Origin of the sequence: Ligilactobacillus sp. Marseille-Q7487 (genome assembly GCF_949152225.1) — a bacterium.
Lineage (GTDB): Bacteria > Bacillota > Bacilli > Lactobacillales > Lactobacillaceae > Ligilactobacillus.
Map to the genome: position 1 here is coordinate 1,230,001 of NZ_CASCJC010000001.1, position 57,671 is coordinate 1,287,671.

54 protein-coding genes, 7 pseudogenes and 1 riboswitch (2 of these 62 only partly in view) are annotated in these 57,671 nt (G+C 35.6%); of the genes and pseudogenes, 12 read left to right on the forward strand and 49 right to left on the reverse strand.

What is annotated here, in order from left to right; translation table 11 throughout:
- Positions 1 to 385, reverse strand: the 5' portion of a protein-coding gene (locus QM017_RS06135) for a CvfD/Ygs/GSP13 family RNA-binding post-transcriptional regulator (RefSeq protein ID WP_178195892.1). The gene continues 5 nt to the left of window position 1, outside the view; 385 of the gene's 390 nt are visible here — the first part of the coding sequence; it begins with the start codon at positions 383 to 385; its stop codon lies off the left edge, out of view.
- 109 nt (positions 386 to 494) lie between these two features.
- Complete coding sequence (locus QM017_RS06140) at positions 495 to 1,076, reverse strand: peptidylprolyl isomerase (RefSeq protein WP_178195889.1); 582 nt, start codon at positions 1,074 to 1,076, stop codon at positions 495 to 497.
- Between the two features lie 137 nt (positions 1,077 to 1,213).
- Between QM017_RS06140 and QM017_RS06145 the strand changes: the two genes are divergently transcribed.
- The 5 genes from QM017_RS06145 to QM017_RS09235 all read left to right on the forward strand — a co-directional run bounded on the left by QM017_RS06145 (position 1,214) and on the right by QM017_RS09235 (position 4,772).
- Positions 1,214 to 2,233 (forward strand): NAD(P)/FAD-dependent oxidoreductase, encoded by a 1,020-nt coding sequence (locus tag QM017_RS06145; protein WP_282709144.1) that lies wholly within the window; start codon positions 1,214 to 1,216, stop codon positions 2,231 to 2,233.
- 56 nt (positions 2,234 to 2,289) lie between these two features.
- Entirely contained in the window at positions 2,290 to 2,934 is a 645-nt protein-coding gene (locus tag QM017_RS06150) for a VTT domain-containing protein (RefSeq protein ID WP_178195894.1), read from the forward strand.
- Positions 2,935 to 3,066: 132 nt separating this feature from the next.
- Positions 3,067 to 3,783: a transposase gene (locus tag QM017_RS09225; RefSeq protein WP_349238474.1), complete on the forward strand. Its 717-nt coding sequence runs from the start codon at positions 3,067 to 3,069 to the stop codon at positions 3,781 to 3,783.
- 1 nt (position 3,784) lies between these two features.
- Positions 3,785 to 4,324 (forward strand): transposase, encoded by a 540-nt coding sequence (locus QM017_RS09230; RefSeq protein WP_349238475.1) that lies wholly within the window; start codon positions 3,785 to 3,787, stop codon positions 4,322 to 4,324.
- 187 nt (positions 4,325 to 4,511) lie between these two features.
- Entirely contained in the window at positions 4,512 to 4,772 is a 261-nt protein-coding gene (locus QM017_RS09235) for a hypothetical protein (RefSeq protein WP_349238476.1), read from the forward strand.
- 20 nt (positions 4,773 to 4,792) lie between these two features.
- Here the strand turns inward: QM017_RS09235 and QM017_RS06160 are convergent, their stop codons facing one another.
- From QM017_RS06160 to QM017_RS06175, 4 genes are all read right to left on the reverse strand, one after another.
- Positions 4,793 to 5,215 (reverse strand): GNAT family N-acetyltransferase, encoded by a 423-nt coding sequence (locus QM017_RS06160; RefSeq protein ID WP_282709145.1) that lies wholly within the window; start codon positions 5,213 to 5,215, stop codon positions 4,793 to 4,795.
- Positions 5,212 to 7,206: a hypothetical protein gene (locus tag QM017_RS06165; protein WP_282709146.1), complete on the reverse strand. Its 1,995-nt coding sequence runs from the start codon at positions 7,204 to 7,206 to the stop codon at positions 5,212 to 5,214. Before QM017_RS06165 ends, QM017_RS06160 begins: the two co-directional genes overlap by 4 nt.
- A 97-nt stretch (positions 7,207 to 7,303) precedes the next feature.
- Positions 7,304 to 7,660, reverse strand: a complete 357-nt coding sequence (locus QM017_RS06170) for a YdcF family protein (protein ID WP_282709147.1) — start codon at positions 7,658 to 7,660, stop codon at positions 7,304 to 7,306.
- Positions 7,661 to 7,771: 111 nt separating this feature from the next.
- Positions 7,772 to 7,957: a hypothetical protein gene (locus tag QM017_RS06175; RefSeq protein WP_282709148.1), complete on the reverse strand. Its 186-nt coding sequence runs from the start codon at positions 7,955 to 7,957 to the stop codon at positions 7,772 to 7,774.
- A gap of 495 nt (positions 7,958 to 8,452) precedes the next feature.
- Here QM017_RS06175 and QM017_RS06180 point away from each other — a divergent pair.
- A pseudogene (locus tag QM017_RS06180) lies at positions 8,453 to 8,734 on the forward strand (IS3 family transposase); the annotation flags it as partial.
- A 47-nt stretch (positions 8,735 to 8,781) separates the two neighbouring features.
- Here QM017_RS06180 and uraA read toward each other — a convergent pair.
- Both uraA and QM017_RS06190 read right to left on the reverse strand, forming a co-directional pair.
- On the reverse strand, positions 8,782 to 10,035 hold the full coding sequence (gene uraA, locus QM017_RS06185; RefSeq protein WP_282709149.1) for a uracil permease: 1,254 nt from the start codon (positions 10,033 to 10,035) through the stop codon (positions 8,782 to 8,784).
- A 210-nt stretch (positions 10,036 to 10,245) separates the two neighbouring features.
- On the reverse strand, positions 10,246 to 12,054 hold the full coding sequence (locus tag QM017_RS06190) for a DUF262 domain-containing protein (protein ID WP_282709150.1): 1,809 nt from the start codon (positions 12,052 to 12,054) through the stop codon (positions 10,246 to 10,248).
- Between the two features lie 337 nt (positions 12,055 to 12,391).
- Here QM017_RS06190 and QM017_RS06195 point away from each other — a divergent pair, with 337 nt between their 5' ends.
- Positions 12,392 to 14,380 carry a restriction endonuclease PLD domain-containing protein gene (locus tag QM017_RS06195; RefSeq protein ID WP_282709151.1) on the forward strand — a complete coding sequence of 663 codons (1,989 nt, stop codon included), beginning with the start codon at positions 12,392 to 12,394 and terminating at the stop codon, positions 14,378 to 14,380.
- Entirely contained in the window at positions 14,368 to 14,970 is a 603-nt protein-coding gene (locus tag QM017_RS06200) for a hypothetical protein (RefSeq protein ID WP_282709152.1), read from the forward strand. Before QM017_RS06195 ends, QM017_RS06200 begins: the two co-directional genes overlap by 13 nt.
- Positions 14,971 to 15,058: 88 nt before the next feature.
- Here the strand turns inward: QM017_RS06200 and QM017_RS06205 are convergent, their stop codons facing one another.
- The 6 genes and pseudogenes from QM017_RS06205 to QM017_RS06225 all read right to left on the reverse strand — a co-directional run bounded on the left by QM017_RS06205 (position 15,059) and on the right by QM017_RS06225 (position 19,107).
- Positions 15,059 to 15,577, reverse strand: coding sequence for a ClbS/DfsB family four-helix bundle protein (locus QM017_RS06205; protein ID WP_282709153.1), 519 nt, complete (start codon positions 15,575 to 15,577; stop codon positions 15,059 to 15,061).
- 35 nt (positions 15,578 to 15,612) lie between these two features.
- Positions 15,613 to 15,798, reverse strand: a pseudogene (locus QM017_RS09240) (hypothetical protein).
- Positions 15,799 to 15,813: 15 nt separating this feature from the next.
- Positions 15,814 to 16,050 (reverse strand): hypothetical protein, encoded by a 237-nt coding sequence (locus QM017_RS06210; protein ID WP_282709154.1) that lies wholly within the window; start codon positions 16,048 to 16,050, stop codon positions 15,814 to 15,816.
- Between the two features lie 518 nt (positions 16,051 to 16,568).
- Positions 16,569 to 16,802, reverse strand: coding sequence for a heavy-metal-associated domain-containing protein (locus QM017_RS06215; RefSeq protein WP_282709155.1), 234 nt, complete (start codon positions 16,800 to 16,802; stop codon positions 16,569 to 16,571).
- Positions 16,803 to 16,891: 89 nt separating this feature from the next.
- The gene (locus QM017_RS06220; protein ID WP_282709569.1) at positions 16,892 to 18,745 is read right to left on the reverse strand and encodes a heavy metal translocating P-type ATPase; all 1,854 of its coding nucleotides are present in this window, start codon (positions 18,743 to 18,745) and stop codon (positions 16,892 to 16,894) included.
- 59 nt (positions 18,746 to 18,804) lie between these two features.
- Positions 18,805 to 19,107, reverse strand: coding sequence for an iron-sulfur cluster repair di-iron protein, ric (locus tag QM017_RS06225; RefSeq protein WP_282709156.1), 303 nt, complete (start codon positions 19,105 to 19,107; stop codon positions 18,805 to 18,807).
- A gap of 193 nt (positions 19,108 to 19,300) precedes the next feature.
- Between QM017_RS06225 and QM017_RS06230 the strand changes: the two are divergent.
- Positions 19,301 to 20,473: pseudogene (locus QM017_RS06230) on the forward strand (IS256 family transposase).
- Between the two features lie 126 nt (positions 20,474 to 20,599).
- On the opposite strand, the gene QM017_RS06235 reads toward QM017_RS06230, so the two are convergent.
- The 13 genes and pseudogenes from QM017_RS06235 to QM017_RS06290 form a co-directional block, all read right to left on the reverse strand.
- A complete protein-coding gene (locus tag QM017_RS06235; RefSeq protein WP_047001640.1) occupies positions 20,600 to 21,364 on the reverse strand; it encodes a Crp/Fnr family transcriptional regulator in 765 nt (254 codons plus the stop codon).
- Positions 21,361 to 21,606 (reverse strand): hypothetical protein, encoded by a 246-nt coding sequence (locus tag QM017_RS06240; protein ID WP_282709157.1) that lies wholly within the window; start codon positions 21,604 to 21,606, stop codon positions 21,361 to 21,363. The genes QM017_RS06235 and QM017_RS06240 overlap by 4 nt, the downstream gene beginning before the upstream one ends.
- 15 nt (positions 21,607 to 21,621) lie before the next feature.
- A complete protein-coding gene (locus QM017_RS06245; RefSeq protein WP_282709158.1) occupies positions 21,622 to 21,846 on the reverse strand; it encodes a helix-turn-helix transcriptional regulator in 225 nt (74 codons plus the stop codon).
- A gap of 142 nt (positions 21,847 to 21,988) precedes the next feature.
- A pseudogene (locus tag QM017_RS06250) lies at positions 21,989 to 22,075 on the reverse strand (site-specific recombinase); the annotation flags it as partial.
- Between the two features lie 25 nt (positions 22,076 to 22,100).
- Positions 22,101 to 22,304 (reverse strand): annotated as a pseudogene (locus QM017_RS06255) (recombinase family protein); the annotation flags it as partial.
- A complete protein-coding gene (locus QM017_RS06260; RefSeq protein ID WP_349238477.1) occupies positions 22,279 to 22,515 on the reverse strand; it encodes a recombinase family protein in 237 nt (78 codons plus the stop codon). The pseudogene QM017_RS06255 and the gene QM017_RS06260, both read right to left, overlap by 26 nt.
- Before the next feature lie 58 nt (positions 22,516 to 22,573).
- Positions 22,574 to 22,789 carry an SHOCT domain-containing protein gene (locus tag QM017_RS06265; protein WP_282709160.1) on the reverse strand — a complete coding sequence of 72 codons (216 nt, stop codon included), beginning with the start codon at positions 22,787 to 22,789 and terminating at the stop codon, positions 22,574 to 22,576.
- A gap of 55 nt (positions 22,790 to 22,844) precedes the next feature.
- A pseudogene (locus QM017_RS06270) lies at positions 22,845 to 23,809 on the reverse strand (DNA polymerase); the annotation flags it as partial.
- Between the two features lie 756 nt (positions 23,810 to 24,565).
- Positions 24,566 to 25,168, reverse strand: a complete 603-nt coding sequence (locus QM017_RS06275; RefSeq protein WP_081509801.1) for a hypothetical protein — start codon at positions 25,166 to 25,168, stop codon at positions 24,566 to 24,568.
- A gap of 13 nt (positions 25,169 to 25,181) precedes the next feature.
- Complete coding sequence (locus QM017_RS06280; protein ID WP_282709161.1) at positions 25,182 to 26,381, reverse strand: HNH endonuclease family protein; 1,200 nt, start codon at positions 26,379 to 26,381, stop codon at positions 25,182 to 25,184.
- A gap of 138 nt (positions 26,382 to 26,519) precedes the next feature.
- Positions 26,520 to 26,726 (reverse strand): annotated as a pseudogene (locus QM017_RS09245) (DUF262 domain-containing protein); the annotation flags it as partial.
- A gap of 148 nt (positions 26,727 to 26,874) precedes the next feature.
- The gene (gene erm(B) / locus QM017_RS06285; RefSeq protein ID WP_220171843.1) at positions 26,875 to 27,612 is read right to left on the reverse strand and encodes a 23S rRNA (adenine(2058)-N(6))-methyltransferase Erm(B); all 738 of its coding nucleotides are present in this window, start codon (positions 27,610 to 27,612) and stop codon (positions 26,875 to 26,877) included.
- A 124-nt stretch (positions 27,613 to 27,736) separates the two neighbouring features.
- Entirely contained in the window at positions 27,737 to 27,820 is an 84-nt protein-coding gene (locus QM017_RS06290) for a 23S rRNA methyltransferase attenuation leader peptide (protein ID WP_001865637.1), read from the reverse strand.
- 175 nt (positions 27,821 to 27,995) lie between these two features.
- Here QM017_RS06290 and QM017_RS06295 point away from each other — a divergent pair, with 175 nt between their 5' ends.
- Positions 27,996 to 28,919: an IS30 family transposase gene (locus tag QM017_RS06295; protein WP_003709292.1), complete on the forward strand. Its 924-nt coding sequence runs from the start codon at positions 27,996 to 27,998 to the stop codon at positions 28,917 to 28,919.
- Between the two features lie 11 nt (positions 28,920 to 28,930).
- On the opposite strand, the gene QM017_RS06300 is transcribed toward QM017_RS06295, so the two are convergent.
- Genes QM017_RS06300 through QM017_RS06335 form a run of 8 tightly spaced genes read right to left on the reverse strand, consistent with a single transcriptional unit; the run spans position 28,931 to position 37,601 of the window.
- Positions 28,931 to 29,407, reverse strand: a complete 477-nt coding sequence (locus tag QM017_RS06300) for a DUF262 domain-containing protein (protein ID WP_282709162.1) — start codon at positions 29,405 to 29,407, stop codon at positions 28,931 to 28,933.
- Position 29,408: 1 nt separating this feature from the next.
- On the reverse strand, positions 29,409 to 32,753 hold the full coding sequence (locus QM017_RS06305) for a DEAD/DEAH box helicase family protein (RefSeq protein ID WP_282709163.1): 3,345 nt from the start codon (positions 32,751 to 32,753) through the stop codon (positions 29,409 to 29,411).
- Positions 32,734 to 33,843 carry an Eco57I restriction-modification methylase domain-containing protein gene (locus QM017_RS06310; protein ID WP_282709164.1) on the reverse strand — a complete coding sequence of 370 codons (1,110 nt, stop codon included), beginning with the start codon at positions 33,841 to 33,843 and terminating at the stop codon, positions 32,734 to 32,736. Before QM017_RS06310 ends, QM017_RS06305 begins: the two co-directional genes overlap by 20 nt.
- The gene (locus QM017_RS06315; protein WP_282709165.1) at positions 33,827 to 34,564 is read right to left on the reverse strand and encodes a methylase; all 738 of its coding nucleotides are present in this window, start codon (positions 34,562 to 34,564) and stop codon (positions 33,827 to 33,829) included. The genes QM017_RS06310 and QM017_RS06315 overlap by 17 nt, the downstream gene beginning before the upstream one ends.
- Before the next feature lie 37 nt (positions 34,565 to 34,601).
- Positions 34,602 to 34,805 carry a helix-turn-helix transcriptional regulator gene (locus QM017_RS06320; protein WP_095076506.1) on the reverse strand — a complete coding sequence of 68 codons (204 nt, stop codon included), beginning with the start codon at positions 34,803 to 34,805 and terminating at the stop codon, positions 34,602 to 34,604.
- A gap of 9 nt (positions 34,806 to 34,814) precedes the next feature.
- Positions 34,815 to 36,173, reverse strand: coding sequence for an AAA family ATPase (locus tag QM017_RS06325; protein WP_282709166.1), 1,359 nt, complete (start codon positions 36,171 to 36,173; stop codon positions 34,815 to 34,817).
- A gap of 5 nt (positions 36,174 to 36,178) precedes the next feature.
- The gene (locus tag QM017_RS06330) at positions 36,179 to 36,616 is read right to left on the reverse strand and encodes an ABC-three component system middle component 2 (RefSeq protein WP_282709167.1); all 438 of its coding nucleotides are present in this window, start codon (positions 36,614 to 36,616) and stop codon (positions 36,179 to 36,181) included.
- Complete coding sequence (locus QM017_RS06335) at positions 36,603 to 37,601, reverse strand: ABC-three component system protein (RefSeq protein WP_282709168.1); 999 nt, start codon at positions 37,599 to 37,601, stop codon at positions 36,603 to 36,605. The genes QM017_RS06330 and QM017_RS06335 overlap by 14 nt, the downstream gene beginning before the upstream one ends.
- 390 nt (positions 37,602 to 37,991) lie before the next feature.
- Between QM017_RS06335 and QM017_RS06340 the strand changes: the two genes are divergently transcribed.
- Both QM017_RS06340 and QM017_RS06345 read left to right on the forward strand, forming a co-directional pair.
- The gene (locus tag QM017_RS06340; RefSeq protein WP_282709169.1) at positions 37,992 to 38,378 is read left to right on the forward strand and encodes a hypothetical protein; all 387 of its coding nucleotides are present in this window, start codon (positions 37,992 to 37,994) and stop codon (positions 38,376 to 38,378) included.
- Positions 38,379 to 38,496: 118 nt separating this feature from the next.
- Entirely contained in the window at positions 38,497 to 39,786 is a 1,290-nt protein-coding gene (locus QM017_RS06345; RefSeq protein ID WP_282708737.1) for an ISL3 family transposase, read from the forward strand.
- Between the two features lie 451 nt (positions 39,787 to 40,237).
- On the opposite strand, the gene rlmD is transcribed toward QM017_RS06345, so the two are convergent.
- The 14 genes from rlmD to QM017_RS06415 form a co-directional block, all read right to left on the reverse strand.
- A complete protein-coding gene (gene rlmD / locus QM017_RS06350; RefSeq protein ID WP_282709170.1) occupies positions 40,238 to 41,614 on the reverse strand; it encodes a 23S rRNA (uracil(1939)-C(5))-methyltransferase RlmD in 1,377 nt (458 codons plus the stop codon).
- A gap of 114 nt (positions 41,615 to 41,728) precedes the next feature.
- Positions 41,729 to 42,733 carry a diacylglycerol kinase gene (locus tag QM017_RS06355; protein ID WP_282709171.1) on the reverse strand — a complete coding sequence of 335 codons (1,005 nt, stop codon included), beginning with the start codon at positions 42,731 to 42,733 and terminating at the stop codon, positions 41,729 to 41,731.
- 30 nt (positions 42,734 to 42,763) lie between these two features.
- Positions 42,764 to 44,197 carry an Asp-tRNA(Asn)/Glu-tRNA(Gln) amidotransferase subunit GatB gene (gene gatB / locus QM017_RS06360; RefSeq protein ID WP_282709172.1) on the reverse strand — a complete coding sequence of 478 codons (1,434 nt, stop codon included), beginning with the start codon at positions 44,195 to 44,197 and terminating at the stop codon, positions 42,764 to 42,766.
- Positions 44,197 to 45,660: an Asp-tRNA(Asn)/Glu-tRNA(Gln) amidotransferase subunit GatA gene (gatA, locus tag QM017_RS06365; protein WP_282709173.1), complete on the reverse strand. Its 1,464-nt coding sequence runs from the start codon at positions 45,658 to 45,660 to the stop codon at positions 44,197 to 44,199. Before gatA ends, gatB begins: the two co-directional genes overlap by 1 nt.
- 2 nt (positions 45,661 to 45,662) lie before the next feature.
- The gene (gatC, locus tag QM017_RS06370; RefSeq protein ID WP_178196070.1) at positions 45,663 to 45,965 is read right to left on the reverse strand and encodes an Asp-tRNA(Asn)/Glu-tRNA(Gln) amidotransferase subunit GatC; all 303 of its coding nucleotides are present in this window, start codon (positions 45,963 to 45,965) and stop codon (positions 45,663 to 45,665) included.
- 72 nt (positions 45,966 to 46,037) lie between these two features.
- Positions 46,038 to 47,153 carry a CamS family sex pheromone protein gene (locus tag QM017_RS06375; protein ID WP_282709570.1) on the reverse strand — a complete coding sequence of 372 codons (1,116 nt, stop codon included), beginning with the start codon at positions 47,151 to 47,153 and terminating at the stop codon, positions 46,038 to 46,040.
- A 34-nt stretch (positions 47,154 to 47,187) separates the two neighbouring features.
- A complete protein-coding gene (ligA, locus tag QM017_RS06380; RefSeq protein ID WP_282709174.1) occupies positions 47,188 to 49,206 on the reverse strand; it encodes an NAD-dependent DNA ligase LigA in 2,019 nt (672 codons plus the stop codon).
- Between the two features lie 14 nt (positions 49,207 to 49,220).
- Entirely contained in the window at positions 49,221 to 51,473 is a 2,253-nt protein-coding gene (gene pcrA / locus QM017_RS06385; RefSeq protein WP_178196074.1) for a DNA helicase PcrA, read from the reverse strand.
- Between the two features lie 79 nt (positions 51,474 to 51,552).
- Positions 51,553 to 52,680 carry an ATP-grasp domain-containing protein gene (locus tag QM017_RS06390; protein WP_282709175.1) on the reverse strand — a complete coding sequence of 376 codons (1,128 nt, stop codon included), beginning with the start codon at positions 52,678 to 52,680 and terminating at the stop codon, positions 51,553 to 51,555.
- A 189-nt stretch (positions 52,681 to 52,869) separates the two neighbouring features.
- Positions 52,870 to 54,204 carry a nucleobase:cation symporter-2 family protein gene (locus QM017_RS06395; RefSeq protein ID WP_282709176.1) on the reverse strand — a complete coding sequence of 445 codons (1,335 nt, stop codon included), beginning with the start codon at positions 54,202 to 54,204 and terminating at the stop codon, positions 52,870 to 52,872.
- Positions 54,205 to 54,208: 4 nt separating this feature from the next.
- Positions 54,209 to 54,787 carry a xanthine phosphoribosyltransferase gene (locus tag QM017_RS06400; protein ID WP_178196081.1) on the reverse strand — a complete coding sequence of 193 codons (579 nt, stop codon included), beginning with the start codon at positions 54,785 to 54,787 and terminating at the stop codon, positions 54,209 to 54,211.
- Between the two features lie 67 nt (positions 54,788 to 54,854).
- Positions 54,855 to 54,952, reverse strand: a riboswitch (purine riboswitch).
- A 65-nt stretch (positions 54,953 to 55,017) separates the two neighbouring features.
- Positions 55,018 to 55,683 carry a glycoside hydrolase family 73 protein gene (locus tag QM017_RS06405; protein ID WP_349238478.1) on the reverse strand — a complete coding sequence of 222 codons (666 nt, stop codon included), beginning with the start codon at positions 55,681 to 55,683 and terminating at the stop codon, positions 55,018 to 55,020.
- A 12-nt stretch (positions 55,684 to 55,695) separates the two neighbouring features.
- Positions 55,696 to 56,277, reverse strand: coding sequence for an ECF transporter S component (locus QM017_RS06410; RefSeq protein ID WP_178196084.1), 582 nt, complete (start codon positions 56,275 to 56,277; stop codon positions 55,696 to 55,698).
- Positions 56,278 to 56,337: 60 nt separating this feature from the next.
- On the reverse strand, positions 56,338 to 57,671 hold the 3' portion of the coding sequence (locus QM017_RS06415) for a flavocytochrome c (protein ID WP_178196086.1). It continues 64 nt past the right edge of the window; only the last 1,334 of its 1,398 coding nucleotides appear in the window; its start codon lies beyond the right edge, outside the window; its stop codon occupies positions 56,338 to 56,340.

Here is a 57,671-nt window from a genome sequence, read left to right on the forward strand (position 1 = left end):
TCGAATTTCCAATATCTTGTAATGTTTCATTAATCCATGATGCCAAATGCAAAGAAATTGGTTTGAACCCTTCTTGTACATGTCGATTTGTCCAGTATTTCTTATGTTGATATTGTGGACGAATTTTTTCTTTCTCACTTGTAAAGCTATGTGCTAGACAACGAATTGATAAAGATATTTTTTGGCTATATTCATCTATATCGATAACCATTACTTTAACTTTTTGACCGACTGCAAGGTACTTATGAATATCATCAACATAACCATGATGACATTCTGAAATATGAATTAGACCTTGTGTTTGAGAATCCAAAGCTACAAACGCTCCATATGGTTGTACCCCAGTTACTTCCCCTTCAATTATCATTCCGATTTTGTATTCCATCTGCTAACCTCCTAAAAAAGCCTCACACACCTTAGACAATACCAAAAACGCTATTTATTGTCTAGCATTACTGTTGGTTTTATCTAATTTGTCTGAGACCTTTTATTTATTATTTAACTTCAATTGTTTCAATTACAACATCTTCAACTGGACGATCGTTCATTCCTTTTTTAGTTGCTGCAATCTTATCAACAATATCCATACCTTCAATAACTTGACCAAATACCGTATGTCTATGATCAAGCCATGGTGTTCCGCCTTGTTTATAAGCTTCGATAATTTCAACAGGATATCCTGCTGCTTGCATTTGACCTAACATTTCTGGTGCAACATTTTGATTTTGAACAATAAAAAATTGACTTCCATTAGTATTAGGACCTGCATTAGCCATTGAAAGAGCACCGCGAATATTGAAAACTTCATTTGAAAATTCATCTTCAAACGCATCTCCCCAAATACTTTGACCACCCATACCAGTACCTGTAGGATCTCCGCCTTGAATCATAAAGTCAGAAATTACACGATGAAAAATTACTCCATCATAATATCCTTTTTGAGCTAAACCTACAAAATTTTCAACTGTTTTAGGTGCTTGTTGTTCAAATAATTGAATATTGATATCACCAAAGTTTGTTTTAATTGTAACCTTAGGCCCTGCAACGTTTGCCAAGTCTAATTGTGGATAAGACATAGTAGTTCCTCCTTAGTTAATCTAACTTATATCCTATAATACAAGAAATTCTAAACTTTTACCAATTTATTTTACAAAGATTTTGTGCTAGTGTATTTTAAAGTAATAGGTATTTTTTAGAGAAAGGAATTTAATTCATGTCAGATTTCAAAAACTACTATGATATTACCATTATCGGTGGTGGCCCTGCAGGAATGTTTGCTGCCACATATGCCCGTATGCGCTTGGCTAAAACACAAATAATTGAAAGTTTAGAACAACTAGGCGGTCAAGTTAGTACCCTTTTCCCAACCAAAAAGATTTATGATGTTCCTGGATTTGCCTGCATTAATGGTGAAGAATTAATTGCACACCTAAAAAAACAAACACTTAGTTTTAAACCAGATATCTTTTTGGGAGAAACGGTCTTGAACTTTAGCAAAACAAAAGATGGTTTTGAAATCACGACTAACAAAAGAAAAACTTATAGTCGCTCAATCATCATTGCAGCTGGTGTTGGGGCTTTTGAACCACGTCGTTTAGCTTTACCTAACGCTTTAGAATTTGAAGGTAAAAATTTGCATTACTTTGTTAATAATCCACAAGATTTTGCTGGCAAAGATATCGCTATTGCTGGTGGTGGTGATTCTGCAGTCGATTGGGCTTTAGAGCTTTCTAAAAAATCCAATAGTATTCACCTGATTCATCGGCGAGATAAGTTTCGAGCACTTGAAAGTAGTATCGCAAAACTTCAAAAAACAGATACTATTTTTGAAACACCTCACCAAATCGAAGCACTTGCTTGTGCTCCACAAGATCGCTTACAAATCACATTAAAAAAAATCAAAACAGACGAAATCAAAAAAATTACAGTCGATCATTTATTAGTGAACTACGGTTTTGTTTCAGATAATAAACTAATTGAATCTTGGCAATTAGATATGGATCGACGCTGTATTGCTGTCAACGAAAAAATGGAAACTTCAATTCCTGGTATTTATGCTATTGGAGATATTGCTTCTCGTATTGGAAAAATAAACTTAATCGCTACAGGTTTAGGCGAAGCTCCTAGCGCTGTTAACAACGCTTTACTTTATGTCTATCCTGAAAAGCGTCAACCAGCTCATAGCACGCAGTTAATCAAAGAATTCGAAAAAAGTCAGGCTAAAAAAGATTAAGAATTGATGTATAATAGAGATATTCATTCATAAAAGGAGAAATCATCTTGGAAGTCATTAAATTTTTAATCGACTTTGTTTTGCACATTGATGCTCACTTAGTCACACTTGTAAACACTTTTGGTAACTGGACTTACTTGATTTTATTTTTAATCATCTTTATCGAAACTGGTGCTGTCATCATGCCTTTTTTACCTGGGGATTCATTACTTTTTGCTGCATGTGCGATGGCTGCCAATCCAGATTATCACTTAAACATTTGGCTATTTGTCGTTTTATTTTGGATTGCCCCTGTCTTGGGAGATTCTTTAAACTTCATGATTGGGCATAAAGTTGGTAAATCTTTAACCAAGAATTCATTTTTTGGTCGCTTTATTAAAGAAGAACATTTAACCCAGACAGAAGAATTTTTCGAAAAACACGGTGGTATGTCAATTACTTTAGCACGTTTCATGCCTATCATTCGTACCTTTGCACCATTTGTTGCTGGTGGAAGCGGGCTTGCTTATAGCAACTTTATTCGCCACAACCTCATTGGTGCAACAGCTTGGGTAGCAATCTGTTGTAGTGCTGGTTATTTCTTTGGTAACTTTACCGTCGTCAAAGAACACTTTTCGATGATCATCTTAGGCATCATCGTTGTTTCATTAATTCCGGCTATCGTGGGAGCTTTAAAAACAAAATTCCAAAAGAAATCCTAAAAAATAGAGCTGAGAAAAAACTCAGCTTCAATAAAAAAAAGGCTCACGTCAAAAAATTTGGCGTGAGCCTTTTTTATGGCTAATCTCTTGCTAATATTAAGTTGAACAAAACCAATAAAGGAGAAGTTAACCATGTACAAAAATTATAACACATCTGAACTAAAATTAGATATTACTTATTCATTAAAATTACCATCTGACCATATTGCAGTTTTAATCAGCCACTTCGTGGACTCAATTTCACTTAATATTCTTTCAGAAGAGACTTCACATACCGGTTGGCCTGCTTTTCATCCGGCTATGCTACTAAAAATGACGCTTTTTGCTTACCATGAAGCTGTTTTTTCTGGTAGAAAAATTGCTAAATTAAATCAGTATTACCTTCCTATGATGTGGTTAAGTGGTAATACTCCCATTAGCTATAAAACTATTAATAATTTTCGTTCTAGTGATCACGCTAAAAAGATTATTCAAAAAGCTTTTGTCCTATTTACCCTACTTTTATTTCAAAATGATATGTTAGATAGCGATGATGCTTTATTTATTGATGGTACTAAATTAGAAACTGACGCTAATCGTTACAGTTTCACTTGGAAAAACGCCGTAACTAAATTTGAAAAATCACTCGATGAAAAAGTCGCTAATACTTATGATCAATTAATTCAACATCAAGTTGATATCGCTATTTCAAAGGATATGTTAGGTTCTAGTGGTGCAATAAAAGAACTTATCAAAGAAACTGATATTAAACTAGTTGAGTTGGAAAAAGAAATTGAAGCCAAACCTAAGGTTAAAAAGGCGTTCAAAAAACAAACGTGTTCGTCGCAAATTAAAGAGTATCAAACGTAAATTGAAAGAAGATTTTCTTCCTAGAAAAGTGAAGTATGAACGTGATAGGGAAATTTTCAAAGATCGCAATAGTTTCTCGAAAACAGATACTGACGCTACTTTTATACGCTTAAAAGAAGACCACATGCAAAATGGTCAATTAAAACCTGCTTATAATTTACAAATTGCGACCAGTGGTCGCTTTGTTTTACACTATGATATCTTCCCTAAGCCAACGGATATACGGACGTTGGTACCTTTTTTGAAATCTTTTTCTAATTTGGATTTATTTAAATACATTGTTGCGGATGCAGGCTATGGCAGTGAAATTAATTATCAAGCAGTTATTGACAAGTTTGAAAAGATTCCATTAATTCCTTACGGAACGTATCAAAAAGAACAGAGTCGTAAATACCAAAGAGATCCACAAAATATTAACAATTGGACATATTACGATAAAGATGATTATTATACAGACCCTGATGGAGTCGTATTTAAGTTCCAAAGATATAGTTCTCGTGTGGATAATATGGGGTTAAACGAGATTTTAAAGTCTACGTAGCTGATAAATTTCAAGCGACAAAGAAATTAGAACAATTAGCGAAAACTCAAAAGGGCCAACAACGGACTAAATCAATAAACTTAAACTGGGAATATTTAAAACATAAAGCTAAAGAAAACCTTTCTAGCGAAAAAGGTTCAACTATCTACCAAGAAGATGAACAGATGTTGAAACAATTTTCGGAGATATGAAGGGGAATTTTGGCGTGCGCCGAGTTCATGTTAGAGGTGAAAAAGCAGTTCGAAATGAATTAGGATTGTTGTTTCTGGCGATTAACATATCAAAATTATGGCATTTATTCCAAAAAAGAGGGATAAAATCCCTAAAAAAACGAACCAAAAATAGACATAATAGAAAAATAGCTGATCAAACTTCATTTTTAGAAATTCAATCAGCTATTTTTATGTCCAGACTGGTTCTTTTTTCCCAGCCCCTTTCTCTTTTTTAGAAAGACTTATGTCACAATATCTAGTGACTTTCATTCCAAATCATATGATACTGATTTTGTTTCACATCTGCTATATATTGCTTATCTAATATCACAAATCCTTGTTTTTGATAAAAAGATACTGCTTGTTGATTAGAACAATAAACATCCAAATAAAGGCGCTTATTTCTTTGTTTAGCATAAGTAAGGAGTTTTTTGCCAATTCCTTGATATTTTTGTCTTACAAACAAACCCGCAATATACTCAGTTTGCAAACCAATAAAGCCTAAAATCTTTCCAGCATAAACATACACGTAAATCTGGGCTTGAGGTATCAAATCCGCTACCAAAGCATAATTTTTATACCAATAATCTTTAGCGATAAAAGCATGAGCTTCGATATTTTGTTCCAACCAAATCCCCATAATTTCTTCAAGATCATCTAAAACAAATTCACGAATCATTTTAGTTCCTTCCTTTTTTGAATGAAATACTCACATAAATATTTAAATGGAAACGGAATAACAGTCAACATTCCAAAACGTACAAATTCCATACCTGTAAAATTAAATAATTTTTCAACCAACAAAGGTCCATTATTAATTGCAGTAATTTCACGAATGATATTGGCTTGAGTTACTCTTGTTCTCAAACCACCACCTACTACCCCTATACAATAATAACCTTTAGTCATGCTTACTTGAATATATTCTATATCGATCAATTCCTTATTTTTGGTAGTACGACCAATTTGATCACGTAAATATGGATACAAATATTTTTCTGTTTGTTCATAAAAAACTTTACTTAAAATTTGACGAACCTCTGCTTTATTAAAAATACGAACTAATTCTTTAATTGTGTATTCTTGATTATAATCAATTTCTTGAATATTAGCTAAAATTTCTTGTCGAATATTATCATCACTGGCTAAATCCAAACACCGCTTAAAAAAGTTATTTAACCAAGTAGAATTGATTTCATTTGACATTACTGCTTCATCAAACAGCTTACCTAAGGCATTAAAATCTGGTAAAGCTTGTAAACCGACATCTTTGATTAAATTAATGTTTCCTAAGTCATCTTTAAAAGCACATAAAACTTCAGGGTTCAAAAATTCAGCATATACTTTAGTACCCAATAATCTAGCACAATCAGATGTAATTTCAAAAGTCCCATCCGGATGAATAATCATAGCATAATGCTTTCTTTCAGCTTGTAACATAAACCACCAATCATCTTTAAAACCAAAAGATTGCCAATCAATCAACGTTAACCGATTATTATTAAGATCTTCTTTAACAATCATATCCTTTAATAAGGTCTCTATTGTTGCTTTAGCACTAACATCAAAATCTGCTTGCGTTAATGGGTGCACCCCTTGGCTTGCGAATTTAATCTCATATCCTTCTGAATCAGGATGGTAAACTTCACGATTATGCACATAACGTAAGTTTAAGCGTTTATTAGAAGTCTTTTTAGCTAGTATACAATCAACACTTGGATACAAACGTTGTAAAGCTTTCATTAACTCTTGCAAATAAGTTTGCGAATCAGAATTCTGTACTAAATCAAGTAAAGCCACGCCTTTTTCGAGTACTTTTCTAGCTAGTGCATCCTTCCAAGTCGTAATCTCATATAATTGATAGTGCAACGGATTTAAGTTTTGATAAGACTTAAATGATAGCTTAAAATATTGATTAAATTCTTTGTCAATCAATAAAAATAAATTATACAATATTCCCATTTTAGTTTTTTCAAAAGTTTGTTGACTTGCAATATCTAAAAAAGCTATCTTCCCTTGCTTTCCTTTTATCGCTTTTTGAATCAAGTTTGTCGTACGTCCTTGATTACTTTGTTTTACTCGACATAAATGTCGTTGCTTTGTCCATTCATATTGCGGGTAGTCCGTAAGAGCATGCTTTGTAAAAACCATTTTATTTTTATACCGTAATGTCGTAAACTTGCAAGCATCTAAATGTAAATACATCTGTGTATCAACGCTAATCTGCAAACAATCTAAACTAACATTATTTTTAATGATCCAACTGGGATGATAAACAAATATTTTCCCTGAAAGATTATTATAAATATAGGGTTGCGTAATTTTTTGAGATAGCGTACTTAAAAATAGTTGTATTAAAATATTTTTTTCTATCTCTTGAGCTTGTTTTTGTGTGATAGATATATTCAGGGGACCTACAAAAAGTTGCGTGTTTTTCACCAGTTCTTGACACGTCACCTGCGCTTTTTTGGTCATAATTACCCATTGAATAGGTGTTGCAAAGACAAGCGCGTTTATCTTTTCCAAGTCATTAAAATCTAAAAACTCAGCATTCATTGCTATTTTAGATTGTTCTGTACTCCCTATATAAAAATCATAATCTTGATTAATCTTAGCATAATTAAACTTAGCAAGTAGTTCGTTTGTCATAATTTTCTTTGTTTGCTTCATAATCTTTTCACCACTTCTTTTTGTACCCAATTGAATCTATAAAAACACATTTCTAAATAATTTTTTATATTTAATCGTTGAATTATCTGATGATTAATTATGCCATAAAATAACGCTTACATAATTGACGTTTTATACCAGGGCCTTGCCAAAAAACATAAAGACGCAACCCATCATCCATCATCGCTCTTAATTCAGCTTGTTTGAACAAAGCTAAATCCTGTGGTTTTTCTGAAGTTACCACTTGGTTGATCTTGATAGCTGTTTGTTTTAACTTATAAGTTTGCTCAAATAAAAAATATGAACGCCACATATGATTAAAACTGGTTATTAAGGTAATTGTTTTAGCTTTATAATCAATTAATTTATCAACGGAAAACAAAGCATTTTCAATTGTATTAGTTGACTGATCTTCTAAAATTATTCGTTTAGCCACTATTCCTTGAGCAATCAACCATTATTTCATCACACTAGCCTCTGTTTGTCCTTTAACAGGCTCGCCTCCTGTCAATAACAGTTTGGCATGCGGATATTTTTGTGCCATTTGTAACGCTAATTGTAACCGTTACTTTAAAATTTTTCGCATCCGTCCTGCACTATCTAAAGCATACCCCAAAACAACTATATAATGCGTGTCAGACCTATCTAAATCATCAGAAATTTTTGTATTAATTATCAAATCTTGACTAGAATAAATTGCTTCAATAATCTGTATAAATTGTGCCGTTTTATATGGATCTTGTAAATTCAATTCTACTATACTTTTTTGATAATTATCCATTTAGTTATTTAAACGTTGCATAAGCACTAATTTTACACGTAATGTATAATTTTTAGTATCCATTTGCAAAAGCTTTTGATATTTAACTATCTCAGATTCAGCATCTTCATCCATAAAGAAACCTTTCATTTTTTATAAACTATTTAATAGTTTTACCATTTTCTTAAAAAAATTCAAGTTAATCTATTAATAATTAAAAAAATCCTTGACATTTCTTGATATGTACCCTCTTTACTGGACATCCAGTAAGGAGGGTTATTTTTATGCGCTACTCGCAAGAATATAAAATAAAATAGTGGATATAATGTAAATCATAAACGAGTTCAACGTCTTATGCATAATATGAACTTGTTAGGAAAAACACCAAAACGTGTTATCATTCTTATATTTGTCGTTAAATCCAAACTTAGAACAAATTAAACGAATGCTTGATATGGCCTTAAAAAATTCTCATCTGTAGAAGGACTAATATTGCATTCTGATCAAGGATGGCAGTATCAGCACGCGTATTTCAGAAATACCTTAAAAGGATTATTCAATCGATGTCACGGAAAGGCAACTGTTATGATAATTGTGTCATGGAGACTTTCTTTGGAAGACTTAAAAATGAGGTCTTTTATGGATATGAAAAAGATCACAGCTCATTTAATTATTAGTAAATATATCGATTACTATAACAATCAAAGGATTAAAGCCAAAACAAAATGGATGCCTCCTGTAAAATACAAGGGAGCATCCATAGGATAATTTATTAAATTTTAACGTGTCCAGAAAACTGGGTACACATCAATTTTTTAACGGTCATTTGTTAATTTTAATTTATCTAAAACAAAGAAAGTCAAGCCCATCAACATCCCAACGACACAGGCTAAAACCATCCCCGTCAATTGAATCATTCCAAATTGTACCTTGATGCCAGACAAACCGGTCACAAAAATAACAGCTGTCATCGCCATGTTGCGTGAACGCCCATAATCGACCTTAGAATCAACTAAGATACGAATCCCAGACGCACCGATCATACCGTAAAGTAAAAATGAAATACCTCCGATAACTGGACCTGGGATCGTGCTAATCAAAGCTGTCATCTTACCGATAAACGAACTGATAATCGATAAGACTGCGGCTCCTCCAATCACGTAGACACTGTAAACTTTAGTCATTGCCATAACCCCGATATTTTCGCCATAAGTTGTCGTTGGCACCGAACCGATACACCCAGAAACAATCGTCGAAAAATTATCGGCAAATAATGAACGATGCAAACCAGGTTCTTTTAACAAGTCACGATCGACAATCTTACTTGTCACGATTTGGTGACCGATATGCTCAGAGGTTACCACCAATAATACCGGTAAGATGGTCACGATTGCTTCTAATTTAAACTTAGGAAAAGAAAAGTTTGGCAAAGCAAAAATCGAAGCCTTAGCGATTGGCCCAAAGTCCACGATACCACAAGCAATAGCTACCAAGTATCCCACGACAATCGCGATCAAAATTGGAATAACCGCAAAGAATTTACGAAAGATAACCGAACCTAAAACCGCGGTCAACAAAGTAGCTAAGAAGACAATTACACTAGACATTTCAATTTTCGAACCAGTCAATCCTGCGTTAGAAGCTGCTGTAGAAGCCAATTCTAACCCAATTAAAGCAACTACTGGCCCCATCGCTGCTGGTGGCAAGACCACATCAATCCAGTCCGAACCAAATTTGTAAATGATTACAGAAATCAAGCATCCTACAATCCCTGCAACAATAAAGCCCCCTAGCGCATAACTATAACCAAACTTGGCAATCACCAAACTTCCGGGTGCTAAGAAAGCGAAACTCGATCCTAGATAAGCGGGTGCTTTACCTTTAGTAATCAAGATAAACAAGAGTGTCCCAATCCCGTTCATAAACAAGACAACGGCTGGATTGATTCCAAAAACAAATGGTACCAACACAGATGCCCCAAACATTGCGAACATATGTTGAATACTTAGTGGTACCATCATATTGAATGGTACTTTTTCTTCGACTTGAATGATTTTGCGTTTTGCCAAAACACTTCCTCCTCTAAATTTCATTATCTTTGATAGAATACTAAAAAAACTTAGAAAATTCAAGATGATTTTCTAAGTTTATACTGTCTAGAAAAATCTTTTTACGTCTTTACTCGCCCAAGTTTTACCTTTTCCTTGGTTACTATAACTAAACGTTAAAAGCTAATTAATGGCATTAAATATTAATTTTCTTAGACAAGTACACCTTAGCTATAATGCCTCGTAATATTTTTTGATTAATTTAACCATTAATTTACGGCGTTCATCTAAGAATTGATCATATTTACGATAATCCATCGTAATTATTGCTTTTGGAATTGCATTTTCTTTTAAACTTTGATAAAACTGCTCTTCAGATTCAAGATCTCCTAACAAACCATTCGCCAAATTATTCTTAATGTCTTGAAAATAAACATTAGGTGCTTTATCTTCAATTGCTTTATTTACTGTAGAAACCAGATACGTATAATTAGCAACTTGATTATACTGTCCCTTATGAATAATCCCATTTCTGCGTAAATACGCTTGCGGAAAAATGTGATGAATCTCCCCACTTGTTTTGATTAAAGTCGCTATTTTAATTTTTTTAGTAAATAACGCACTACTTTTTTGCCAAACTTGGGCGGCCAAAAAGACCTGAAAAAGCGGATTGGTAACGGCAGAACTTTGTAACCTTTGTGGTAACCAATTATCCCAAAAACTTTTCATCCACTTTTCTTGACTAACACTAGCTAAAAAGGCATTAAAGCCATGCTTATCAATTTCTTGTAGATCTTGTTCGATAACTTTAATACTATCCCCACTATTGTACCTTTGACTCAACAAAGTCCAAACAAACCATTTTTGCACACAATGTTTAATTTGCGAATAAGGAAGTTGTTTATCTTCCAATAATTTAAGATATAAGGCATACGCAAAATTCACATATGTCTTAGAAGATAATAATTTAGGTGCGATAAAGCCCGCTTGCATCAAGATTTCTGAAAATTCTTCAAAATTATGTTGATTGATAAATTTACAGATTCCTTGCTCTAAATGCGTAAAAGTATCGGCAATAATTTCTTCGGTAAAAATATGCTGTCTTGTATCATAACCGCCTAAAAGGCTCACTAAATCTGTAAAATTACTTTTCCCAAAAGCATACATAAAACTAACTTGTAAAACATCTTCAACATCTGGTAAATAAATGTGATTCTCACTAGTCGTTAGCCACTCAAGCTTTGCTATATAATCACTGCTGACAAAATCTCGATCTTTTTTTAACGTTGCAAAATTTTTTGGATTATTCAATAAATATCCAAAATAATCAAGTGTTTTTCGTAAAAGTAAGCCGCTATGCTTTGTATCGGCGGCTAATTTAGCTAACACAAAGTCCACTTGTTTGAGCGGGGTCCCTTTTGAATTGACTCTAATAAATATCTCGTTAACTTCTTTTATGCTTAGACTAGGATTTAATTCGATGACACCAACTTGATGCTGCATAATCTTTCTTAAATTATCAATAGCAAGTTCTACGCCGTGTATATCTACTGTAGGATTAGCTTTTTGATAATCATTTAAAAAATCAAACATACTAAAATTGTTTCGCAAAACTTTGGTAATATCGGGAATCCACTTTTTATCCTTGATTTTACTGGTATCTTGTAGCATAAACATCTTATCAACCTGCGTTTCAAACGGATTAAAGGCTAATTTAAGCTTGCGATATTGAAAATTGACATCTAAGACAGTTTGACCACATAAAACGGCCATCAAAGCTGTTATTCTTTGCTGGCCATCGATTAAGATTGTCCGCCCGTTGGCACGTTGTCCATCTTTAGTCGCTACGTCTGGATTTTTCCAAGTAATAATATAACCAGTAGGATAACCACGATAAAGTGAATCAAATAGATCACGGACCTGGCTATCTTTCCACACAAAGGGCCGTTGTAGCTCAGGAACTACAAACATATCTTGTTTAATCATGTCGATGATAGTTGCTAACGTAAACTGGTGCAAACGAAACTTCTCAAATTCCATTGCTTTACCTCCTTTTTATTTATATTTTGTTGTAAATAACGGTACTATATCTTCGCTAAAAAAAGCCCACCACACCAAAGCATACAAGACTAACTTTGCTTTTGTGAATCTTATTATTTTTATGGTATGTAAGAAAAAAGCAAGCATTTATGTTAGCGTTTTATTTATTACTAATTTAATTATAAAGGTAATAAGCATAAGAGAAAAGCAATTAAACAACTAACTAAAACAGTTACAACGCCCATTTTCCAAAAACTTGACTAAGTTTTTAAACAATGATATTTTAAAAGTGTATCCAAAAACAAACAATAGTTTTTGAACAAAAGGAGGAATAACTATGGCTGAACAAATGTCTATATTTGAAAATTCAGATGACAATATCTCTGTAACCAAGATGAAATTCATCTCCAAAGAATTTACTAGTTATGAAGAAGTTTTTAAAGGATACAATGAACTACGTGTTATCACTTATTCATACTCTCTTGACTTTATCGAAAAAATAATGGCTACCTTTGATTGTGGTGAAGTGATTCTTGGCTTTGATCGCCTAGTCAATAAAGATGCCGCTGCTTTAATAGCCAATCAGCAATTTGTCATTAATGAAATCTGCAGGCATCCTAAACTTCAAAAAAGAATCATTGATGGGCAATTTAAGTTTTACGTTTTACGAGATTTCATTTCCCATCAAAAAGTCTATCTATTAAAGGCAAATGATGGCCGTGTCCGAACAATAACTGGCTCTGCAAACTTTTCAAATCCTGCTTGGAATGGAGAAAATATCGAAACTTTTACCGTTTGTGATGACTTTGCCTGTTATGAAGCTTTCAAAAAAGACTATGAAACACTTTTGAATCTTTCAACCGATAAAATTTCTAAAAATGCAACTCCTATCTCAGAAGATGGCGAAAATGCCGAAAAAATTCCAATCTTTGAGCGTATAGTAAAAGAAAATACCATCCTTATCCATGACACACAAGATGATGCTGAAAAAAACTATGCCTTTAATATTGACAAGCTCGATGCTAAATGGCGTAAAAATCTAGCAGCAGTACAGATAAAACACGATAAAAATGGTACGACTATATTAAATACTACTACTGTAAGTAAAGTTCTTACTGGAATTAAAAAAGATAATTCCTTAAAAAAAGAACGCCAATATATTAATCCACACTTTGTTTTAGATTTTGAAAAACATACAGTTACGTATAATCAAAAAGAGTTTAATTTAACACCTGATCCTACTGCTATTAAAAAAGACTTGTTAAATGTTTACAAATATATGCAAGGCTTTGATTTATTTACTAAAGATACTGCTCGTTTAAAAACAATGTATTGGAAAGTCCTTAATTATATGTTTCTTTCCCCATTCATTGCAAAATTACGCTATGTTGGTTATCAATATGGTTATGAGGAACGTTTTTTCCCCTTATATATACTCATTTATGGAGCATCTGATGCCGGTAAAACCGGTTTTATAAAATTTGTCCAACGACTTATGTTTGATGAAAAAATTCCTGCGCTTACTCAAAAATATTTTTCAACTAAATATATGCCCACTATCAAAGAAAACATTAAAGGTTGCCCTATTTTGATTGATGAACTCACTCCAGCACGCTGGAAATATGCTAAAGAGATTGTAAAAACAGATAGTAGCCTTATCGATGAAAAATTAATTAATCATCCAACATTTGTATTACTTTCAAATGATGTAAATAGTGTAGCTGCTGAAATCAGTAAACGTGTCATTGTTATAAATATAGATAATCGCCTCAACAGAACTTCTGCTGCTTACAATGGCCAAAAAATTAATAAACTCATCCGCAGTACTAGCAACGCTTTTTACTGCGAATATCTACGCAGAATGTTTAATGGTGTTGAATTATTGATTCAAGAAATGCAAGCTCATGATGATAGTGAAACAAAAGAAAATTGGATTCCAGATGTTTTTAACCTTTCAGCGACTATTCTTAGCGATATAATGCAAGAATATGGAACTGAATTTCCTAAAGAATTTAAAAAATTTACATGGTTTGATTATATGGGAGATACAATTATTAGTGAAAAAGCTACTGAAATAATAAAAAACGAATTCAAATATAACGTTAAAGCATTTACAGCTAATAAGACAAAAAATCAATTAGAAATCGACTTTTCATGTTATGATAATAAAGAAGCCCAAAAGAAACTATCAACTCTTCGTGATGAACTTCCTGCTGATATTGAATGCAGTATAACAGGAACAAAAGCACTCCTAAAACTTGATGCTATTCAAAAGCATACTGGGCTTACTTTTAAAACTAAAAAAGGATTTCTATGGCTCAAATAATGAATAAAAAGATATATGCATATATTAAAAAAGGTGAAAATGTCAAAAGAATCGAAAAACTATTACAAAAAGCTTCGCATAAGCGAGAAGCATATTACGATTTGTATACAGATTCAGATCGCTCTTATATCGCTTATAATCAATTAAAAAAAGATATTCTAAAAGAAAAAGGCATCCTTATTATCAGCTCAATTAATAATATTGGTGCTAATAAACAAGACGTCTACAATGAGCTATTATGGTTACGAGATAATAAGATTGAAATCGTATTTGCAGATTATCCTACAACGCATATTTTCGATAATCCTTCAACAAATAATCTTGCACTTAGTGTCATCTGTGATGTATACGCTTCTTTGCTTGCAAACAAAACTTTTGATATTCGCCCATCACTAGCAGCTACAACCGGTCGTAAAAAAATAGACTTTCCCAAAAATTGGGAAAGTCTATATGCTGCTTGGAACAATGGGAAAATTACTACTAAAGAATTTATCAGTCAAACTGGTCTTAAAAAAGGCACGTTTTATAATCTCATAAATGAATATAAAGACATCCTAAAAATCAACAAAAATACTATGAATATTGGGTAACAAAAAACTATACTCTGTATTTATGTACATATTTTATACAAAAAACACCAAAGTTAGCATTTTTGGCTAACTTTGGTGTTTTGTTAATTTATAGAACCAACTTTTTCCACTTTCTGATTTTAGTTCTAAAAGTTTTAAAAGGAGCAACTGTATTAACGTGAATAAATTTATAGACTTCCCAAACCGCTGTTTTAGTGGCTTCATCGGCCCATTTTCGCCTATGGGGCTTGAATAATTCTTCTTCACTCAATAAGTCAATCATTTCATAGATAGAATTAACATTTTCAGTTAACTTAGATTTTAATTCTTGCAAAGATAAAGAAGCATAGGTGACTGTAAAACATTGATATAATTCACCTAACTGATTCCATTTAAATTTATCCGATGGTGTTTTTACTACCAAACCTTTACGTTCATCTTCTTCCCATTTGAGCAATAAAGTAGTCCACCCAACTTGATACGCAAGGTTTTCAGCTGGCGTTCTATCAACTTCTTCAATTCGTTTATCTTTTAAAACTTCGGGAATATCAGCAAATTCTGCAATATATTTCTCAAATATCTTACTGATTTCAGCCTTAAGTTCTGTTTTATCCTTATATGTTCGCAAAAAATCACCGTCCTAAGTTAAATCGCTCAAACCATTTAGTAAGAAGCCACCATAAAACTAACTGTTTCTAAAATACTATTGTAAAAAAATTGCTCAACTGTAATTTGAAGTTCTGTAGCAAATTTAAAGACTAAAAAAAGCGTAGGATCATGCTTGTTATTTTCTATTGCATTTACTGTCTGCACGAAACATCACACTTTTTGGCTAATTATGCTTGAGATAAATCTGAAATTTTCCTATCTTATAAAAACAGTATAAATCACTACAACATAGATAAATACTGCAGTTAAAAAGTTCATGATAAAACCACTTTTATCTCGATTATTTTTATACTCTAAACTTTTTACTAGTAAAAGGGTGGCAAGTGATGCTTCCATAATTGGAGTTACTATGTCAAAAGAAAGAATTTTCGCTAATCCTAATGCAGCAAAAAAGATTGTTATTATAGATAAAATAGTTGTTGCAATTTTCATACAATCATACTCCTTTGCAAAATTCCAATATGTTAAAATAACTTTTTGCTATCTATTTGTTTTAAACATTCTTTAGCTTCCTTCAACATTTCTTTCTCAACTTTGTTCCATTTTCCAAAAAGGGCAAACACAAAAGCCATCCTCACTGGAAAATCCCAGTAAAGAGAGCTCAAAGATTAAAATTTATAACTTTAATATTTGATGACTACTCTATCAGTCGATTTGACAAAGCGTCAAAGCTCGAAAGCCCCAACTCTCAAAGCAGTATTATCTCCTTAATTTTCCACTCTTTCCATCACCGCTACCGTCTCCACGTGGCTTGAGCGGAAGTTATAGCTGTCAAATACTTGTAACCAAAATATTTTTATCAGAAATTCTCTTTATGAGAACATATCCATTGTGGGCTTTCGTGTGTGGGAAGATATCAACGACATTATAACTTGGTAACTGTGTCCTTTACCGTAGATGACATTAACCAGCATCTGATATCATTAAAACCAAACTTATTCCCTCTTATTTTATAAAGCTTTTACTTGAGATTTTATAACTTCATATCCTAATTTATCGATGGCATTTTCAATATCTTTTATAGATACTTTTTCATCATCATATTCCACTCTTACTTTACTTGAATTAAATAGCACCTTTATGCTTTTTTTATCTACTCCATCTAATGATTTAACTCCATTTTCTATTTTTTTCATACATGATGGACATGTTAATGTTTCTAATTGAATTGTTGCTTTTTGCATTTTTCATCTCTCCTTTAGTTTATGTTAATTGTATTATATACTATTATTATCTATAATAAATTGATTTACATTAAGAATTTTATTTATTTTTATTTTCTTAATTTATAGCGAAGAAGTCTCATACCATTTAAAATTACTACTAATATACTTGCTTCATGTACTAACATACCGATTGACATGTTCATCCATTTACTAAAGAATACGCTGGCAAGAAGGACTAATACAACCCCGACTGCAATAATAATATTTTGAAGCATGTTATTAGCGGTTGCCTTTGTTAAACCTAATGCATGAGGCAAGCGGCTGAAATCTGAATTCATTAAAACAACATCTGAAGTTTCAATTGCTACATCTGTTCCATTTCCCATAGCAATTCCAATTTGTGCTAGAGCTAGTGAAGGACTATCATTTACTCCATCTCCAACAAATGCCACAATCTGACCTTTTTCTTGTAACTCTTTAATATATGTTGCTTTATCTTCTGGCAACATATGTCCATGAGCCTCTGTAAGTCCTAGTTCACGTGCTACTAAATCAACTGTTCCTTGGTTATCACCAGAAAGAACTACTAGATTTTTAACACCAAGTTTTTTCAACTTTTTAAGATCATCTTTTACACCCGGGCGAATTTGATCACGAATACCCATCAATGCTTTTAATTCACCATCAACTGATGTTAAAACAAGTGAATTTCCATTTTTCTCAAATCTGGCAATATCTGCACGAGCTTTTTCACTTAAAAGAATATTTTCTTGCTCCATTAGTGCCACATTACCGACTGTAACTTTATGACCTTCTACATGAGCTACAATTCCTCCACCTTTTACAACATCTGTTTTTTCAATTGTATATAATTTTATATCTCCAATATATTCTACAACTGCTTTTGCTAATGGATGATCTGATTCCTTTTCAACACTTGCTAGATACCCTAATACTTCATATACATTATCTGCATAAATTTCTTTATCAGCTACTTTGGGATTTCCTATTGTTAATGTACCTGTTTTGTCAAATACCATGGTATCTAGTCTGCTAAAGTCACTAATAACCTCGCTACCTTTTAGAAGGACTCCATGACGTGCTCCATTGCCAATCCCCGCGACGTTTGAAACCGGTACACCGATTACCAATGCTCCTGGACATCCTAAAACTAATATTGTAATTGCAAGTTCAATATCCCTTGAAAATATCCATACAATAAAAGAGAGAACTAAAACAGCTGGTGTGTAGTATTTAGAAAATCTATCAATGAAACGTTCTGCTTCTGATTTTGAGTCCTGTGCTTCTTCAACCAACTCAATGATTTTACCAAAAGTAGTATCCTCACCTACACGATCAGCAGTGATTTGAATAGTTCCATTTTCTAAAATTGTTCCGGCATATACCCCCGAATCTTTCTTTTTACTTACAGGAACCGCTTCTCCTGTAATACTTGCTTCATTAATATGCCCTTCTCCTGTTAACACTGTACCGTCAACTGGGATTTTTGCACCCGTTTTAACAAGCAAAATATCTCCTACATCAACTTCATCTATTTCTACTTCTTCAAACTCACCATTTTCCACTTGTTTTAAGGCACTTTCTGGTGCCATTTGAGTTAATTCTTTAATTGCAGAACGTGTTTTATTAAGTGTCCTTTGTTCTAGATAAGCTCCAAATAGAAATAAAAATGTAACAATTGCTGATTCTTCGTAGTTTCTAACTATAAAGGCTCCGATAACTGCAATGGTAACTAAAACATCAATACTAACTACTTTGACTTTTAATGCTTGATACGCTTGAATCGCAATAGGTGAAACTCCCAAAATTGAAGCAATTACTAATGCCCATATGGCTATTTGTTCGTTTTCGAAGCCTAATTTACTGACAAACGCAATTATTATTAAAATTGCACTTACTATTGTAATATGGTTTTTTCTTCCTAATATAAATTTTTGCATATTCATACTCCCCCCTTATTAGATTATTTATATCTTTTCATTACTTTGTTTATTTTCTTTTATGCTTCATATGCTTTATCTAATTCTGCTAACATGTTATATACTGCTTCATAACTTTCGCATACATCACCTGGAACTGTATAATCATCTGTGATTTCACGTAATTTTACAAACTCCTCTTTTAAGTCTGGCTTTTCTATTCCCGCATCTTTTGCTTTCTTTGCAAGTTCATCATATACTTTACGAACCTGGTAGAATTCTGGATGATTTCCTCCATGAACTTTTGCCACAACTGGAACATATTGTGCTAATGTTTTTAAATGAGTTTCCTTTACTTGATTAAAATTTAATTGTCTTGACATATTTTTTCCTTCTTTCTTGTTTTATTTTTTCTTTTCTTTATCTTGATTGTATAATACTATAGATTGAAAGAAATTAAATTGATCTAGATCAAGGAGAGCGTAAAATAGTTTGTGTAAATTAGGATATTGAAAAAGGAAGACCTTATTCGTATGATTAAAGCGACGAAACCAAATCAACGAAAGAGGTCTTCCTATGAGGAAATTTAACAAAGAACTTGCTGAAGCACTACTAGAAAATACGAATTTAACAGAAGTTTTCCGTGGCCAACTTGAACGAACCATCAATACTCTTTTAGAAAGTGAATTAACCGCTATTTTAGGCTATGATCCTTATGCACGCTTCAATAATAGTGGAAATTATCGCAATGGAGAGTATACGAGACGATTAGATACCCAGTTTGGTCAAATTAATGTACGGGTTCTTAGAGATAGAAACGGGCAGTTCCACCAATCTCTTATTCCTCCATACACTCATCGCATTGATAGCTTGGAAACAACCATTATTCAACTATATGAAAAAGGAATCACCACTAGAAAAATTGCTGATTTAATTGAAAAAATATATGGCTCGCATTACAGTCCAACGACTATTTCTAATATTACAAAGGTTGTAGATGAACAAGTCACTGCTTTTCATTCTCGTCTTATTTTTCATTCTCAGTATGTGTGTCTTTTTCTAGATGCTAATTATATTCCCTTAAGACGTGACGCCGTCCAAAAAGAAGCCATACATATTGCTTTAGGCATTACTTATTCTGGAGAAAAAGAAATTTTAGATTATCTCATTGCTCCACAAAAATCAGATACTGCTTGATCAGACTTATTAGGAAGTTTAGTTTCTAGAGGCTTAACTAGCGTGCAACTTATCGTGGCTGATAGCATGATCGCCATTCAAAACGTTTGTGAAAAAAACTATACTCAAGCAAAATTTCAACGCTGTCTGATTCATATTAATCGGAATATCATGGAGAAAATTCGTGTCTCTGATCGTAAAGAGGTAGCCTGCGATTTCAAAGAAATTCATCACGCAATAAGTTTTAAGGAAGAGGAAGAAAAAATCCAAAATTTTATAGAAAAGTGGGAGAAACGTTATTCGAGAATGACTCGCACCATTCAAGAGACTGAAAATCTCTTAACCTTCACGCAATTTCCTAAAAGGATTCGAGGCACAATTTACTCCACTAATATTGTTGAATCCTTCAACAAACAGCTGAAAAGAAAAACCAAAGTCAAAGAACAATTTCCTAATGAAGATGCTCTAGAACGCTTCTTAGTAACCCAAATGATTAACTATAATAATAAAAAATCTGGTAGATCTCATAAAGGATTTAAGCAATGCCAGGATACGTTGGATTCAATGTTCTAAATGATTAATCAAAGCGAATAAGGTTTAAATAAATTTACACAAACTTCTTGACACACTCAAATCAAGTTTAGTCTTTTTTAAATGTTTTAATAATTTTTACTACTATTTTACTTTATATTATCACATCTATACCAACAACAATCCATCTAAATCCAAAATCTCAATCTTTCTACCTGATTTTTGTTTTATATATCCTTCATTTTCAAGGTCAGCTAACTTTCTACTAATAGTTTCTGGAGTAGTTCCTAGATAAGAGGCTAAATCCTTTTTACTCATTGGCAATTCAATTTCCATTGGACCATCTCCGCTTTCCATGCATTCTGCAAGAAACAGTGCTAATCTAGTATCTACCTTCTCTGTGGCAAATCTAGTTGTTTGTTTTTCTGATGTTTCTAATCGGTTAGAGAATTCCGATAAAATCTTCAAAGATATAGTAGGGTACTTTAATAAAAATTCTTGCAAATCATTTCTACTAATCATACATACATCGGTATCACTCATTGCTTCTGCATATGCTTCCTGAATTGATTCGCGAAACAAGGCAAGCTCTCCAGTGAAATCGCCTGGATTCAATATTCTCACTAATTGTTCTTTTCCTGATTCAGACAAACGGTAAATTCGAATTTTCCCTTTACTTACAATATATAACAAGTCGGATATATCTCCCTCTCGGTAAATTACTTCACCCTTTTTAAAAGAGGTCGATTTCGTTACTTTCATAATTTCCTCCATCTGTTCTCCTTCTAAATGATTAAAGATCGGAACTACAGTGATACATGAAGCGTGTGAAGCTGACTCATGTCCTTGATGATGAGTGTGAGTAACATCGTGATACCCTTGTTTTTCTATATATTGATTTTTAATTTCATGCATCAAATCCTTTTTTTTCATTTGAATGCCCCTTTCATATTCTCTCTTAAGGTCTCTTTAGCTTTTTCCAAGTATCCACGAGTCCAGTAAATGCAGGTAAACTTATCTGGATGAATAATTGTGTTATCATCATAGTCAGGATTTTCCAGTGTACTTTTTAGACGTCTTATTTCTTGCTTAAATCCTCGGATGGCGGTCATTATTTCTTCTTTTGTTTTTCCTTTGAGATACTCTTCATAGTAACTTTCCGGATTAATCATCATATTAGACTGCCTCCTTTATTCGTTAGATATTTTTATTTCTTCTCCATCTGGTAAAATAAATGCCTGCACAAACTTGACACCTAGTACATCAGCAATGGTCTTCAACTCATCCAAGGTTACAGTTTCTCGTTGTAATTTTTTATTGAAATTCTGTGGAGTCTGGCCAATACGTCTAGCAAGTTCGGAAACACTTATATTCATTTGCTCACACAGTTCTTTAATCATTTCAGCCGTAGTCATACAGCACCTCCAAGTTTACGATAAGAATATCCTAAACCGTTTGATTGATAAATACAATAGTTATTAAAATATTATTATAATCAGCAAGCAAAAGAAAACCCACAACTCTACTGTAGAGTCATGGACTATTTACTTCTGGTTTTTATATTTCCATTTCGATGCCAGATTTGAAGGCTATGACGAAGTGTTCTTCATAGACTGTAACGCTCTGGATTATCTTCCTTACAAGCTTATCATCGTACTCTAAGATACGGAATTTGTTCTTGTGCCTGCAAAAATAACTCTTTAGGAATAGATCGCTTCATGGCTATTTTCAACATAATACTGTGGAACATGCCCTTCATTCTTCACTCATTTCTTGGTTAGAAAATCTACAGTAACAGTCTTTTGCAGAAGGGCATCTCCGATGTATTTTTCATTTTGGAGGATTTTTTAACTGATTCCAATCGCCATCTTGGTGCCGGAGATCCCTTCGTCATAATAAAGACCTGCAAACTTCCATTCAGGATTAGACTTAATATAGCACTCATAGTGTTCACGCTGTGTCTTAAGGTTTTCAAGTTGTTCATCACTATCGGTTGAGACTCTAGCATAGTCAGCAACCCTAAGATTCGTATTAGGTAGTTGTCCTTGGGACAGTTCATCTATTTTTGTTATCTTTTTCATCATCTCACCTCGCTTTCGCCCATTACATACATCACTCTAAAAGCTATTAATAGCAAGCTTTTTAGGACATAATCTCGGCTAAACGGGGAGAGAATTCCTGCCTGTTCAAGGCTGATATTTTGTGTAATTCATCCGCTGTGATTTTGCCTTCTTTATATAGGTTTGCGACAATACTCTCGGTTATGTGAAAGTCATATTCCTTTTGTAATTCTTCCTCTGTCATCTGCTCGGTCTTGCCCTTTAAAGGACAGCCGTTTTTTACTTCATAAATGTTCATAGAAAAACACCTCCTACCTAGTAGCCACGGCAGGAGGTGAAATCTGATGATTTCTTTAATCTTTTTGATAAAATTCACATTCATAGCCATCGGCATCAAGGAGCAGCCCTTTTGCCCAAGGTGGCACTTGACTCATTTGTTTACATACTTCAGTAATAGATATTTGAGTATTGGCTTCAATAATAACTTCATCATGGACATGAGCCACAATACGATAAGTATTAAGCATCTTTATTGAATACATTAAAATATCACGGGAGATGGCTTGAACAATATTCTCTACAAACTTAGGACCGTAACTTTCAAGGCGCTCCCATTTCTTTGTTCCACCTACTCCTTCATAGGTAACAGACTCACCACCAAACTGATTCTCACCAATTCGAGGTTTTACACAGACAAGCCGTCTACCTGGTGAAAGAATGATAAAAAGCATGCCACTAAGACAATGAAACTCGATACCATGGGTTTTTTGTGATTTATTTTCCTTACGCATTATTTAGCCGCCCAATCTACATCCCACCAGAACTGTGTGATGTTGGGATTAGACATTCTCCAGGCATTCACAAGCGGTTTTAATTCTTTCTCTTCAATCCCCATCTCTAATGCACCCATGGCTTTTAGCGCACCAACAGAACCACCATATCCAAGTGCCAATTCAGCAATTTTACCCTTCTGTCTCAAGTGACCGTTCACACCATGCTTTTCAACGGGAACGTTAAACATCTGGGAGGCAGATACACAGTAGATATCATCACCATTAGCAAATACCTTTGTTGGCCATGTTTCGCCTGCGAGCCATGAAAGCACACGAGCCTCAATGACTGAGAAGTCAGCCACAATAAACTTATGATCAACTCTTGATACAAAGGCTGTACGAATCAGTTGTGAAAGGGTATCTGGTATATCTTCATAGAGCAGTTCTAGTGTTTCAACATCACCAGTTATAACAATATTTCGCGCCTCTTTTAAGTCTGGCATATGGTTTTGAAGGAAGTTTTATAATTGCACCAGCCTTCTGGCTTAGAACCAGACCTCAAACCACGGAAAGCCTTTATTTACTTATCTTATTACACTCTTACTTATCTACCCTTGACATCAATATTACCGTCTCAACATGTGGCGTCCGACTCATACCAATCACACATTGCCTCAAACGCTGAGACAGTGCGGTTTGTCGCTGCTTTCTATGGATTAATTTCTACAGCAATTTAACTAAGATGAGTGCTTGCTTATCATACCCAGTCTCACTATTTTAATATTTCATTAGCTAACGGAAACTCAATGAACGCTACTATGTTATAGCGTACTTGGTGCCTGTCGAGTGCGTTATAACAATGTTTCAAGGGATCGATGCTATAATTTAGTTATTGAATACTACAAGGAGTGAAATAGCAATGAGTATGTTTAACCTAATCAGTAAATGGAACAATGCTTCAGAGACTTTTCGAGCTTAACAATACATTCTTAATTTAGCTAAGGAAGAAGATCTAGTGAAGATTGAAGAAGCCATCAAGCAACGTCGAGAAGAGTTAGCTAAAAAGGCGCCCCAAAAGTAGCGGAAAGGCCACCCTATTGTCCACATTCTGCACATACTAAAAGACCGTCCCGTTAACTTTGGCCAGTTGCGGACGATCTTTTAGTAGCCTAAGTAGCTATCTTTAAGGCTGCTTAGTTTTCTTTGAACATTGATATTCTAACCATCAGTGCCAAATACAAGTAACCTACCTTGATTTTTGCTACGTAATCTAAAAACAATCAGCAAAAATTACTACACACTCAATATGGCTCTTCCTTGCCATCAGCTGCTAAATTTGCTTTTATCGTGTCATAGGTTTGTTTATTCTTTTCATTTACAGCTGTTGTATCCAAAATTAGCACTGCGTTAACAATATCATATATTTTTTCCGGATCATTGTTGAAATCATTGGTGGTTATCAAAATGTTCTTTCTAGCCTTTGAGTTTTCCAATACTTTTCTAAATTTATCTCGTTCTGAAATATCACTTATCGCTGTTTGGACTGGATGAAAGATTGCAAAATCCTTATTGTCATTAAATCGAAAGTCCCTATTCTTTTTCCATTGTGTAAATTGAATATTCAATCCGTAAATTTTAAAAATATCTCTTAAATTAAAACGAGGTAATGTCTTACGAAGTCCACGTTCCAAAAAATTTTTTTCATCTTGAACTCGCGTATTGCCTATTACTAATGTTCCATTTTTATAATGTGGCAAATCATTTAAAATTCCGAAAGTTAATAATACTTTATCATCATCAAAGTATCCCCTCACCAAAATATTATGGACTCTTTGATCCATCATCAACTCACTAAATCTATCAACAAATTTTTCTGGTGTCATTTTTTCAATAATCTCAGCCATATATCTAAGCACCTCACTTAATCGTATATGATACTTCATCGGCGATATCACAGATTTCAGCTATCTTAGAAATCAAGGCTAAAACCACATTAGCTGAGAAGTTGGTTTCAATACTAGTTCCATTGTCCAATATTTCTGGCACCCGTTGACTAGCAAACAGCATCTTATTCAATGAGCTGTCACCTTTAATCTTCTCATAGTTGCGACTATCCAATTGCCAAATATACTCCATAAAACTAATCAACATCTTGCGCCAAGAATCGAGTGGAATATCTTCGTCACTGATAGTTAATCTAGTTGGCTTTTTACCAGTAATATCAATTGACTCGGTAATTGTGTGCTCTCCAGAGATATCCTCCACTTGAAGCGTATCAACCGGTCTAGGAAAAATTGAGATTAATTCTTGGGCAAGTTGTTCTGTTCGCTTAACGATACTTTCTTTATTCCAAGTTGGATACTCGGCTGCAATTTCTCGCGTTAAACTGACATTGGATGTTTGGTAAACTTCCTTCTTCTCACTGTACACTTTATTACCCATTTCCTGGTTATACTTAGTTAACGTTAAGTTGCCAATCACACCACCCATTTCCTCATTGATCCGGTTAGCATTAGGGAGTTCAATTCGCCAATCATTGTTTAGCCGTTGTGGCATAATGTGTTCAACCTGGGCATCGTCAAAGTCGATGGTTTCCTTAGTCCGTGACTCCTCTAGAACCACTAACGCTAATTTGACTAAATTATTTCGTAGACTGTACAAGTTAACATTCATCAGACTGTCTGCAAATTTTTTATCATCCGGGAAGGAGGCATTTAGTAATGAAACTAGCCTTGCACGATAATCACCAACTGCCTTTGCCTTATCGCATAAGGCAATTACCATGCGATTTAGCCCATTAGTAGGAAGTTGGCAAACCTTCAGTCGGAAGAGGTAGCTTTCCATGATCTGAGCGACTTCAATCACATCATCTTGGCTAACTTCACCTGTTGAGGTCATCTCCAGCATCATGAAAAAGTAAGGATAAACCACTCGACTGTCCATGGCATTAATGTGACGCAAAATTGGATTTAACTCCTGAATTCCGGTCTCAGCATGGATCAATTGATCATAAAAAATGGCAAACCGATACAGATCGGCTAAGGCATCTTCAGAGTCCAACCCCTGTCCATGGTAAAACTCCTTATAAAGCGGATATATTTTAGCCCTGTTAATCATCTTGTGCATCTTCATTGTTAAATAAAATCTGATGAAATCCGCAAAGGTATTTGTAGTGAAAATCCGCTCCATTTTAACCCAATATTCCTGATATAGGCGAGATTGTTTATCTGAATCTAGCTTCATTAATAGAAAGTTACGCACCAAGTCGGATGCAGACAAGGATACCCCCGTCGAGTTCAAACTTTCAAAAATCACCTGCGGATTCTCATCTTGCACATCATTGGTCAGCTCTATATAAACCATATTGAAATGGTTCAAGGCCTCATAGAGTTCCGTACTTGAGAATTCGGATTGTTGGATCCGCTTTTTGAAATGGCAGATTGTAAAATTTAAGTTGAACATTTTAGTGGACAGAAAAACCCATAAAGGTCTTTAATGGTGTCGTTACAACATTCCATTAGAAAGAAGGACCTTTATGGGTACCACTATCTTATCATTTTCAGACCGCATTGTCATCGAAACGCTTCGTCATGAAAAGCGACTCATAGAATTATTTCCTCCCGTTAAATAATAGATAACTATTAAAAATAGACAATACTTGCTCATAAGTAATGGTACTTAAATTGTTTACTTTGGCGTGTTTCATTGCTTGATGAAACTGATTTTTAGTAAACAGTTGACGATATTCTCGATTGACCCATTTTGAAACAAAGTACGTATATAGCTTCCAATATTTATCTGGAACATCTGTGGTATGGCGGGTAAGTTTTATTAAGACACTGTTTACTTTTGGTTTAGGATGAAAGCATTCCGCTGGCAGCTTAAGCAATTGCTGAATCGAGACTTGAGTGTGCAAGAGCAACCCTAGTGTTCGGTGAATATCCAAGGTACGCTTGTAGAATCCTTCTTCAACAATCAGATAGATGTCAGACGCACGGCTTTCAAAAACCACTTTTTTAATAATTTGTGTGCTTAAATTGTAAGGAATATTCCCAACAATTTTATACCTCTGTTTGTTAGGGAATTGAAACTGTAGAATATCTTGGTGAATTAAAGTGACACGAGTATTCAGTTTTAATTTTTCTGACGATAAGTTGAATAGATGACTGTCTAATTCAATAGACGTTACCTGTTTACTTATTTTAGCCAGTTTCGTCGTTAAATGCCCTTTACCTGTTCCAATTTCGTAAACGGTATCGGTTTCTTTTAAATTCAATTGTTTTATTATTCGGTTGAGTACTTTTTCACTCGTTAAAAAGTTTTGAGAATATTTTATATTTTTGTTCATGTAATCACTCCTGAAGTGATTACATCTGTAAATAAATACAGAAGTTAAACGATTTGTTTGTAATTTTAGTTATCTGTTTAAAAAGTCATAAGATTAGTCACTGGTAGGAATTAATCTAACGTATTTATTTATCTGTGTAATCACTGTTTTTAGTCTGTTTCAAAACAGTAGATGTTTTATCTACATTACGCATTTGGAATACCAACATGACGAATCCCTCCTTCTTAATTACAAATTTTTAGCATCTAATTTAACTTCAATTCCTATTATACAAAATTTTAAGGCAGATTGTAAAATTTAAGTTGAACATTTTAGTGGACAGAAAAACCCATAAAGGTCTTTAATGGTGTCGTTACAACATTCCATTAGAAAGAAGGACCTTTATGGGCACCACTATCTTATCATTTTCAGACCGCATTGTCATCGAAACGCTTCGTCATGAAAAGCGATCTCTTCGATATATCGCTGATTACCTGGGCTTTAGTAAGACTACTATCTTTAATGAAATTCACCGGTTAAAGGGTGAATACCATGCGACTAGTGCGCAAGCCGACCACGAAACTAAACTTAGTTATCGTGGTCGTAAATGCTCATTAACGGCTAACCTCAAGCGACTAATCGAAGACAAGATCAAGATTCAGAAATGGTCAATTGAACAAGTAGCCCATGTGGTTAGGATCGCCTACAAGACTATCTATAACTGGGTCGATCAAGGACTTCTAGATATTCGGATGACTGATTTACCTGACCATGGTATTCGTCGTAAGCGTGCTAAAGAAACCCGTGGGACTTTCAGTCATGGTCGTTCGATTGAAGATCGTCCAGCTGAAGCTTCTGATCGTAATATTGCAGGCCATTTTGAAGCTGATACAGTTTTATCTGGCAAGCGCAAAGGTCAAGCAGTAGCCACGTTTGTCGAACGCAAGAGTCGCCTTACTATCGTTAAACGGCTTGGTGGACGAGATAGCACTTCAATGACTAAGGCTATCCTTGAGTTAGCTAATCAATTAGGAACTAATCTCAAGACACTGACGGTTGATCACGGGAAAGAGTTCGCCAACTACCAATCAATTGAGAAAAATACCGGCGTGCCGTTGTACTTTGCCCATGCTTATTCTCCGCATGAACGTGGTAGTAATGAGAATCGTAATCGAGTGTTACGGCGATTTATTCCTAAGGGTCAGCCAATTGAAGAGATTAGTGATGATGAATTGATTCAGATTAACTGGTATCTGAATTCACGGCCACTCAAATGTTTGAACTGGCGAACTCCAATTGAGATCTTTTTGCTTAATCTGCGTCATTAAATTTGTTCAAGTTATTTATTGCAATCTACCAAATATTGATAGTTTTTTACTACCTTAGAAGGCTCATTATACTGATCGAGTCGGTCATTCATCACGGCCTCAAAGGCTTCCATGTCATGAGCAACGGGTTTCAACTTGAGATGATTATTTTCTTCCAGATATTTGTTGGTCAAATACTGCTCTTGAATCTCTGCCCGCACTTGATCATTTACATCAGCTAAGGACTTCAAAAGAAGCATTAAACTCATTAACCGTTGTTGACCATCAATGATTCGGTAAATATGACTCAGCTTCCGACCCGTTTCAGCAACATAGACAATTGCTCCAATAAAATGATCTTGATCATCCTCAGCGGCAATGGTCAGATCCTTAAACAGCTGGCTACATTGCTGCTCATCCCATTCGTAGTTTCGTTGAAAAACAGGAATTTCAAAGATGGTCTTTCCATTTTCAAGGAAGTCAAACAAATGAATACTGTCTGCTTTCACCTTATTTCTCACCTCCAAATTCTTTTTGAATTACTTCTTCTAGCGTTCCATTCTTCGCATATTCGGCAGCATCAATTTGCTTGAAATGTTTACCAAGCACTGAATTTTTTAAGCCTTCGTCAAAACCAAAGATATAATTAGTTGCAATCAAGTAAATGATCCGAGTTGGAGCCAGACCATAAACTTGATGCTTCATAATATGCTCGATACGTTCCTGGTCATCCGGGAATAATTCCTTCATCTTCTCGTTTTGGAAGAGGCGCTTGACGATTTCAGTAATGTAGAGCCCAGACTTCATGTAAAGGTCCGCAAAAGTCTTATTAGGATCAGCAAAAATTCCTGGGTTATTAGCTTCTAAATCATCGACCATGTGCTTAACTACCGCTTTTGGTGTATAAATCTGATTGGTCTTTTGCGGCGGAATATAATCAAAAATATCTTCATCGTTATCTTCATTAAAGTAATCGCTTAGCTTTTCCTTTAATTCCAAGAATTGTTGAATGGAATCGTTGAAGACTACTTCATCAAAGAGTTGCCCATCAAAGTGCTTCTTCTCACCACTAGCTTCGTCAACATAGTCGCCACCATCACGAAGGAAACGGAATTGATCTTCACTAATCCCTGTTACTTCTTTAAAGACATCATCTTCCGTGTAATCATCAAAGTTCTGTAAGGTTAAGTTTTCATCACCATAAGCCATAATGAAGCTTGGAATGGTCCGTGAAAAACCACGTAAGTGAGCCCGCGCATCCTCTTCGACATTCTTCATCTTTTGCTCTTCTTGATGCTTTTCCACCCGTTCGATTACATTAGCAGGCGTATCGGCAACAGTCTTTTGAACTTGCTGGCGAGCTTTCTTAGTAAACTCTTGTAAGATAGCTTCCGACATTGCTTCATATTCCTGTTTTGCTTTATGCAGTTCTGCTTCACTTTGGGCCACTGCTTGTTTTTGCTGATAGTTAACTTCTGCTAACTTCTTTTTGTCATTCAATTCATCAGCAAGTTTGTGAAATGCTTGCTCGGTATCTTTTTCTACTTGTTTTTGGTAACGTTTAGCTTCCGACTTATTTAAGCCATAATCTTCACTAATTCGATTAACCACTTCTCTACCAACAAAATCATTCAACTGCTTAGCTATTTCTTTAGCGGCAGACTTAAAGTCAGTCTGATCTGTATTAGTAACGGCATCAGCAACCTGCTGCCCCATATCACTATAAACCTTATCGCCAAAAAGATCCTTAGATTTGCCAATCACGCGTTCCTTAGGAATCTCAACTTCTCCTTGATCATTAACAGCAACGTCTTCTGCACCTTCAATTGCTGACTGACTTTTTTTGCTTTTTTCTTCCTTAGCAGTTACCACGCCATCCAAAATTTTGCGTACTTCAGTAGGAGCACTAAAGATCCGGCTGATATTAGTAAAGAGGAAGTTACTCATAAAACCACGCTTAACAACTTCTTGAGACTTCAGATGGCGTGGAATTGACATAACTTGTTTGGCGTCTAATTCCACCATCTTGCCGTCTTCGTCTTCACCAATTACTGGGAAGAAGTTTAGTAGCTGGCGAATATTAGCTTCGTGTTCTTCAACAGTACCCCTACCGTTAGCTGTCTTTTCTAGTAGGTTGTTGGCAAATTCATCAAAAATCGTCAGAGTTCTAGTTGGATCAAAGTCAAAGACATATGCATTTTGCTTTTGAACTAGCTCACCATCGCGATCAAAAGTATAAGGATTTTGCGCCCGAAAAGCCGCCTGCATATATTCCGAGGGGCTCTTCATGCTGGAAAGCATTAATACTCCTGACCAAGGCTTGATGGTCACCCCAGTTGTTAGTTGCCCTACGCTGAGCGTAATCGTCTTGTCGTGAGTTGCAATTGCTCGCTGTACCTTATCGAAAGACTTTTCATTTGCTTGTTCCAACTGATCTTCATTTAATTGATCATCATCAAGCTTACCATCTCCTGCAGCCAAGATAATTTCATATTCACCAAAGACATTGTGATCCTTTAATTTCTTGGCCAGAGCTTTGGCACTATCGACCCGATTTAACAGCCAGAAAGTATGCGCCAGCTCTTGTCGTAACTCTGGTGTTGAGAAGGGATACTTCTCTTGCTTGGTCAGAGCATCCAAGAAACGGTCGACGGCTTCATCGTAAACAAATTTACCATTTTCCTTTGTTTTGAAGAACTCGTTAAGATCAAAGGCTGGGTCGACCTGATCACCATCATCAAGTTTAACCTTGCCCTTTAACTCGTCAGCCATCATTGCTGATACCTGGTAGGTGTACATGTTCAATTGGGGCATCACTTCGTAAGGATTGCTACTACCTTCTTGATTTTCATCCCAGTCCAGTTTAGCTTGCTGTTCATCCGCATAAGACCAATTATAGATTTGGTCTGAAGCAAACTTACCCTTCGCCAAAGCTTTAAATGGTGTCCCAGTCAAATGTAAGGTGTACTTGCGCTTAATCTTATCGAAAGCTTTATCGGTCTTGTAGGTATCTACTCCTTCATGAGCCTCGTCGATTACCAACAAATCCCAGTTCAGTTCACTAATCCACTTCAATTTATCGTAATTACCACCGAAGTAGACTGAGCCTTTTAACCCTTGTAAACTTTCGAAAGCAATTTGCCCATAATCCTTCCCATCTGAAATTGTGTTGATGAATTCACTTCTTGAAAGAACTGGGCGACTCTTCAAAGCATCAGTTTCACTCACAAACTTAAAGTTGGTCTGCCATGCAATGAACTTATCAAAGTCGTCAAACCAAGAATTAGCAATGCTTGGGCGGTTAGTTACTACCAAGACATTTTGCATGTTCATCTGACGAACCAAATCATAAGTGGTTAAGGTCTTACCAAAGCGAGGCTTCGCATTCCACAAAAACTCACTACCTTCGCCATGTTTGATAAAGTACCCAACGGTTTGATCCACTGCCTGTTGTTGCTCTTGGCGCAATTCATACTGGGTCCCATCGTTTCCCTGGACGTCGCTAAAATCACGCTCAGTAAATTTGTAGAAATACTGGTGCGAAGTATCTCCATCAATACGGAACCACTCTGTACTTGGTTTACGTTCAACATGCCGTTTGGTAGTCAAATAATCATGAAATTCGTGATCCGTAAAAGTTTCATCCGTGCCATCCTGATAGCGGGCGTTTCCTTTCCATAATAAATCAACTTTAGCGTCTATCGTATGACTTTGTTGCTTGATCCGATTTTCTACTGATTGTGAAGCAGTATAGCCAATTTTTGTCCAGCCATGGTGGGATTTATCATTGGGCGTTGTATAGGCATAAATCATGGGGATGATCTTTTTGAATGATTTAATGGTTGGTGTTTTCATCTTTAATATTCCCCTTTGTCTCAGAATCTTGAACTTCTTTATTAATCAATTGTTTTTCAGCTTCGCTAATATTAAACATATCAAAAAGCTGAGTATCTATGTCAGACTCCCAATTAATGACACTATTCTCAGAGTAATCTAGAATATCTGGCGTCCATTTTGCAAATGAGGATAATGCTTCGCCAGTAAGCAACAACGTAAAACGAATAAAATTTGATTTCATATAGTCATAGAAGTGCTTTGCATCCGACTGACTATCAAATAATTTCAAGGCCACACGTGAACGGCCAAATATTGATTTGTTATCCAAAATTGATAATTGGTTATCACGATTATTTTGACCTCCTGGATGGGCGCTAGAAACTACAACTTTATATTTGCCAACTAAATCATGACTCTTAGTTAAAAGACTTTTATTCACTACAAACCAATCAGCTCGTCCTGCTGACCCAGATCTATCGTTAGTAAATAATTTCAACTCATTGTCTAAAATTTTTTGTCCTCTATAAGGAGTAACATATTTTTTATTTTCCTCTATAAAATTACTCTCAATTCCAAATAATGTTCTTGGATAAACTGAATCAAACAAGTAGCCTAATTCGTTTTTTGAAACTACTTTTTGAATTTTCTGAGATATCGGAATAAGTTTTGGATCTAAAATTAGCAGTTTATTTCCGGGGTGAGTAACTTTTACGGTTTCAACAGTCCCCCCTTTTATTCTTTCAAAATCAAACGAATCATTTTCCTTAAACATACTCTTTTCAACTATAGTTACCCCATCTGTTATATCTACATTTGGAAAGACCTCAGTTGCATCAGGATAATAAATAATTTTTTCTAAGTGAGGATCGTTTACTTGTTCAAGGCCAAACTTCCTCATTCCTTTTCCTGACTGATGTAGCCATCTTTTCCCAGGATAAATCAAGGAAATACTTTGCTTAGCTAATTTGTCAGCTTGCAACTGAAAATTCTGAAAAATATTGGTCCTAGGCTTTTGCCCATTTTTTGAGATTTTTTCAGAAGATTCTTCCTGATACGGTGGGTTACCAATCACCACATCAAACTTGAATTTCTTATCTTCTCCGCTCATTCTCCCGTTCCTCCTTGTATACTTTCAACACTTCACATATTGCGTATTCTTTTTCAGCTTCTGTCTCTAACTCATCAAATAAACTAAGTTGTCCCTCTGCAGCTCCCACATCATCAATATCACTATTGTTAAATAATGATTTATAGGTAAACACCTCACGTTTAACCTTTCCATCAACTGGCCACCAGTGGCTAAACTCAATCAGCTGGCCATCAATGGTAGTGTACTCAAGCGTATTTCCTTGGACGATATTAGTTGCAATCACAAACTTAGCTGCCTTATAAAATTCCGTCTTGATGCTCAGTTGCTTTTGCAGTTTTGCTTGGTAGTGATTAATCACTACTTCTAACATTGCCTCTCTGGCTTTAAGCATGTTGTCCTGTAAAAGCTCAATTCCGTAAATGCTCATCAACGCCCAGAGTGCTTGCTTAGGCCAGCTTGTCTTGCTGACTTGCTGATCAAGGTACGATAACCGCTGGTGCAAAATCTCAACCAAAAACGCTCCTTCCCCCGCGCTGGGTTCCAAAAAGGTCGCGTGAATGTCTTTGATCTTCTCTTGAATTGCCGGTTCGGCTAGCATTTTTTGCACCATCCATTTGGGGGTAAAGACTTCACCATGATTTTGGACTCGTTCTTTTGATTTAATTAATTCCGTGGATTCAGCTGTTTCTTGTAATTCATATGTTTTTGCTTCTACCGTGAATTCTTGTTCATTAAACAATGAGATTTCATTTTCTTTTGCTATGGGAATTCACCTCTTACTTACTTTCTACTTCACAAATATCACTGATATCGCAATCAAGTGCGATACAGATTTTCAATAAAACTTCGGTCGTAACATTACCATTACGGCCTAACTTAGCAATTGAAGCAGCACTGACGCCACTAGCTTTTTGCAGTTCTTTTTTCTTCATGCCACGGTCAATTAATAACTTCCATAACTTGTTATAGCTAATTTGCATTTGGACCTCCTAGACTTCTTTTAAAAATCCCTCTTCATTTTCATAACTAATCATATTGATATCTTCACTTTTAAAATCTATATCACTTGGTAAATGATCCGGATTTTCAACAACAATTGTTTGGTACTTCTTGCCTCGTTCTATAAAAAGTTCAAAAATACCATGCTTCATACTTTCATTAGGATTGTCACTGTATTTCTCTGATAGCCCCTCAAGTGGTGTATCGATAATTAAAAACTCTGGTTTGTATAAGGCATTCTCATTTATATATTTGCTCAAGGCCATAACTGTAACAGAATTCAGATATGATCTGAAACCTTTACCATGACTAACTGCTTGCTTTTTACCATTGATCATGATATCAAATGAAGTTTGACCAAAGGTGGCAACATGATGCTTAGGATAATTTCCCTTCTCTAACAGAGAATTTAAAATATCACCCATATCAGTATAAAATTTTTCTCCCAACTCTTGTTTGGGCTTGAATTTAACATCCTTTTCTGGTATTCCTTCCTCAGTCAATTCGTTAATCCTTGATGCCCAATTTTCTAATAAATCGTCAAAGACCCTAACTTGTGACATTACCTCTATCTGTTCTCGGTAATCCTTCTCAGTCGCTTTTATTTTGTCAAGACGTGGATATAGCTTCTCATTAAGCTCTGTTTGGATTACATTTCGTTCCTTCTCCAGATCAACATAATGCTTCTGCAAAGAAAGGTTCTCTTCAGTGAGGCTATCTATTGCTTGCTCAAGATCGTTTAATAAAGCAAGGGTTCTGGAAAGTTCTTTCTGAGCTGCCTCAACATGCTTAGTTTCATTTTCAACGTTAGTAACTGGCTGCTCACATACTGGACAAAGTAAAGGTTCTTCAATATTCTCAAAAGCAATTTCTCCATCAACAATGAAACTTAACCTCTTAATGTCAGAAATATATTGCCCCTTTAGTGACGCATATCTGGATAACGTTACATCTACTGCCACTATCTTGTCATTAAGCTCGCTCATCTGGTTAAAGCACTCCTTACTTTTAGCGAGCTTGCTTGTCACAAGACCGGATATTTCATCTAATTGTTTACTTAAATTATCCAGTTCCACCTGTAGTTCCGTCTTATCCCCACTACTTTTTTGCTTTAGCTGAGCTTTTTTGTGCTCTGCCATTTCAATTTGTCCAGAAATTGTGCCATCAATATTTAAGGACAGCGAATCTTTCTGATTCCTACCGCCAAAAGCATATTCGATAAACTGAACGATCATAGTCTTTCCATGATTTGATAAGCCTTCAATCAAATTAAAGCCTTTTGTAAATTTTACGACCGCATCTTCAACGCCATAGCCTTGAACACGCACCAATTTGATGTAAAAAGACAATTCTATCACCCTACTTTCATACTAAATTGTTTGCTAAGTATTGAAAATAATTGTTCATCATCTCTTTTACCAATTAAATCGATTGCCTTTCTTAAAGTCCCTTGATACCTCTCCGCGTAGTCATCATTGACCTGATCAATAATTTTTCTTCCGTTGTTTGTTAGCCTGTATGTATATCCTAGGTTTGAGTCATAAAGTTCCTCAGCTAGCTCACACAAGCGTAAGTATGCTATCGTCTTATCAATTAACTTTTTTCGAATAGCTATCTCCGAAATATCAAACTGATTGTTGCCATGTAAATTTTCATTTGCAATTTTACAAGCTTTACCATAGGTAGACATTAGATCGAGTGCTAATATTTTCAATTTCGTTATTTTTTTGGAATTTTTAAGAATCAATATTACTCGTAATGCTAGTTCAAATCTACTATTAAACAACTTCATCATAATCCACCTTTACCCACGATTTTATTTTTCCATCATTAACTAAAACATGACATAATCCTTTCTTAGTGTCGTTTCCAAGGATGTTATCAATATTTTTCAAATTTGATCTGTCAAGCTGTAAAATAACCACTTGCTGATGAACCTTTTTTAACCTCTTGATACCATCAGTGCCGAAGGCTTCATCATGATAAACGGGCTCAATACCTTCATAGACATCCTGTTTCAATAAATCATATTGATCATCAAAATCAACCACCGTATCTCTCAAAGATCGTTCATACCAAGCAGCTTCGTTAAAACACCTTTTTTGTCTCTCAAAGTGGCTCTTATAATCGCTATTTTCTATGTTTTCAGCAGTAATATTTTGTTTTCCTTTTTCCGAGTACGCTTCAAAAAAGGCATAACAATACAGTAGAGTACGTGTTACTTCTAATTCGTTGCTCATTAAGTGTTTAGACACTTTAAAAGAAACTCCGTCAACATTGATTTCTTCTTTATCACGCACATACCTTATATATTGATGAACTCCACTACGAACATCGATTTTTTCCTCCTCACTTTTTTTGAGTGGGGATTTTTTATTTTTATTATTTTTTAGATGGTTGCCTGCTTTTAGAGAATCAACCAATAAGTTATAGCATACCCTCCCAACTGTACCTCTATCCATAGGCACTCCAGTAAGCTTTTTAAGGTCTTTAGCAAGGTTACTTCTACCATCTTCAGAGATATTTTCTTCTATATAATCCGCAAATATGCTTCCTCCGGCTAAATTGTTAAGTATTTTTGCAGTCGCGCTTTTTGATAGACCAGTTGCAAAAATAGTTTTGTAAGTTGTATCGGATTTAAACTCATGCATTTTCTCAGTCGTTATAAGGCTGATGACTTTTCTAGCTACATCATATCCCGCCGTACCGTCTTTATCCGTCCAGTACTTCTTTAAGATCCCGAGTATTTGATTAAAACACACATCCATAAACGTCATTCCACCCAATTTGACATTTTTTGTCTAAATCTGACTTTTTCTGGCTGAGGCATTTTTCTTACATTGTTATTATCAAACCATCAGCTAGAGATTAGTGCTCGGCACCAATGACCCTACACACATTAAATTATAAATGCGTCTGGGTGGATGCTCAATATCAAATTTATGCGTTCGCATATTTTTTTAGCTGTTCGGCATGGGATAAATGATCATTATCTGTTACTAGCATGCCATCCAAAGTTAATATCATCTTGTAACAAAGCCACTATAAGGCGCTGTTGCAGTACCCAAGCGATTCAATCGTTTAGGTTTGTTTAACGCGCTTTTCTAGTGGCTTTTTGCATTCTTTCGATTCCTTCGCTTGGGTAATCCAAGTTAGGAGGACTTTTTATGTTGTTTTTCAAGAAAACAGATTATGAAGTTGTTGCTAAGCAAGATGGTGAATTCACTGTTCGAATTAAGGGAAAACCTGGTCAAACCATTACCGTTGGTGAAGTCATTCTTGATCTCAATAATGATCAGTACAATTCTGACCACCGCTTCTATCGTCACCAAGACTCGTTCTTCCAATCACCATCTGATGAAGAAGGCGTCGAAAATGATTCATTCAGTAGTCTAGCAGACCGGGTATCAATTGAAGTTACTTCAACTTATGGCACAGAGGCAATTCTTGATCAGTTAATTGCTCAAGAGAATGAGAAACTAGTTCGCCTCCTGATAGAAAAAATCACCATCTTCAAAAGCAAAATTGAATTTACTTGGTTGTATAATATTTAGGACTGATAATGTAAAATTTTTTTGCATTACGGTCCTTCTTTTATTTTCTCCATTTTTACGGCAAAATAAAAGAGATGGCCCACAACGCCAATCTAATTAAAGAAAGGACACCATCTCTATGGATAATAATATCAAACTTTTACTTGGAATTACAGACCCTAATTTAACTATTGACCCTAAATATCAATATACTTCGTATATTGAAGAAAAAATTATTAAAAATAGTAAGGCTTTGCTCTGTCATCTATATTTGTCTTACCCTATGTATTGCCCTAATTGTAAAGCATTGATGTTACATAACGGCACTAAAGTAGTTAATAATATTCATCTTTCTTCTGCTGGTAAAAAGCTTGTGCTTTCTATAAGAAAACAGAAGTATCTGTGTCCTGAGTGCAAAAAGACTGCGACAGCTAAATTTAAAGATACTAACTATCATGATCATTTTTCTAATGCTGTTAAAGCCAAACTTGTACGTGATTTAAGTCTATCCAGACCTATGTGTGAAATTGCTGCGGACTCTTTTACATCTTCAAACACAATTATTAGATCTTTAGAGAATGTAGAAAATAATTTTAAAGTCAATTGTAACTGGCTTCCTAGTCACTTATCCTTAGATGACTTCAAATCTGGTAAAAGATTTTCATCTAGTGGTATGAGTATGTGTTTAATCAACGCAGTCAATCATCGGATTATAGATATAATTCCTGAAAGAAATAATAAATTCCTTAGGAATTATTTCATTCAATATAGTTACAAAGCTAGATTATCAGTAATGACTATAACTGTTGACTTATATGCACCTTACCGCAGTTTGATTAAGGAGCTATTCCCTAATGCATTTATTATTGCAGATAAATTTCATGTGGTTACACAGGCATATACAGCTATGAATAAAATTAGAATTAGGGTTATGAAAGAATATGGAGCTGGAACCCATGAGTATCGAGCTTTGAAACGTTTTTGGAAACTACTTCTAAAAAATCAAGATGATGTTGATTATCATCGATATTATCCAAGGATAAATTTTAAATACGCTGAATTAAGCGATTCTGAAGTTTTAGATCGTTTATTTGATATGTCTTCTGAATTGAAAACAGCCTATGAATATTATCAGTTACTTCTACAAATGTACCGTAAAAACAGTTGTCAATTACTAAATTTATTAACTGATACAGTTTCTTGGAATCCTCCACCAGAAATGAGACAAGCTTTAAAAACTATCAAGAAGCATAAGGCAGAAATAGAAAATAGTTTTGTTTTACCTAGACTTACCAATGGTCCTATTGAAGGCGTCAATAATCACATTAAAGTAATTAAGCGTATAGCCTATGGCTATAATAATTTTAAGCATTTTAGACTCAGGATTCTGCTTTCGCTAAAAAATAATGTAATTTTCTTCTCCACCTAAAACAAAAAAACTATTAGACTTCCATCTAATAGTTTAAAAATAATAATTAAAATTTTGGCATCAGTCCTTTTTGACAAAGAACCATTTACTTTCAAGGATGGTGAAGTGATTACAATTAAAGCATAGCCGTTTAATCTCGCACTCAGTCAATTTGGCTGGGTGCTTTTTGGTTTTGTGGGAACCTATCACTACTAACTATGGAAACAGGTCAACGTGGCTTGTGGGAACATATCAACTTTATTCAATCACCCTGTTTGTGTAAACCGATCACCCCGAAATTAAGCCAATTTTGAAGGTCGTCTGTGGGAGCATATCACCACTTAAGAGAAGACTATTAAATCAAGGCTTCTAACTTGGTAACAAAAAAGTGTGTCTATCTGTGGGAACTGGTCACGAATAGATACACATTTCGTAATTTTATAAATGCCTTAACAGCGCCGTTTCTGGCACCCTACTTTTTCCGCTCAAGGACTGTCACGCTCTCGACGTGTGCCGTTTGTGGGAACTGGTCAACGGGTTGTAATGGAGCACTGACGTGATAGCCTTTTTCCATGAAGCTTTGCAAATCACGCACCAAGGTGGCTGGATTGCAACTGACATAGACAATTTTTTGTGGCTGCATCTGTGTTGCACTTGTTATCAAGCTTTCCGTTAAGCCTTTGCGTGGAGGATCAACCACAATTACATCGGGTTTAATACCTTGTTTTTGCCAAGTCGCCATCCAATCTTCGGCATTACCAACTTCAAATTCAATATTAGCCAAACCATTTAGCTTAGCATTTTGTTTAGCATCTTCAATCGCTTGTTCCACAATTTCTACGCCATACACTTTTTTAGCATGTTTAGCGAGGTTTAGCGAAATTGTGCCAATCCCACAATATGCATCGATCACGGTTTCTTGGCCACTCAAGCCGGCTTGTTCAATCGCCAAATTATACAATTTTTCAGTTTGTGTTGGATTAACTTGGTAAAATGATTGGGCCGAGATTTTAAACTTCAAGCCATTTAGCTCATCGATAATTTCATTTTTACCGGCAAGATTTTGTGTAGTTTCGCCTAAAATAACATTAGTCTTGGCTGAATTGATATTTTGCAAAACACCGACCACATCTGGACAAGTTGCCATAATTTCTTGAGCGATTTGTTGGGCGTCTCTTAGCTTAGCACTTCTAGTCACCAAAACGACCAAGACTTCCTTAGAATAATAGCCTCTTCGCACCATCAAATGCCGTAACGTCCCTTGATGCTTTTCTTCATCATATGCACTGATACCATGTTTTTGTAAGATTTCACAGCAGACCTGTAAAACCTCATCAATCCGTTGATCTTGAATCAAGAAATCTTTCAAAGCGACAAATTTATGACTGCCTTTTCTAAAAAAGCCGGTTGCCAATTTACCATCAACCATCCGTACGGGAACTTGAGCCTTATTGCGATAATGCAGTGGCTCGCTCATTCCTAGCGTTGGAGCGACTTCTAAGTCTTCTAAGTGCGCTTTTTTTAACAAATCAACCACTAATTTACGTTTAAACTTCAACTGTTCAGCATAAGCCAAATGTTGCAGTGGGGCAATCCCTGTTTGCGTGTAGGCATTGCCGTTGCCTTCCACACGGGCAGGACTTTTAGTTATCCACTCTACCACTTTAGCAAAACCATAATTTTTATTGGTCTTTAAGACATGTAAGACCACTTCTTCACCAGGTAAAGCAGCTTGCACAAACAATGGGTAACCCTCTACTTTAGCTACACCCATTCCTTCATAAGTCAAATCCGCAATCGTTGCCGTAATCTTTTGATTTTTTTGGACTGGTAATTTTACTTTTGCCATTATTTTCTCCTCAACGTTCATTTTGCCAAACAAAAAAGCCAAGCATCTGCTTAGCTTTTTGCTTGCAGCTCCATGATAAAGTATAGCATATTGCTAAGAATTCATCATCAAAGCTTAGTTTTGTTCTTCAAAATTTGTTTCATTCAAGTTTTCGACTTCTTTAAAGAAATTTTCTTTAAAGTCATCTGGAGTAGCCGTAATTGCTTGATCTGGAATTGCATCGGTGTTAGCAAACATTTCGATATGTTGCTTGTAATTTTTAAAAGTCATCGGTGCATCCCCACCGTATTCGCCATCGATATTAATCATCATTTTTTCATCAACCGGCTTTGCGACTACCTTAGAGGTCTTAACATATAAGATGCGTGGATCATTAATATGTTTACCACCATTTAAGACCATCGCAATCAGCTGGACAATTTCTACCAGGTTACTAGTTTTAACCACAATTAAGGTAAATTTGCCATCATCAAGCGAAGCGTCTGGCACGATTTGCTCAAAGCCTCCAACCGAATTAGTCAAGGCTAAAAAAAACATCGAAGCCTTCCCATCGTAAACCCCATCATCATACTCGATATGCATATTGATTGGCTTAATACGTGGTAACAATTCAGCACCTTTAGCCAAATAAGCTAGATAGCCAAACAACGATTTAAGTTGTGAAGGCACCGAATAAGTCAACTCGGTTAATAAGCCACCAGCAGCGATATTAACGAAATAAGTTTCGCCCGCCTTACCAATATCCATCTTAACCGTTTGTCCTTTAGCAATCACCTTAGCCGCTTCAATTGGATTTTCGCGGGGAATCTTTAAGGCCCGCGCATAATCATTGGTCGTCCCAGCTGGGATAATCCCGACTTTAGGCCGATGCTTTAACGGTGCAATCCCGTTAACCACCTCATTAATCGTGCCATCGCCACCGGCTGCAATAATCAGATTAAAACCGTCTTTAGCAGCTCGCATAGCCTCGTTTTTAGCGGAATCTGGTTCTGGAGTCGTTGCAAAAGCACTTGTTTCATACCCAGCATTTTCTAAAATATTCAAAATGTCAACCAAGTCGTTTTTCATGGCTTCTCTACCAGAAGTCGGGTTATAAATAATGCGACAACGCTTTTTCATCTTAAATTCCTCTACTTGTACTTTAAAATTTTAGCGATTCTTCAAGCTTTCCATCAATAACTTGTTAACAACTTGTGGGTTAGCTTTACCACGGGTTTGCTTCATGATGTTACCCACTAAGAAGCCAACCGCACGATCTTTACCATTCTTGAAGTCTTCGATTGATTGTTGGTTGTTATCCAAAACTTCATCAATGATTGGTTGCAACTTAGCTGGATCAGATAATTGTACCATACCTTTTTCTTCAACCCAAGCTTTTGGATCGGTATCATTTTCGATGATTTGCTTAAAGACTTTCTTAGCAATCTTCGAAGAAATTGTCCCATCTTGAATCAATTTAATCATGTCAGCTAAATGTTGTGGTGTCAAAGCAGTTTGGTCTAATTCTAACTTGTTTGAGTTCAAATAGCCGTTAACTTCTACTTGTAACCAGTTAGCAGCTAATTTAGGATCAGCTCCACCTGCAACAGTTGCTTCATAGAAATCAGACATTTCTTTACTTTGTGTCAAGACACCTGCATCGTATTCAGTAATGCCCCATTCGTTGATATAACGTTGACGGCGCTTATCTGGCATTTCTGGAATCGAAGCTTTAACTTGTTCAATCCATTCATCAGAAATATGAATTGGTGGCAAGTCTGGTTCTGGGAAGTAGCGATAATCGCTAGCTCCTTCTTTGACACGCATCAAGATTGTTTCACCAGTGTTTTCATCAAAACGGCGGGTTTCTTGTTGAACTTGACCACCTGCCATAATCAATTGAATTTGACGCTTAGCTTCGTATTGTAGCCCTTTGCGCACATGTTCAAAGGAGTTCAAGTTCTTCATTTCAGTCTTTATTCCAAATTTTGTTGCTCCAATTGGACGAACTGAAACGTTAACGTCGGCACGCATTGAACCTTCTTCCATCTTCACATCAGACACACCAGTAAATTGAATGATTTGACGTAAACGTGTCAAATAAGCATAGGCTTCATCAGGTGAAGCAATATCTGGTTTTGAGACAATTTCAATCAATGGTGTCCCTTGACGGTTCAAGTCAACATAAGAATAGCCGTCTGGATTGTGGGTATTTTTACCGGCATCTTCTTCAACGTGCATTTCTTCAATCCCGATTTTTTTCTTAGTGCCATCCTCAAGCTCAATCTCTAGCCAACCATCATGTCCAATTGGTGTTTGGGATTGCGTAATTTGATAAGCTTTAGGATTATCTGGATAAAAATAGTTTTTACGATCAAAATGAATGTCTTTTTGAATTTCACAATTCAAGGCTAAGGCTGCTCGCATCCCAAATTCAAGTGCACCTTTATTGACTTGCGGTAACACTCCAGGATAGCCCCAGTCAATTACGTTAGTATTGGTGTTTTGTTCACAACCATATTGAACTGGTGAAGGCGAAAAAGCCTTGGAGTTCGTCTTCATTTCGATATGGACTTCAAGTCCGATTGTTGTTTCAAAGTTCATTAGTTTTGACCTCCAATCACAGGAACTTGTTTATGAAAATCAGTTGCCTGTTCAAAGGCATAACCAGCTTTATACATGGTACTTTCCATAAATTGTGGTGCAATTAATTGTAAACCGATTGGTAGACCATTCGCAAATCCACATGGCAATGACATTCCTGGTAAACCAGCCAAGTTGACTGGAATCGTCAAGATATCATTCATATACATTTGGATTGGATCATTGATTTCTTCACCGATTCCAAAGGCCACACCAGTCGTAGTTGGGCCTAAAATCAAGTCATAATCCTTGAAGACATTAGCAAAATCTTGACAAATTAACGTTCTAACTTGTGCAGCTTTCTTAAAGAAAGCATCATATGTGCCCGCAGATAATGAAAATGTCCCCAACATGATCCGCCGTTTAACTTCATCACCAAAGCCTTCAGAACGTGAACGTACGTACACTTCTTCTAAGCTCTTAACGTCATTAGCCCGATATCCATAACGAATACCATCGAAACGTTGTAAGTTAGAAGATGCTTCAGAAGAAGCGATAATATAATACACAGGCACACCATATTTGCTGTGTGGTAAAGAGACTTCTTCAACGATTGCTCCGAGCTTTTCAAACGTTGCAATTGCATCTTTAACAGCTTGTTTTACTTCTTTAGCAATTCCTTCACCTAGGTATTCTTTCGGAACTGCAATCTTCATTCCTTTAACTTCGCCGTCTAATCCAGCTGCAAAGTCTGGCACAGCTTGACTTGAACTGGTGAAATCACGACTATCATGGCCTGCAATTGCATTTAATAACAATGCGTTATCCTTAACATTTTTGGTCAATGGTCCAATTTGATCTAAACTTGAACCAAAAGCAATTAAACCATAACGTGATACACGGCCATAAGTTGGCTTAACCCCAACAATCCCGTTATAAGCAGCTGGTTGTCTAATAGAACCACCGGTATCCGAACCAAGACTTGCAATCACTTGACCAGATGCCACAGCTGCTGCAGATCCACCAGAAGATCCACCTGGAACCTTAGTTTGATCCCAAGCATTCTTAGTAATCTTAAAAGCAGAATTTTCAGTTGAACCACCCATCGCAAACTCATCCATGTTAAGCTTACCAACGTTGATTGCATCTTTAGCTTCTAATTTATCCATGACCGTTGCATTATAAATTGGCTTAAAGTTAGCTAACATCTTGCTAGCTGCCGTAGTCGTCAACCCTTCTGTCACAATGTTATCTTTAATTCCTAAAGGAATCCCTGCTAAAACATTTTGTGGATCGATCCCTGTTTGATCTAATTTTCTAGCCTTTTGTAAAGCTTGTTCTTCGTTTAAGGCCAAGAATGCTTCAATTTTTTGGTCACGTTCTTTAATCGTGGCAAAAGTATCTTTAACCAATTCTTCTACCCCGATTTGTTTGTTAACTAAAGCTTCGTGTAAGCTCACTAAATCCGTCTTAAAGTAATCCATGCTTAGCCTTCCTCGCTTTCATCGATAATTGCTGGCACCTTGATGAAACCATCTTGGCTTTCTGGTACATTTTCCATCAACAAGTCACGGTCCGTCCCTTTGACTGCTTGATCTTCACGCATCACGTTAAATGCGTCTGTCACATGGGTTGTTACCGGCACATCGGTCGTATCAACTTCGGCTAATTGTTGTACCATGTTGATGATGTCGTCCATTTGTGCGGCGAACATATCTAATTTTTCTTCGCTGAATTCTAACTTCGCCAAACTAGCTACGTGTCTGACTTCTTCTCTAGTAATCGCCATCGTCATCCCTCTTTTTAACTTATTTATCTAACATTTTAGCATAGATTAGACTAACTTTTGAACGTTTCTTGTTTAATAGCTACTAAAAACATGTGTGTAATAATCGCTATCGTCTGGTGAACGTGCTAAAAATGATTGCACTGTACCGTCAGATCCTTTAACCAAGATATCGACTTCTACTCCGCTTGGTAGATAAGTCTTAGCAGCTTGGGCTACATATTGCGTAAAACTCGTAATTTCAGTTTCACTGTAAAACTGTGTCGTAATATTGACGTTTAATCCTTGTAATTTCTTGTTTTTATATTGGGCTTGCGCCGTTACTCCCGCTAAATTCGGGAAGAAATTTTCAATTTTAGATTTAAAACCGTCAAATGAAGTCGCATCGTTATCGTTTGGTACGGTTTTACCATCGGTTACTGGAAAGACACAACTGGTGATATCGGTGTTTGTCCAGTCTTCGATTTGCGTACTTCCATTTTCACTGACGGTATATGCATAAAATGAACCGCCGACAAGACTATCATTTGGGGCTTGTTCAAACATTGCAATCACAATAGGAATATTGCCAACCTTATTCATTTTTCTGAGTCGTTCCAAGACTTTTTGGGCGGCAATCTTTCCTTGTTTAATCATTTCGTCTTTAGAAATATCGGTCGTAAATGTCGCACCGTATTGTTCTTTTTGATAATAGTCTTTTCTATTAACGCCAATCCCAATCGTCATGCCGGCTAAGACTAATTTGCCGTTTTCTTCTTTCATATAGTCTTGTTCTTCGATTTGTTGAACATACATCGGATTACGCTTATCAGCATCTAGTTGGCCATTATCTTCAGGGTTTAATCCGGTTGGATTGTCCTTTGACTTACGCCCTAGCCAATCTAAAACGGTTGCCTTAGATAAAACTTGACCTTCTTGAAAAATATATTTTTTAGGTGAAAACTGTGTCTTAGAAATGTCAAGCATTCCCGATTCGAAGCTCTTTAAGTTCAATAAATTATCTGTATTTTGACTCAAACCTACGCCTCGAGATTTACTTGTCTTATACTTACCATCTTCTACAACACCTTGATATTGAGAATCATCATTTTGTCCAGTAACCTGGAAATTTTTACTAGACTTGCTGGTATTATTTGATGAAGTTGTATCGTCTGTACTCGTTAATTTGCCACATCCACTCAAACATAACATGCCTAAGCTCAAAACAAATAAGATACGCACTTTTTTATTCACTTTGACTTTCCTCCATTTGTTTGATAAATGTTGCCTCATCGATAATTTTTATTCCAAGATCTGTTGCCTTAGTCAACTTGCTACCAGCATCATGTCCAGCAATCAACAAGTCGGTTTTTTTAGACACACTGCCAGTTACTTTAGCACCGTGTTCTTCTAACCATTTCTTAGCATCAGCCCGTTTAATTTGATCTAATGTTCCAGTTAAAACAACTGTCAATCCACTAAACGCACTCGTCACATTTTGCTGTTGCTCTTGACTCAAACCTAAATATTTCAAATTAACATTTGCCGCTTTTAACTCGGCAATTAACTCTTTAACTTGCTGGTTGGCAAAATAAGCGACCACACTATCGGCAATTACTTGACCCAATGAGTCTATTTGCGCAATTTCTTCACTCGTTGCTTGGGACAAGCTTTCGACATCACCAAAATGTTGTGCTAACAATTTAGCTGCTTTAGCTCCAACATGGCGAATACCTAGCCCAAATAACAAGCGTTCAATAGAATTATGCCGACTAGCATCAATTGCTGTCAATAGGTTGGTAGCCGATTTTTCCTTAAATTTATCAAGTTTCAACAAATCTTCATAAGTTAAGCGATATAAATCCGCCACATCAACGATTAGATGTTTATCAAATAACTGCTCAACAATTTTTTGACCTAATCCGGCAATATTCATTGCATTTCTAGATGCAAAATGCGCTAAACTTTCCTTTAAAAGAGCTGGACACTTAGGATTGATACACCGTAAAGCGACCTCTTCATCCAAATGCACCAATTTAGCCTGACACTGTGGACATGTCGTTGGAATTTGATATTCTTGACTATCTTTGGGTCTTTTTTCCAGTACAACCATCGATATTTCAGGAATAATATCACCTGCTTTATGCAATTTAACTGTATCTAATAAGCGAATGTCTTTTTGCTTCAAATAATCAGGATTGTGTAGCGAAGCACGACTAACCGTTGTTCCAGCTAACAAAACAGGATCCATCACAGCAGTCGGTGTTACAACCCCAGTTCTACCGACTGTCCATTCGATTTGACGCACAATTGTTTCTTGTTCATCTGGTGGAAACTTATATGCAATTGCCCAACGCGGAACTTTAACTGTATTGCCCAATTCTTGTTGAACACTAAATGGATCAGCTTTCAAAACAATTCCATCGATTTCATATGGCAAGCTACTCCGCTTTTCATGATACAAATCGATATATTCCATAATTTGTTCTAGACTTGTAGCTTGTTGAGCTTGTTTGTTGACTCTAAAGCCCCATTCCTTTAATTTAGCCAAGGCTTGTGTTTGACTCATCAAACCATATTTTTGTGGTTCCATTACATAATAAATAAAACAACTCAACTGACGTTTAGCAGTTTCTTTGGTATCTAATTGACGCAAAGAACCAGCTGCCGCGTTACGCGGATTAGCAAAAACAGCTTCACCCTTTTGTTCGCGCTGCTCGTTTAATTTAGCAAATGCTTCTTTAGGCATATAGCATTCACCACGCACTTCAACTGTGACCGGTTCGCTCAACTGTAAAGGAATTGCCTTGATTGTTCTTAGATTTTCCGTAATATCTTCGCCAATCGAACCATCACCACGTGTTGCACCTTGCACAAATACACCATTTTCATAGCGCAATGAAATTGCTAAGCCATCAATTTTTAACTCGCAACTATAAGCACAAGTTTGCTTGGTATTTTCCCATAGTTTTTGAACAAAATCGCCTAATTCTTCTTTAGAAAAAACATCGCCTAACGAAAGCATTGGAATTTGATGTTGTACCTTGGAAAAACCGGTTAAAATCTGACCTCCAACACGTTGAGTGATCGAAGTTGGACTAATTAAATCTGGAAATTGCTTTTCTAATGCCAACAATTCTTGATAAGCTTGATCATATTGATAATCTTGAACGCTAGGCGCATCCAATACATAATACTGATGACTCCATTCATCTAATTGTGCACGTAATTGCGCTATTTTATTTTCTGCTTGGCTACGCTCCATGTTTTTCTTCCTTTCTATGCTTTAGTAATTGGTGCAAATGCTGCTAATAAACGCTTGATTCCTTGACCCTCAAATGCAATATCTAATTCCATATTTTCGCCACTGCCACTTACCTTAACAACCGTACCAATTCCCCATGCCTTATGATTAACCTTATCGCCAACGTTCCATTCTTTTTTATCTGCACCAGTACCTTGATTCTTTTCAATCGTTCCAGCTGGTTTGCGATAAATTGTTTTTTTAACAGTTTGTGTTTGTTTCGTTTTGTTGCTAAATGGGATTTGTGCAGCAGTATTGTTTTCAAATTCCAACAATTCCGGGGTAATTTCACCAATAAAGCGTGAAACTGCATTACTTTGACTCTTTCCATATAACATTCGTGAAAAAGCATTGGTCAAAAAGAGTTCTTCTTCTGCTCTAGTAATACCGACGTATGCTAATCTACGTTCTTCTTCAAGTTCATTTTCATCAAAAGCTGCTCTACTTAACGGGAATAATCCTTCTTCCATCCCCATCAAAAAGACAACTGGAAACTCTAATCCTTTAGCAGCATGTAACGTCATCAAGGTCACTTCATCTGGTTCTTCTTCTACGCTATCTTGATCTGATACTAAAGCCAAATCAGCCAAGAAATCTACAAACGGATTACTTTGCTCATCTTCTGGTTGCCATTCTTGATCAAACTGTTGCGTTACGCTAAGAAATTCTTGTAAGTTTTCTAAACGACTTTGATCTTCTAATGTCTTACTTTCTTCTAATGCAGCTTTATAACCAGTTATATCCAAGATTTTTTTAGTCATCTCAGTAATCGTTGCTGTTTTTTCAAAACTATTTAGCTTGCGAATCAAGCGCGCAAATTCCTCTAATTGTGTCGCAGCTTTTTTAGTAATATCTGTCATTACCACATTTTCTGCAGCTTCAATCAACGATAATCCATGCATATTAGCAAAGTCTTGCAATTTATTTAGACTCATCTTGCCAATACCGCGTTTAGGTTCGTTAACTACTCGACTAAAACTCATTGAATCTTTCGGATTAGCTGCTAATTTCAAGTAAGCTAATACATCCATGATTTCTTTACGTTCGTAAAACTTATGAGCGCCCACTAACTTGTAAGGAATATTAGCTTTAACGAATGTTTCTTCAATCATACGTGATTGCGCATTAGTTCGATATAAAATTGCAAAATCACCAAAATTACGTTGTTTTTCTTGTATTTGTTGTTGGATTTGTTTAACTACATAATAAGCTTCATCGTTAGCGTTTTGAGCACGATAATAAACAATTTTTTCGCCTGTTTGATTTTGTGTCCACAATGTTTTGTCTTTACGATTAATATTGTTTTCAATTACGTCATTAGCCGCTTGTAAAATCGTCTTGGTTGAACGATAATTTTGTTCAAGCTTAACTACTGTTGCATCAGCATAATCTTTTTCAAAATTCATGATATTTTCCATGTTAGCCCCACGCCAACCGTAAATACTTTGATCGGCATCTCCAACAACACACAGATTTCTGTTTTCTTTGGCTAACATATTAACCAATACATATTGTGCTTCATTAGTATCTTGGTATTCGTCAACGTGAATGTACTTGAATTTGCGTTGATAAAATGCCAATGTTTCAGGTGATTGCTTAAACAATTCAATTGTTTGCATAATCAAATCATCAAAGTCCATCACTTGATTAGCTTGCAGACGTTCTTGATACATCACATAAGCTTTAGCAACTAGTTCTTCAAACTGAGCTTTAGCAATTTGTGCATATTGTTTAGGATCTAATAAATCATTTTTTGCATTAGATATAGCACTTAAAATCGCTCGTGGATCAAATTTTTTAATATCAACATTTAATTCCGTCAAAATGTTTTTCATTAAAGTTCGCTGTTCACTTGTACTAGCAATTCCAAAAGCTCGTTCGTAACCGATTTTTTCACAATCACGACGTAAAATCCGTACACATAACGCATGAAATGTAGATACCCAAATATCTTGTGAACCTTCACCAATCAAGTTATCAATTCGTTCACGCATTTCTTTAGCAGCCTTATTCGTAAAAGTAATCGCTAAAATATTCCACGGATTAACTCCTTGTTCTTCTATTAAATAAGCAACTCGATGCGTCAACACCCGTGTCTTACCACTACCTGCTCCTGCCATGATTAATAAGGGACCTTGAGTGCAAGTTACCGCTTGTGCTTGTTTTTCGTTCATGTTAGCTAATAAATTTGTTACTGTCACGTCTTTTATCCTCTCTAAGTTAGTCATCTTTTAATTATAACAAAAATCAGCCTGTCTAGACTAAGTTTAAAAAACCTTAATTTTCCTAGCAGGCTGTTTTTGTTTATTATTCCCAAATCCCAGTTGCTTCAATCTGTTGATTGGCAGTTAAAACATTATCGGCTAAAACTAATAAATATCCTTGCTTTGTTTGCTTTTGTAAAGCTTCTGGATACCGATAATAATTATAAAACCAGTTATCCTTTAACACTAACTGCGTCCGTAAAGCTCCTTGATCTTGTTCATTGATCATCACTTGTACTGTTGGTTGTAAAAGCTTAGGTGTAACAAGCGGAATATTAGCCAAAGCTCTAATGTGTTGTTCAAACATCGATATATTTGTCGCTTTATCAAACAAATACCCTGCTGGATGAAGGGCTGGAACGACATCTTTAACATAAATCATTTGGCTAGCTGTTAAATAAAAACCAAGTTTCAATACACCTACATAATTTAGCTCACTTACAATTTCTTTGACCTGACGCCATAATTCTTGCTGAACTGTTTTTTCTAAATTAATTGGTGTTAAAACCTTATGCAAGTCTTGCTTTTGATAAACACATTCTACTGGTGAAAAAACTTGTGCTCGTTTGTTACGATCTAAAGCTACAATCACAGATATTTCTTTAGCTCGTGATAAGTATGATTCTAAAATATATGTTCCCAGTTCTAATACACCAGCGCAATTGGCAATATCAGTTTGTTTTTGGATCAAGACTTCACGTTGTTTACCATAATTTTTTTGAATCGGTTTTAAGACACATGGATAACCTATCGAAGTTACAGCTTGATAAATATCATCTAAACCAACAACAGTTGCGTATGGAGCAACATTCAAATTAAGTTGTTCAAAAAATGCGCGTTCAACCAATCTGTCTTGCATCAATTCTAACGTTTCACACCCTTGAACAAGATTGGTATATTGCTGAATAAAGCGTAAACTTTCTACACTAACCTGTGTTGATTCGTAAGTCACAACATCACAGCGTTGCGCAAAATCTTGCAACTTAAGTTTATCAAAACCATTACCGACAAACTTCATATCTGCTTCATTTAAAGTTGGATTATTTTCATCTGTTCCATAGGCTAAAACTCTAAAACCCATGCGTTTAGCTGTCCGTGCAAGCATAATGCCATTGGGACTATCACCGATAATTCCAATTGTACTATTAAAGTATAAGACATCACCTACCAAAACTATCACCCATCACTACAAAATAAAATCCTAAAAACCAAAATGATTTTAGGATTAATTCGTAGCTTTCCTTTCTTTTTAATTTCTCATAATTAAAACTATATAAATATCTCAAGTTCATTATAGCATGTTTAACACACTTCTGCGTGTAAAAAAAGCATCTTGAGCCTGTGCCAAGATGCTTAAAAATTATTTTGTTTCAACAACCATCGTGCGTTCGTCTTCTTGTTTATCTTGTTCTTTATCTAAGCCTTCTTTTCCTTTAAAGCAAACATTTAACAAGACAGAAGCAATGCTTGCCACTACAATGCCGTTTCCTAAGAACAATTGAGCTGTTGTTGGCAAAGCTTGAAAAATAGTTGGATAAACAGAAACACCTAAACCTAAACCTAAAGAAACAGCCACGATTAAAATATTTCTTTCATCTTTAAAATCAACACGAATCAACATCCGAATACCTTGAACACTAATCATCGAAAACATCACTAACATCGCTCCACCCAAAACTGGTGTAGGAATAATCGTTGCCAAAGCACCAACCTTTGGTAATAAACCTAATATCATCAATAAGCAAGCAGACCAATAAATTGGACGTTTAGTCTTAATACCAGAAAGTTCAAGCAAACCAACATTTTGTGAGAAAGTTGTATATGGGAAAGTATTAAAAATCCCACCTAAAATCACGGCCAATCCTTCTGCTCTATAACCTAATTTTAAATCTTGAGCCGTAATTTTCTTTTCTAAAATATTACCTAAAGCAAAATAAACACCCGTAGATTCAACCATTGAAACTAAAGAAATAATGATCATGGTTACACATGAAGACCATTCAAAATGCGGCATCCCAAAATAAAATGGTTGTGGAAAATGAAACCAACTAGCTTCACTAACAGCACTCAAAGATACCATCCCAAAACAAGCAGCAACTACGCTACCAACAATTAATCCAATTAAAACAGCAATCGAACTGATAAAACCTCTACCCCATATCTGGATGATTAAAATGATAATCACAGTTAAAAAGCCCATTGCAATATTTTTTAAATCACCAAAGTTACTTGCAGTCGCATCTCCACCACCGATATTTTGAATAGCAATCGGAATCAAAGTCAATCCAATAACGGTAATCAACGTTCCGGTTACAACCGGTGGAAAGAGCTTTTTAATCTTAGAAAATTGGCCACCAATCAAGAAAACAAAAATACCAGCAACAATAATGGCTCCATACATAGTTCCAATCGTAAATTGCTTACCAATCATTTTCAAAGGTTCTACTGCTTGAATTGCACATCCTAAAACTACCGGTAAACCAATCCCAAAGTAACGATTTCTAAATAATTGCAAAACAGTTGCCAATCCACACATAAAAATATCAATCGATACCAAATATGTCATTTGTTCACTATTAAAACGTAAAGCTGTCCCAATCAATAATGGTACAGCCACCGCACCAGAATACATCGCCAATAAATGTTGTAAACCTAAAATTGCTGCTTTTTTATGACTAACTTCTTTATTTTGCATTGTCCTATTCTTCTCCTACAAAACGTACTTGATCGCCTTCAAATGAAGAAATTCGTGCTAAAGATTCTAAACGCACACCTTGATCTTTAATCCATTGTGCGCCATCTTGGAATGATTTTTCAACGACAATCCCCACTCCAGCTACTTGAACTTGGGCTTGTTGGCAAATGTCTAATAAACCTTTAACTGCTTGTCCGTTTGCTAAGAAATCATCGATGATTAAAACTTTATCATCTTTTTTCAAGAATTTTTGGTCAACCGAAACACAATTCGTCACTTTCTTAGTATAGGAATATACTTCTGCAGTATATAAATCATTATTCATTGTTGAGCTTTTAGTTTTGCGCGCAAACAAAACCGGTACATGTAAGGTCAAACCCGTCATAATCGCTGGTGCAATTCCAGAAGCCTCAACTGTCAAAATTCTAGTTACACCACTATCTTTGAACAAGCGTGCAAATTCTTCTCCTATCGCAAACATCAAATCAGCATCAATTTGATGATTTAAAAATGAGTTAACCTTCAAGACATTGCCTGGCAAAACCACGCCATCTTCACGAATACGCTCTTCTAATAATTTCACGATAAATTCTCTCCTTAAAATAAAAAATGACTTTTTTACCCCACAGGTAAAAAAGCCATCTAGAAAATATTGTGCTTTTATTACCTATAGTCCATACTTTACGGGCATGGGTAGAAACGATCAACCATATTATGATCATATATAAGTCTTACTGGAATAATATAGCACATCGTACTATTCGTTTCAAGTTAATCATTCGTATTTTGGTAATAAAAACGTTTTTTTGTTAATTAATCATACTGATTTAGATTGTATTCTTGAATTAATTCAGTTATTTTACGCGCATAATTCGGGTCTGTCGCATATCCCGCATCTTGTAATGCCTGTGCAGCTTCATAATAATTATTTGCCGTTAAAACTGCTTGATAGTGATCCTTATCCCAATTAGTCCCTTGCAAAAACAATTGCGTATGTGCTTGGACAGATTCTTGCCAACTAGCATAAATTGCAAATCGTGCCTTAACCGTGATCCATTGACCATTGACATATTCTTGTGTTGTCATCAAAGCACCACTCGTTGATGAACCACTTTTAACACCAAACAAGTTGTGATACTTTTGTGCTAATTCACTTTGTCCCCAATCAGACTCTAAAGCAGCTTGTGCAAGCGTAATACTTGCCAAAACTCCTACGCGCTTTTGTTCTGCTTGTGCAATCGTAACTAATTGTTTAATAAATGCTTGCCGTTGTTGTTTAACAGTCACAGTTACTTGCGGTTGCGCATCAAGATGAGTGCTCCATTTGACAAATTGCACACAAAAAAGGCTCAGTAAAATGACAAGCAACAAATAATCCGTCATATTAAGTCGTCGCTTAAATAACTTAAATGACTTACTAACACGGCGTTTTTTACGCTTCTTGTTAGATTTAAACTTTCTTTGTGCCAAATTACTCACCTTTTCTTAAAACTATTTAACTTTTTTTAACAACGGCAACGCAATAAGTGGACAAGCAATCCCTGCTAATAAAGCCTCCGGAATTCCATTTGTCGCTACAACACCTAATAAGTATGGCAACAACGCATGGACATCTAAGGCATACATTTCTTGGGAACGATTATGATAAAACAAATAAATCTGACCTAAGACCAATAACGTATTAACCATAGAGCCCAAAACAGCCGCTGTTCCAATCGCTAATGTCTTATTTTTGAAATGCTTTGTTAACTCTTTAAAAACTAAACCAGCAACTACACCTATCAAGATTCGCGGCAAAATCGAAACCAATGGATTAACAAAAACAATTGTCGCCAATGGACTAGTCGGCCAAACAAATGCCCTAACAAAAGTAATTGTTCCCCATATTCCTCCAACGATTGCACCATCTTTTGGGCCTAAGACGATTGCTGCAATAATCACAGTCACATGAATAATTGTAATATTTAAAGGTCCAAATGGAATATAACCTAGTAACGGTACAAAATTTTGTACGATAATAACCGCACCAAACAATGCTAATGTCACCAAGCGATAAATTCTTTGATGAGCCATTCAATTCCCCCCTAATTAAAAACTTTAATTCATTATATCATCAAATTATGATTTTACCACTTAGTTTTGCAAATAACGTGCTACTTGTATGGCTGCTTGTCTTCCAAAAACAACCGTTTCAGCAATTGAGTTGCCTCCAATTCGATTATTCCCATGTAAGCCTCCCACAACTTCCCCAGCCGCATACAAGCCTGCTATTGGTGTGCCATTTTCATCTAACACCCGTGTATATTGATCAGCATGAATTCCTCCCATTGTATAATGGATAGCTGGCGCAATATGGATTGCATAATATGGCGCTTGTTTAATCACCCTTAATCCCGTTGTTCTTCCGAATTGCGAATCATTGTTACTATCAACTGCTTGATTCCATGTTGTCAACGTATTTTCAAGCTTAGTAGCATCAACATTAATTTGTTTAGCTAATTGTGAAATACTTTGAGCCTGTATAACTAAGCCAATATGAGCATAAAATGCCAAAGCTTGTACTCGTTTGAAAACTTCTTCACCAAAAATTAAATATGCACTTTTTTGCTCTAATGCACTAATCGCGTTAGAAACAATTTTACGCGTGGCTAATTCATTAACAAAACGTTTTGCATCTTGATTGATTAAAATAGCACCTTCACCTCTGACAGCTTCACCAATCAAATAAACATGCGGATTATCTTGTTGCACCGTTGGATGTATTTGAATTAAGTCCATGTCGCGTAATTGCGCACCCAAGGCAGTTGCTAAAGCTAAGCCATCGCCGGTTGCTCCTTCATGATTAGTTGTTTTATAATGTGCCAAATCAGGTCGGTACTTATTCATAAGCTCTTGACTTGCACCAAAACCTCCACTTGCTAAGATTACAGCTTTAACCTCAACTTGATGTATTTTTTGATCAGCATCTTCAAGCTTGATACCACAAATTTTTTGTTTAGCATCATCCATCATTAATTCAATAACTTTGGTTTGATTAAAGATTGCTACTTGTTTTTGTTGCAATTGTTTTAATAAATTAGTAATCATAAAAGCACCAATTGGAGCAGTACTTGCTGGACGATGTGTTCGCGGCTTGCTCATTGCACCTGTAATAGTCAAATCATCTAACCTGATTCCTTGCTCTTGTAGCCATGCAATTGCTTGACTTGTATGACTTGCAAAGTATTCCAACAATTTAGGATCGTTTAACTTTCCTCCACCTACATAGGTTTCTTGATAAAAATCTTTAAAATCATCTATCACACCATGTTTTAATTGAACGCTTGTTTCAGATGCATTCATTCCAGAAGATGCTCGGTTGGTATTTCCGCCTAAACGTTCCATTTTTTCAAATACAACTGGCTTTAATCCTAGCTCAACGGCTTGTAATGCAGCTGTTAATCCTGCACCACCAGCTCCGATGATTG

What these genes read in the sequence shown, in the direction of transcription:
- gatC (WP_178196070.1), bottom strand. Translation starts at nt 45,965, where the DNA reads ATGGCGATTACTAGAGAAGAAGTCAGACACGTAGCTAGTTTGGCGAAG.
- QM017_RS06395 (WP_282709176.1), bottom strand. Translation starts at nt 54,204, where the DNA reads ATGCAAAATAAAGAAGTTAGTCATAAAAAAGCAGCAATTTTAGGTTTA.
- QM017_RS06210 (WP_282709154.1), bottom strand. Translation starts at nt 16,050, where the DNA reads ATGAAAATTGCAACAACTATTTTATCTATAATAACAATCTTTTTTGCT.
- QM017_RS06310 (WP_282709164.1), bottom strand. Translation starts at nt 33,843, where the DNA reads ATGAGCGGAGAAGATAAGAAATTCAAGTTTGATGTGGTGATTGGTAAC.
- QM017_RS06200 (WP_282709152.1), top strand. Translation starts at nt 14,368, where the DNA reads ATGGCTCAAATAATGAATAAAAAGATATATGCATATATTAAAAAAGGT.
- QM017_RS06240 (WP_282709157.1), bottom strand. Translation starts at nt 21,606, where the DNA reads ATGATGATTAATCCGGAAAGTTACTATGAAGAGTATCTCAAAGGAAAA.
- QM017_RS06225 (WP_282709156.1), bottom strand. Translation starts at nt 19,107, where the DNA reads ATGTCAAGACAATTAAATTTTAATCAAGTAAAGGAAACTCATTTAAAA.
- QM017_RS09225 (WP_349238474.1), top strand. Translation starts at nt 3,067, where the DNA reads ATGTACAAAAATTATAACACATCTGAACTAAAATTAGATATTACTTAT.
- QM017_RS06265 (WP_282709160.1), bottom strand. Translation starts at nt 22,789, where the DNA reads ATGAACATTTATGAAGTAAAAAACGGCTGTCCTTTAAAGGGCAAGACC.
- QM017_RS06295 (WP_003709292.1), top strand. Translation starts at nt 27,996, where the DNA reads ATGGGCACCACTATCTTATCATTTTCAGACCGCATTGTCATCGAAACG.
- QM017_RS06140 (WP_178195889.1), bottom strand. Translation starts at nt 1,076, where the DNA reads ATGTCTTATCCACAATTAGACTTGGCAAACGTTGCAGGGCCTAAGGTT.
- QM017_RS06290 (WP_001865637.1), bottom strand. Translation starts at nt 27,820, where the DNA reads ATGTTGGTATTCCAAATGCGTAATGTAGATAAAACATCTACTGTTTTG.
- QM017_RS06245 (WP_282709158.1), bottom strand. Translation starts at nt 21,846, where the DNA reads ATGACTACGGCTGAAATGATTAAAGAACTGTGTGAGCAAATGAATATA.
- gatB (WP_282709172.1), bottom strand. Translation starts at nt 44,197, where the DNA reads ATGAACTTTGAAACAACAATCGGACTTGAAGTCCATATCGAAATGAAG.
- QM017_RS06195 (WP_282709151.1), top strand. Translation starts at nt 12,392, where the DNA reads ATGGCTGAACAAATGTCTATATTTGAAAATTCAGATGACAATATCTCT.
- gatA (WP_282709173.1), bottom strand. Translation starts at nt 45,660, where the DNA reads ATGGATTACTTTAAGACGGATTTAGTGAGCTTACACGAAGCTTTAGTT.
- QM017_RS06305 (WP_282709163.1), bottom strand. Translation starts at nt 32,753, where the DNA reads ATGAAAACACCAACCATTAAATCATTCAAAAAGATCATCCCCATGATT.
- rlmD (WP_282709170.1), bottom strand. Translation starts at nt 41,614, where the DNA reads ATGGCAAAAGTAAAATTACCAGTCCAAAAAAATCAAAAGATTACGGCA.
- QM017_RS06215 (WP_282709155.1), bottom strand. Translation starts at nt 16,802, where the DNA reads ATGCAAAAAGCAACAATTCAATTAGAAACATTAACATGTCCATCATGT.
- QM017_RS06330 (WP_282709167.1), bottom strand. Translation starts at nt 36,616, where the DNA reads ATGAAGTTGTTTAATAGTAGATTTGAACTAGCATTACGAGTAATATTG.
- QM017_RS06190 (WP_282709150.1), bottom strand. Translation starts at nt 12,054, where the DNA reads ATGGAATTTGAGAAGTTTCGTTTGCACCAGTTTACGTTAGCAACTATC.
- QM017_RS06145 (WP_282709144.1), top strand. Translation starts at nt 1,214, where the DNA reads ATGTCAGATTTCAAAAACTACTATGATATTACCATTATCGGTGGTGGC.
- QM017_RS06165 (WP_282709146.1), bottom strand. Translation starts at nt 7,206, where the DNA reads ATGAAGCAAACAAAGAAAATTATGACAAACGAACTACTTGCTAAGTTT.
- QM017_RS06345 (WP_282708737.1), top strand. Translation starts at nt 38,497, where the DNA reads ATGGATAATAATATCAAACTTTTACTTGGAATTACAGACCCTAATTTA.
- QM017_RS06340 (WP_282709169.1), top strand. Translation starts at nt 37,992, where the DNA reads ATGTTGTTTTTCAAGAAAACAGATTATGAAGTTGTTGCTAAGCAAGAT.
- QM017_RS06260 (WP_349238477.1), bottom strand. Translation starts at nt 22,515, where the DNA reads ATGATGAAAAAGATAACAAAAATAGATGAACTGTCCCAAGGACAACTA.
- QM017_RS09235 (WP_349238476.1), top strand. Translation starts at nt 4,512, where the DNA reads ATGAAGGGGAATTTTGGCGTGCGCCGAGTTCATGTTAGAGGTGAAAAA.
- QM017_RS06375 (WP_282709570.1), bottom strand. Translation starts at nt 47,153, where the DNA reads ATGTTATGTTTGAGTGGATGTGGCAAATTAACGAGTACAGACGATACA.
- QM017_RS06275 (WP_081509801.1), bottom strand. Translation starts at nt 25,168, where the DNA reads ATGGCTGAGATTATTGAAAAAATGACACCAGAAAAATTTGTTGATAGA.
- QM017_RS06410 (WP_178196084.1), bottom strand. Translation starts at nt 56,277, where the DNA reads ATGGCTCATCAAAGAATTTATCGCTTGGTGACATTAGCATTGTTTGGT.
- QM017_RS06335 (WP_282709168.1), bottom strand. Translation starts at nt 37,601, where the DNA reads ATGACGTTTATGGATGTGTGTTTTAATCAAATACTCGGGATCTTAAAG.
- QM017_RS06220 (WP_282709569.1), bottom strand. Translation starts at nt 18,745, where the DNA reads ATGCAAAAATTTATATTAGGAAGAAAAAACCATATTACAATAGTAAGT.
- QM017_RS06235 (WP_047001640.1), bottom strand. Translation starts at nt 21,364, where the DNA reads ATGAAAAAAAAGGATTTGATGCATGAAATTAAAAATCAATATATAGAA.
- ligA (WP_282709174.1), bottom strand. Translation starts at nt 49,206, where the DNA reads ATGGAGCGTAGCCAAGCAGAAAATAAAATAGCGCAATTACGTGCACAA.
- QM017_RS06160 (WP_282709145.1), bottom strand. Translation starts at nt 5,215, where the DNA reads ATGATTCGTGAATTTGTTTTAGATGATCTTGAAGAAATTATGGGGATT.
- QM017_RS06320 (WP_095076506.1), bottom strand. Translation starts at nt 34,805, where the DNA reads ATGCAAATTAGCTATAACAAGTTATGGAAGTTATTAATTGACCGTGGC.
- pcrA (WP_178196074.1), bottom strand. Translation starts at nt 51,473, where the DNA reads ATGACTAACTTAGAGAGGATAAAAGACGTGACAGTAACAAATTTATTA.
- QM017_RS06280 (WP_282709161.1), bottom strand. Translation starts at nt 26,381, where the DNA reads ATGATTAACAGGGCTAAAATATATCCGCTTTATAAGGAGTTTTACCAT.
- QM017_RS06355 (WP_282709171.1), bottom strand. Translation starts at nt 42,733, where the DNA reads ATGAAAAAGCGTTGTCGCATTATTTATAACCCGACTTCTGGTAGAGAA.